This window comes from Pseudomonas sp. MCal1 (assembly GCF_026341415.1).
Taxonomy (GTDB): Bacteria; Pseudomonadota; Gammaproteobacteria; order Pseudomonadales; family Pseudomonadaceae; genus Aquipseudomonas.
The window spans coordinates 55,705-109,216 of the sequence record NZ_JAKUMP010000005.1 but is presented as its reverse complement, the minus strand read 5'-3'; the positions used below and the strand labels follow the sequence as shown (position 1 = coordinate 109,216).

The 53,512-nt window shown below is 60.0% G+C and carries 69 protein-coding genes (2 of these 69 running past the window's edge); 49 read left to right on the top strand and 20 right to left on the bottom strand.

Annotation, left to right across the window (positions count from 1 at the left end):
- From MKZ87_RS10470 to recX, 39 genes are all read left to right on the top strand, one after another.
- On the top strand, positions 1-382 hold the final stretch of the coding sequence (locus MKZ87_RS10470) for a baseplate J/gp47 family protein (protein ID WP_085702601.1). The gene continues 614 nt to the left of window position 1, outside the view; only the last 382 of its 996 coding nucleotides appear in the window; its start codon lies beyond the left edge, outside the window; its stop codon occupies positions 380-382.
- Positions 379-1,014 (top strand): phage tail protein I, encoded by a 636-nt coding sequence (locus MKZ87_RS10465; protein WP_085697354.1) that lies wholly within the window; start codon positions 379-381, stop codon positions 1,012-1,014. Before MKZ87_RS10470 ends, MKZ87_RS10465 begins: the two co-directional genes overlap by 4 nt.
- Positions 1,015-3,675: a phage tail protein gene (locus tag MKZ87_RS10460; protein ID WP_234204581.1), complete on the top strand. Its 2,661-nt coding sequence runs from the start codon at positions 1,015-1,017 to the stop codon at positions 3,673-3,675.
- Positions 3,675-4,211, top strand: a complete 537-nt coding sequence (locus tag MKZ87_RS10455; RefSeq protein ID WP_085702602.1) for a DUF4376 domain-containing protein — start codon at positions 3,675-3,677, stop codon at positions 4,209-4,211. The genes MKZ87_RS10460 and MKZ87_RS10455 overlap by 1 nt, the downstream gene beginning before the upstream one ends.
- Before the next feature lie 101 nt (positions 4,212-4,312).
- Positions 4,313-4,498 (top strand): hypothetical protein, encoded by a 186-nt coding sequence (locus MKZ87_RS10450; protein ID WP_085612311.1) that lies wholly within the window; start codon positions 4,313-4,315, stop codon positions 4,496-4,498.
- A 2-nt stretch (positions 4,499-4,500) separates the two neighbouring features.
- On the top strand, positions 4,501-5,667 hold the full coding sequence (locus MKZ87_RS10445) for a phage tail protein (RefSeq protein WP_085702603.1): 1,167 nt from the start codon (positions 4,501-4,503) through the stop codon (positions 5,665-5,667).
- Entirely contained in the window at positions 5,667-6,173 is a 507-nt protein-coding gene (locus MKZ87_RS10440) for a phage major tail tube protein (RefSeq protein WP_085702604.1), read from the top strand. The genes MKZ87_RS10445 and MKZ87_RS10440 overlap by 1 nt, the downstream gene beginning before the upstream one ends.
- Before the next feature lie 80 nt (positions 6,174-6,253).
- Positions 6,254-6,835: a phage tail assembly protein gene (locus tag MKZ87_RS10435; RefSeq protein ID WP_085702605.1), complete on the top strand. Its 582-nt coding sequence runs from the start codon at positions 6,254-6,256 to the stop codon at positions 6,833-6,835.
- A 128-nt stretch (positions 6,836-6,963) separates the two neighbouring features.
- The gene (locus MKZ87_RS10430) at positions 6,964-9,240 is read left to right on the top strand and encodes a phage tail tape measure protein (RefSeq protein ID WP_085702606.1); all 2,277 of its coding nucleotides are present in this window, start codon (positions 6,964-6,966) and stop codon (positions 9,238-9,240) included.
- Positions 9,237-9,620 (top strand): phage tail protein, encoded by a 384-nt coding sequence (locus tag MKZ87_RS10425; RefSeq protein ID WP_085697360.1) that lies wholly within the window; start codon positions 9,237-9,239, stop codon positions 9,618-9,620. The genes MKZ87_RS10430 and MKZ87_RS10425 overlap by 4 nt, the downstream gene beginning before the upstream one ends.
- Positions 9,613-9,825 (top strand): tail protein X, encoded by a 213-nt coding sequence (locus MKZ87_RS10420; protein WP_085697361.1) that lies wholly within the window; start codon positions 9,613-9,615, stop codon positions 9,823-9,825. Before MKZ87_RS10425 ends, MKZ87_RS10420 begins: the two co-directional genes overlap by 8 nt.
- A gap of 9 nt (positions 9,826-9,834) precedes the next feature.
- Positions 9,835-10,851: a phage tail protein gene (locus MKZ87_RS10415; protein ID WP_085702607.1), complete on the top strand. Its 1,017-nt coding sequence runs from the start codon at positions 9,835-9,837 to the stop codon at positions 10,849-10,851.
- Positions 10,852-10,896: 45 nt separating this feature from the next.
- Positions 10,897-11,481 carry a hypothetical protein gene (locus MKZ87_RS10410; RefSeq protein ID WP_085702608.1) on the top strand — a complete coding sequence of 195 codons (585 nt, stop codon included), beginning with the start codon at positions 10,897-10,899 and terminating at the stop codon, positions 11,479-11,481.
- Complete coding sequence (locus tag MKZ87_RS10405) at positions 11,478-11,657, top strand: DUF2635 domain-containing protein (protein WP_007954893.1); 180 nt, start codon at positions 11,478-11,480, stop codon at positions 11,655-11,657. The genes MKZ87_RS10410 and MKZ87_RS10405 overlap by 4 nt, the downstream gene beginning before the upstream one ends.
- A complete protein-coding gene (locus MKZ87_RS10400; RefSeq protein WP_234204584.1) occupies positions 11,657-13,153 on the top strand; it encodes a phage tail sheath subtilisin-like domain-containing protein in 1,497 nt (498 codons plus the stop codon). The genes MKZ87_RS10405 and MKZ87_RS10400 overlap by 1 nt, the downstream gene beginning before the upstream one ends.
- A 67-nt stretch (positions 13,154-13,220) precedes the next feature.
- Entirely contained in the window at positions 13,221-13,568 is a 348-nt protein-coding gene (locus MKZ87_RS10395; protein WP_085697365.1) for a phage tail tube protein, read from the top strand.
- On the top strand, positions 13,565-13,861 hold the full coding sequence (locus MKZ87_RS10390) for a phage tail assembly protein (protein ID WP_003222226.1): 297 nt from the start codon (positions 13,565-13,567) through the stop codon (positions 13,859-13,861). The genes MKZ87_RS10395 and MKZ87_RS10390 overlap by 4 nt, the downstream gene beginning before the upstream one ends.
- 130 nt (positions 13,862-13,991) lie before the next feature.
- Positions 13,992-15,887, top strand: a complete 1,896-nt coding sequence (locus MKZ87_RS10385; protein ID WP_139834827.1) for a phage tail protein — start codon at positions 13,992-13,994, stop codon at positions 15,885-15,887.
- Positions 15,874-17,109, top strand: coding sequence for a DNA circularization protein (locus MKZ87_RS10380; RefSeq protein WP_085702610.1), 1,236 nt, complete (start codon positions 15,874-15,876; stop codon positions 17,107-17,109). Before MKZ87_RS10385 ends, MKZ87_RS10380 begins: the two co-directional genes overlap by 14 nt.
- A 3-nt stretch (positions 17,110-17,112) precedes the next feature.
- Positions 17,113-18,156 (top strand): phage baseplate assembly protein, encoded by a 1,044-nt coding sequence (locus MKZ87_RS10375; protein ID WP_085702611.1) that lies wholly within the window; start codon positions 17,113-17,115, stop codon positions 18,154-18,156.
- A 179-nt stretch (positions 18,157-18,335) separates the two neighbouring features.
- Positions 18,336-18,845: a phage baseplate assembly protein V gene (locus MKZ87_RS10370; RefSeq protein WP_085697368.1), complete on the top strand. Its 510-nt coding sequence runs from the start codon at positions 18,336-18,338 to the stop codon at positions 18,843-18,845.
- Complete coding sequence (locus MKZ87_RS10365; protein WP_007954906.1) at positions 18,845-19,243, top strand: phage GP46 family protein; 399 nt, start codon at positions 18,845-18,847, stop codon at positions 19,241-19,243. Before MKZ87_RS10370 ends, MKZ87_RS10365 begins: the two co-directional genes overlap by 1 nt.
- Entirely contained in the window at positions 19,233-20,276 is a 1,044-nt protein-coding gene (locus tag MKZ87_RS10360; protein WP_085697369.1) for a baseplate J/gp47 family protein, read from the top strand. Before MKZ87_RS10365 ends, MKZ87_RS10360 begins: the two co-directional genes overlap by 11 nt.
- The gene (locus MKZ87_RS10355) at positions 20,264-20,863 is read left to right on the top strand and encodes a YmfQ family protein (protein WP_085697370.1); all 600 of its coding nucleotides are present in this window, start codon (positions 20,264-20,266) and stop codon (positions 20,861-20,863) included. The genes MKZ87_RS10360 and MKZ87_RS10355 overlap by 13 nt, the downstream gene beginning before the upstream one ends.
- An 11-nt stretch (positions 20,864-20,874) precedes the next feature.
- Positions 20,875-22,026: a phage tail protein gene (locus tag MKZ87_RS10350; RefSeq protein WP_234204586.1), complete on the top strand. Its 1,152-nt coding sequence runs from the start codon at positions 20,875-20,877 to the stop codon at positions 22,024-22,026.
- Entirely contained in the window at positions 22,023-22,538 is a 516-nt protein-coding gene (locus MKZ87_RS10345; RefSeq protein WP_085702613.1) for a phage tail protein, read from the top strand. The genes MKZ87_RS10350 and MKZ87_RS10345 overlap by 4 nt, the downstream gene beginning before the upstream one ends.
- A 129-nt stretch (positions 22,539-22,667) precedes the next feature.
- Positions 22,668-23,765, top strand: coding sequence for a phage tail protein (locus tag MKZ87_RS10340; protein ID WP_266200818.1), 1,098 nt, complete (start codon positions 22,668-22,670; stop codon positions 23,763-23,765).
- Between the two features lie 7 nt (positions 23,766-23,772).
- Positions 23,773-24,339, top strand: coding sequence for a tail fiber assembly protein (locus MKZ87_RS10335; RefSeq protein ID WP_085702615.1), 567 nt, complete (start codon positions 23,773-23,775; stop codon positions 24,337-24,339).
- A 22-nt stretch (positions 24,340-24,361) separates the two neighbouring features.
- On the top strand, positions 24,362-25,285 hold the full coding sequence (locus MKZ87_RS10330) for a hypothetical protein (protein ID WP_085702616.1): 924 nt from the start codon (positions 24,362-24,364) through the stop codon (positions 25,283-25,285).
- Positions 25,285-25,752, top strand: a complete 468-nt coding sequence (locus tag MKZ87_RS10325) for a phage tail assembly chaperone (RefSeq protein ID WP_085702617.1) — start codon at positions 25,285-25,287, stop codon at positions 25,750-25,752. Before MKZ87_RS10330 ends, MKZ87_RS10325 begins: the two co-directional genes overlap by 1 nt.
- Positions 25,753-25,793: 41 nt before the next feature.
- Positions 25,794-26,534 carry a gp53-like domain-containing protein gene (locus tag MKZ87_RS10320; RefSeq protein WP_085697377.1) on the top strand — a complete coding sequence of 247 codons (741 nt, stop codon included), beginning with the start codon at positions 25,794-25,796 and terminating at the stop codon, positions 26,532-26,534.
- A 2-nt stretch (positions 26,535-26,536) separates the two neighbouring features.
- Positions 26,537-26,968, top strand: coding sequence for a phage tail assembly chaperone (locus tag MKZ87_RS10315; RefSeq protein ID WP_085697378.1), 432 nt, complete (start codon positions 26,537-26,539; stop codon positions 26,966-26,968).
- Between the two features lie 29 nt (positions 26,969-26,997).
- On the top strand, positions 26,998-28,200 hold the full coding sequence (locus tag MKZ87_RS10310) for a carbohydrate binding domain-containing protein (RefSeq protein WP_085702618.1): 1,203 nt from the start codon (positions 26,998-27,000) through the stop codon (positions 28,198-28,200).
- Positions 28,201-28,210: 10 nt separating this feature from the next.
- Positions 28,211-28,453 (top strand): hypothetical protein, encoded by a 243-nt coding sequence (locus tag MKZ87_RS10305; protein ID WP_011332738.1) that lies wholly within the window; start codon positions 28,211-28,213, stop codon positions 28,451-28,453.
- Between the two features lie 56 nt (positions 28,454-28,509).
- The gene (locus tag MKZ87_RS10300) at positions 28,510-29,073 is read left to right on the top strand and encodes a glycoside hydrolase family 19 protein (protein ID WP_085697380.1); all 564 of its coding nucleotides are present in this window, start codon (positions 28,510-28,512) and stop codon (positions 29,071-29,073) included.
- Positions 29,055-29,585 carry a lysis system i-spanin subunit Rz gene (locus tag MKZ87_RS10295; RefSeq protein WP_085697381.1) on the top strand — a complete coding sequence of 177 codons (531 nt, stop codon included), beginning with the start codon at positions 29,055-29,057 and terminating at the stop codon, positions 29,583-29,585. The genes MKZ87_RS10300 and MKZ87_RS10295 overlap by 19 nt, the downstream gene beginning before the upstream one ends.
- 68 nt (positions 29,586-29,653) lie before the next feature.
- A complete protein-coding gene (locus MKZ87_RS10290) occupies positions 29,654-30,154 on the top strand; it encodes a CinA family protein (protein ID WP_085702619.1) in 501 nt (166 codons plus the stop codon).
- 83 nt (positions 30,155-30,237) lie between these two features.
- A complete protein-coding gene (recA, locus tag MKZ87_RS10285; protein WP_085702620.1) occupies positions 30,238-31,296 on the top strand; it encodes a recombinase RecA in 1,059 nt (352 codons plus the stop codon).
- 8 nt (positions 31,297-31,304) lie between these two features.
- Entirely contained in the window at positions 31,305-31,775 is a 471-nt protein-coding gene (gene recX / locus MKZ87_RS10280) for a recombination regulator RecX (protein ID WP_085702621.1), read from the top strand.
- A 61-nt stretch (positions 31,776-31,836) separates the two neighbouring features.
- On the opposite strand, the gene MKZ87_RS10275 is transcribed toward recX, so the two are convergent.
- Positions 31,837-32,955, bottom strand: coding sequence for a TIGR00730 family Rossman fold protein (locus MKZ87_RS10275; protein WP_085702622.1), 1,119 nt, complete (start codon positions 32,953-32,955; stop codon positions 31,837-31,839).
- A 353-nt stretch (positions 32,956-33,308) separates the two neighbouring features.
- Between MKZ87_RS10275 and MKZ87_RS10270 the strand changes: the two genes are divergently transcribed.
- Complete coding sequence (locus MKZ87_RS10270; RefSeq protein ID WP_085697385.1) at positions 33,309-33,503, top strand: hypothetical protein; 195 nt, start codon at positions 33,309-33,311, stop codon at positions 33,501-33,503.
- On the opposite strand, the gene MKZ87_RS10265 is transcribed toward MKZ87_RS10270, so the two are convergent.
- Entirely contained in the window at positions 33,504-33,929 is a 426-nt protein-coding gene (locus MKZ87_RS10265; RefSeq protein ID WP_085697386.1) for a PA3611 family quorum-sensing-regulated virulence factor, read from the bottom strand. It lies immediately after the preceding gene.
- A 189-nt stretch (positions 33,930-34,118) separates the two neighbouring features.
- Here MKZ87_RS10265 and MKZ87_RS10260 point away from each other — a divergent pair, with 189 nt between their 5' ends.
- The gene (locus MKZ87_RS10260; RefSeq protein ID WP_085697387.1) at positions 34,119-34,862 is read left to right on the top strand and encodes a tRNA-uridine aminocarboxypropyltransferase; all 744 of its coding nucleotides are present in this window, start codon (positions 34,119-34,121) and stop codon (positions 34,860-34,862) included.
- A 58-nt stretch (positions 34,863-34,920) separates the two neighbouring features.
- Here MKZ87_RS10260 and MKZ87_RS10255 read toward each other — a convergent pair whose 3' ends face one another.
- Entirely contained in the window at positions 34,921-35,094 is a 174-nt protein-coding gene (locus MKZ87_RS10255) for a hypothetical protein (protein WP_170929707.1), read from the bottom strand.
- Here MKZ87_RS10255 and erdR point away from each other — a divergent pair.
- Complete coding sequence (gene erdR, locus MKZ87_RS10250; RefSeq protein WP_085647827.1) at positions 35,087-35,737, top strand: response regulator transcription factor ErdR; 651 nt, start codon at positions 35,087-35,089, stop codon at positions 35,735-35,737. The two genes, MKZ87_RS10255 and erdR, sit on opposite strands and share 8 nt — an antisense overlap.
- Before the next feature lie 75 nt (positions 35,738-35,812).
- On the top strand, positions 35,813-36,175 hold the full coding sequence (locus MKZ87_RS10245; protein WP_003222276.1) for a diacylglycerol kinase: 363 nt from the start codon (positions 35,813-35,815) through the stop codon (positions 36,173-36,175).
- On the opposite strand, the gene MKZ87_RS10240 is transcribed toward MKZ87_RS10245, so the two are convergent.
- Complete coding sequence (locus MKZ87_RS10240) at positions 36,172-37,098, bottom strand: LysR family transcriptional regulator (protein ID WP_011332748.1); 927 nt, start codon at positions 37,096-37,098, stop codon at positions 36,172-36,174. The genes MKZ87_RS10245 and MKZ87_RS10240 overlap by 4 nt on opposite strands.
- A gap of 144 nt (positions 37,099-37,242) precedes the next feature.
- On the opposite strand from MKZ87_RS10240, the gene fpr reads away from it, so the two are divergent.
- Positions 37,243-38,022, top strand: a complete 780-nt coding sequence (fpr, locus tag MKZ87_RS10235) for a ferredoxin-NADP reductase (RefSeq protein WP_085702623.1) — start codon at positions 37,243-37,245, stop codon at positions 38,020-38,022.
- Between the two features lie 110 nt (positions 38,023-38,132).
- Here the strand turns inward: fpr and tsaA are convergent, their stop codons facing one another.
- The 6 genes from tsaA to rimO all read right to left on the bottom strand — a co-directional run bounded on the left by tsaA (position 38,133) and on the right by rimO (position 43,139).
- Entirely contained in the window at positions 38,133-38,831 is a 699-nt protein-coding gene (tsaA, locus tag MKZ87_RS10230) for a tRNA (N6-threonylcarbamoyladenosine(37)-N6)-methyltransferase TrmO (protein WP_176247720.1), read from the bottom strand.
- A 157-nt stretch (positions 38,832-38,988) separates the two neighbouring features.
- Positions 38,989-39,759, bottom strand: a complete 771-nt coding sequence (locus tag MKZ87_RS10225; protein ID WP_085697390.1) for an SDR family oxidoreductase — start codon at positions 39,757-39,759, stop codon at positions 38,989-38,991.
- A gap of 134 nt (positions 39,760-39,893) precedes the next feature.
- The gene (locus MKZ87_RS10220; RefSeq protein ID WP_085697391.1) at positions 39,894-40,361 is read right to left on the bottom strand and encodes a DUF1456 family protein; all 468 of its coding nucleotides are present in this window, start codon (positions 40,359-40,361) and stop codon (positions 39,894-39,896) included.
- 73 nt (positions 40,362-40,434) lie between these two features.
- Entirely contained in the window at positions 40,435-41,145 is a 711-nt protein-coding gene (locus MKZ87_RS10215; RefSeq protein WP_227234623.1) for an rRNA pseudouridine synthase, read from the bottom strand.
- 83 nt (positions 41,146-41,228) lie between these two features.
- On the bottom strand, positions 41,229-41,702 hold the full coding sequence (locus MKZ87_RS10210) for a GNAT family N-acetyltransferase (RefSeq protein ID WP_041475157.1): 474 nt from the start codon (positions 41,700-41,702) through the stop codon (positions 41,229-41,231).
- A gap of 111 nt (positions 41,703-41,813) precedes the next feature.
- Positions 41,814-43,139 carry a 30S ribosomal protein S12 methylthiotransferase RimO gene (gene rimO / locus MKZ87_RS10205; RefSeq protein WP_266200910.1) on the bottom strand — a complete coding sequence of 442 codons (1,326 nt, stop codon included), beginning with the start codon at positions 43,137-43,139 and terminating at the stop codon, positions 41,814-41,816.
- 26 nt (positions 43,140-43,165) lie between these two features.
- Here rimO and MKZ87_RS10200 point away from each other — a divergent pair, with 26 nt between their 5' ends.
- Positions 43,166-44,794, top strand: coding sequence for a recombinase family protein (locus MKZ87_RS10200; RefSeq protein ID WP_323873470.1), 1,629 nt, complete (start codon positions 43,166-43,168; stop codon positions 44,792-44,794).
- A 61-nt stretch (positions 44,795-44,855) separates the two neighbouring features.
- Here the strand turns inward: MKZ87_RS10200 and MKZ87_RS10195 are convergent, their stop codons facing one another.
- The 10 genes from MKZ87_RS10195 to MKZ87_RS10150 form a co-directional block, all read right to left on the bottom strand.
- Entirely contained in the window at positions 44,856-45,497 is a 642-nt protein-coding gene (locus MKZ87_RS10195; protein WP_266200811.1) for a hypothetical protein, read from the bottom strand.
- A gap of 24 nt (positions 45,498-45,521) precedes the next feature.
- Entirely contained in the window at positions 45,522-45,788 is a 267-nt protein-coding gene (locus MKZ87_RS10190; protein WP_266200810.1) for a hypothetical protein, read from the bottom strand.
- A gap of 58 nt (positions 45,789-45,846) precedes the next feature.
- On the bottom strand, positions 45,847-47,649 hold the full coding sequence (locus MKZ87_RS10185; RefSeq protein WP_266200808.1) for a DNA cytosine methyltransferase: 1,803 nt from the start codon (positions 47,647-47,649) through the stop codon (positions 45,847-45,849).
- The gene (locus MKZ87_RS10180; protein WP_266200806.1) at positions 47,642-47,980 is read right to left on the bottom strand and encodes a hypothetical protein; all 339 of its coding nucleotides are present in this window, start codon (positions 47,978-47,980) and stop codon (positions 47,642-47,644) included. Before MKZ87_RS10180 ends, MKZ87_RS10185 begins: the two co-directional genes overlap by 8 nt.
- Positions 47,977-48,519, bottom strand: a complete 543-nt coding sequence (locus MKZ87_RS10175; protein ID WP_266200804.1) for a phosphohydrolase — start codon at positions 48,517-48,519, stop codon at positions 47,977-47,979. The genes MKZ87_RS10180 and MKZ87_RS10175 overlap by 4 nt, the downstream gene beginning before the upstream one ends.
- The gene (locus MKZ87_RS10170; protein WP_323873469.1) at positions 48,516-49,055 is read right to left on the bottom strand and encodes a hypothetical protein; all 540 of its coding nucleotides are present in this window, start codon (positions 49,053-49,055) and stop codon (positions 48,516-48,518) included. Before MKZ87_RS10170 ends, MKZ87_RS10175 begins: the two co-directional genes overlap by 4 nt.
- Before the next feature lie 55 nt (positions 49,056-49,110).
- Entirely contained in the window at positions 49,111-49,428 is a 318-nt protein-coding gene (locus tag MKZ87_RS10165) for a pyocin activator PrtN family protein (protein ID WP_266200803.1), read from the bottom strand.
- Between the two features lie 158 nt (positions 49,429-49,586).
- Positions 49,587-49,868 (bottom strand): phage antirepressor KilAC domain-containing protein, encoded by a 282-nt coding sequence (locus tag MKZ87_RS10160; protein WP_100847388.1) that lies wholly within the window; start codon positions 49,866-49,868, stop codon positions 49,587-49,589.
- Positions 49,869-49,878: 10 nt separating this feature from the next.
- On the bottom strand, positions 49,879-50,469 hold the full coding sequence (locus MKZ87_RS10155; RefSeq protein WP_266200801.1) for a hypothetical protein: 591 nt from the start codon (positions 50,467-50,469) through the stop codon (positions 49,879-49,881).
- A 258-nt stretch (positions 50,470-50,727) separates the two neighbouring features.
- Complete coding sequence (locus tag MKZ87_RS10150; protein WP_266200800.1) at positions 50,728-51,501, bottom strand: LexA family transcriptional regulator; 774 nt, start codon at positions 51,499-51,501, stop codon at positions 50,728-50,730.
- Between the two features lie 77 nt (positions 51,502-51,578).
- On the opposite strand from MKZ87_RS10150, the gene MKZ87_RS28990 reads away from it, so the two are divergent.
- The 4 genes from MKZ87_RS28990 to MKZ87_RS10135 form a co-directional block, all read left to right on the top strand.
- Positions 51,579-51,818, top strand: a complete 240-nt coding sequence (locus tag MKZ87_RS28990) for a transcriptional regulator (RefSeq protein ID WP_416383548.1) — start codon at positions 51,579-51,581, stop codon at positions 51,816-51,818.
- Between the two features lie 339 nt (positions 51,819-52,157).
- Positions 52,158-52,676 (top strand): phage regulatory CII family protein, encoded by a 519-nt coding sequence (locus MKZ87_RS10145; protein WP_266200799.1) that lies wholly within the window; start codon positions 52,158-52,160, stop codon positions 52,674-52,676.
- Positions 52,669-52,899, top strand: a complete 231-nt coding sequence (locus MKZ87_RS10140) for a TraR/DksA family transcriptional regulator (RefSeq protein WP_266200798.1) — start codon at positions 52,669-52,671, stop codon at positions 52,897-52,899. Before MKZ87_RS10145 ends, MKZ87_RS10140 begins: the two co-directional genes overlap by 8 nt.
- Positions 52,889-53,512, top strand: the 5' end (the start) of a protein-coding gene (locus tag MKZ87_RS10135) for a VapE domain-containing protein (protein WP_266200797.1). It continues 1,596 nt past the right edge of the window; only the first 624 of its 2,220 coding nucleotides appear in the window; the start codon lies at positions 52,889-52,891; its stop codon lies off the right edge, out of view. Before MKZ87_RS10140 ends, MKZ87_RS10135 begins: the two co-directional genes overlap by 11 nt.

Sequence of the window (53,512 nt, the reverse complement as noted above, 5' to 3'; positions counted from 1 at the left end):
CCGCGAAGGCGACGGTACGCCATCCGCGACGTTGCTCGAAGGTGTACGCCAACACTTTGCCCGGCCCGATGTTTGTCCGGAAACCGACAAAGTCACGGTCAAAGGTGCCGAGATTCAGCGCTACACAATCCGCGTCGTGGCAAAGATCAATTCCGGCCCGGATTCGGGCCTGACCAAGGTCGCCGCCGAGCAACATCTGCAAGCCTACGCCGACAGCTGCCATCGCCTGGAAGGCCGGGTCGACCCGAGCTGGATCGACTACACGCTGCACAGCGCCGGCGCCGTGCAATTGCAGATCCTTGAACCGCTGGCGCCCATTGTGTGCTCGGCGTTTCAAGCGCCGTACTGCACGGCAGTCGAAGTCGAGGTGCAGACGCTATGACGGACCAGACACCGCGTCCGACTCTGCTGCCGGCCAACAGCTCGGCGCTGGAACGGGCGCTCGATATCGGCTTCGGCGCGTTGCTGGACCGCATCGCGCCGCCGTTTCCCGAACTGATGAATCCTGCCTCTACGCCCGTCGCGTTTCTGCCGTATCTCGCCGCGGATCGTGGAGTGGCCGAATGGAGCACCGACGCACCGGAAGCGGAAAAGCGCCTGACCGTCGAACTGGCCTGGCCCACCGCGCGCCAGGCCGGCACTCGCAAGGCGCTGGAAAACGCCGCCAAGGGTTTGCAGCTCAGGCCCGAGATTCGCGCCTGGTACGAACAGACCCCGCCCGGCGAGCCTTACAGCTTTTCCGTGCGGGCCTTCAGCGAACAACCCTACAGCGAAGAAATCGACGCACGTCTCGACCGACGCCTGGCTGATGCCAAGAGCGAGCGGGACGTGCTGTCGGTGTCGGTCGGCCTCAGCGCCTTCGGCAATCACGTCATCGGCGCCGCGACCTTTTGCGGCGAACTGACCACGGTCTATCCGGTGTTCCTCGAAGGGCTCGAGACATCCGGCGAGGCCTTCATGGCGGCCGCTCTGTACACCGTCGAAACATCCACTATTTATCCTCAGGGGGCCTGAATGGCTGACTATTACACCCTGCTCACCAACGCAGGGATTGCCTACGAAACGGCGTGCAAGGCTGCGGGCCTGCCGATCAAGCTGACGCAGATTTCCGTCGGCGATGGCGGCGGCGCGGTCTACAACCCGGCCGCGACGGCTACCGCGCTGAAACGCGAAGTCTGGCGCGGTCCGCTCAACGCGCTGTTCCAGGACGAGAAGAATCCGAGCTGGCTGCTCGCCGAAGTCACCATCCCGCCGGACGTCGGTGGCTGGTACGTGCGTGAAGCCGGTCTGTGGACCGACACCGGGATTCTCTACGCCATCGTCAAATACCCGGAGTCGTTCAAGCCGGTTCTGGCTAACTCCGGCTCGGGCAAAGAGTTCTACATCCGCTCGATTTTCGAGACCAGCAATGCCTCGCTGGTGACGCTGCAGATTGATGACACCGTGGTCAAGGCCACCCGCGCCTGGGTCATGAGCTACCTCGCCGAAGAACTCGGCAAACTCGACGGCAAACAGTCGGTGCGCGTCGCCGCCCCCGCCAACGTGGTGTTGAACGGTGCGCAGCAGATTGACGGCGTTGCCGTGATTGCCGGCGACCGCGTGCTGTTGCCGAACCAAACCCTGGCCAAGGACAACGGGCTGTGGGTTGTGGCTAACGGCGACTGGACTCGAGCGAATGATGCCAACGTCAGCGCCAAGGTCACACCGGGCCTGACGGTGATGGTGGAAGAGGGCACGTTCAACGGCGATTCGCTGTGGCACCTGACCACCAATGCGCCGATTACCCTCGGCACCACTGCGCTGACATTCAAGATGCTCGCGGGGCGTACCGGGATTGCTGCCGGGACTTACAAGAGTCTGAGCGTCGACGAATACGGCCGCGCGACGGCCGGCTCGAATCCCGACACGCTGGCCGGTTTTGGCATCAAGGATTCCTACACCAAGGCTGAAGTCGAGGCGCTGATTGCCAAGGCTTCTGCGTTGCCGGTGGGATCGATTGTTGCCTTCCCTGTCGATACGCCGCCACCGGGTTTTCTGGAGCTGGACAACAGCGTCAAGAGCAGCGCGACCTACCCGGACTTGAGCGCCTATCTGGGCGGCAAGTTCAACAAGGGGGATGAGGGTGTCGGGAATTTCCGGTTGCCGGAGGCGCGTGGGGAGTTCTTGCGCGGTTGGGATCATGGGCGTGGGGTGGATGCGGGTCGGGCGATTGGGTCATCTCAGATGGGGACAGTGACAGCCTTTGACAGCAACCCGAATCCGAACCTTACGGTCGAAGTTGTTCAGGCAACGGTGGCGGCAGCTCAGGCAGATGTATTCATACCCGCTGATTATCCCGGCGTCGCCAGATCGTACACCACTGCAGGTGCTGTATCTTCGCCTGTATTGGTCGATGGCGGTGTTGTGAGACCACGCAACATCGCCGTCATGTGGTGCATTAAAGCCTGGAACGCCCCGGTCAATCAGGGAAACATCGACGTAGCTGCACTGGTCAAGGAAGTTTCCCGGCTTGGATCTGCCGTTCCGGTGGGCGCCGTCATGGCGTTCCCGACGGGGATCGTGCCTCCGGGTTTTCTTGAGCTGGATGGCAGTGTGCAGAGCATTGCGACCTATCCGGATCTGGCTGCGTATCTCGGCACTACTTACAACAAGGGTGATGAGGGCGCTGGCAATTTCCGGTTGCCGGAATCACGCGGTGAGTTCCTGCGGGGTTGGGATCATGGCCGGGGCGTAGATCCTGGCCGGGTGATTGGTAGCTGGGCGCCTGATGAGCTGAAGTCTCACTTCCACCAGATTGACGCGCCTGCCTATCCGGCCGGACTCGGTCAGGACAAAGTGGCTCGGGGCAACCGCTCGGACAGCAACGGAACACCGGCAACAACAGCCACTGGCGGATCGGAAACCCGCCCGCGCAGCATTGCGGTCATGTGGTGTATCAAGGCCTGGAGCGCGCCGATCAATCAAGGCGTTATCGATATCGCGGCGCTGGAACAACGGGTCAATTACAACGAATTCGGGCGTCTGCTGAATATTCAGAAGTTCGCGGTTAACGGCACCTACATTCCGACGCCGGGGATGAAGAAGGTTCGGATTCGTATTGTGGGGGGAGGGGGGGGATCTGGCGGCGCGTCGGCTACAACCGCTTCCCAGACTTCTGCGTCTGGCGGTGGTGCGGCGGGAAGCTATGCGGAAACGCTAATAACGGCGGCAGATATTGGCGCTAGCCAAGCGGTCATTGTAGGTGCTGGCGGAATCGCGGGCACGGCTTCGGGAACCAACGGAACTGGCGGCGGCGCAGGGGGGGCAAGTTCGGTAGGAGCGTTGCTGTCTGCGCCGGGTGGTTTGGGGTCAATCTACGCTATCGGGATAACTACTACAGCGTTTGGACTGATGGTGGGCGGTTATCCGGGTGCGTCAGCCTATGGAGGCAATATTGTCAACATGGCAGGCGCTCCGGGGACCCCCGGCATTACCGTGAGTGCGTCGACGCTGGCCGGCCATGGTGGTAGCGGCCCACTGGGTTCGGGTGGGAATGGAGCTGGCACCAACGGAGCGCTTCCGCCCGGTTTAGGGTATGGGGGTGGGGGTGGTGGCGTCGCCGTCGGCCCATCTTTGCCTGCTCGCAATGGTGCGCCGGGCGCTGGCGGTGTTGTAATTTTCGAGGAATACGCCTGATGAAGAAGTACGCACTCCTGTACATGGGCAAGGCTGCCCAATTGTTCGAAACCGACGGCGACATCAAGACAATGTTTCACCCGGACATGATCTGGATCGAATGCCCCGGCGAGGTCGAGGAAGGCTGGCTGTACGACGGCAAGCAGTTTGCACCGCCGGGAGTTCCGGTCGTGTCGCTGGATGAACTCAAAGCGTCCGTGGCGGCTGAGCGATTCGTGCGTGAGGGGGTTGGCATTGTCGTCGACGGTCTGCAAATCGAGACAACACGCGACAGCCAGGCGCTGATCGCCAGTACCGGCCTATCGGCTGTCCTCGATCCGGAATACCGCTGCAATTTTAAAACATTGAAGGGATTCGTCGAGATCGGCGCTGCGCAGATCATCGATATTGCGAAGGCAGTACGGGCGCACGTACAGGCCTGTTTTGACCGCGAACTGACGTTGTTACGCGCAATCGAGGCAGGCGAGTACCACGACGAAATGCTGGCCGAAGGTTGGCCGGACTCATCGTCGACCGATACCGCAGATCTCGACTGAACGCCCCGTACATCGGGGCGTTTTCTTGTCCCCAAACAAACATTCAACACCCGCCAAGCCCCTCCCTTTGAGGGGCTTTCCCGTTTATGGAGAAACGAAAAATGGCAACCCGCCAAACCTACACCGTGCTCGTTCCATTCCCCACCGGCGGTGGGCACTGGTCGAGTGTCGGCCAGGAACTTGATCTGCTCGACGTCGAGGCCAGTGCCCTGCACAGCGCCGGTCGACTGGAGCTGAAAACATCTACCACCAAGGCCGTGAAGGCCGCTGCCAAGAAGGCTGACTGAATATGGCTGAGGTTCTGAACTTCGAGCACAACGGCATTACCGTCAATGCCACCGAATCCCCCGAGGCCATGGGCGGCCTGGGTGACAACGTCATCGGTCTGGTCGGCACCGCGCCGAAAGCCGATCCGCTGATTCCGCGCAACGCACCGTTTCGCATCAACAGCTTCACCACTCACGCGCTGCTCGATCCGACCGGTGCGGAAGAGGGCACCCTGTACCACGCCGTTTACCAGATCCTCAAAGTGGTCAAGGTGCCGGTGTACGTGGTGATCGTCGAGGCGGGCGCGACCCCGGCCGATACCGTCAACGCCGTGATCGGCGGTGTTGAACCGGCCACCGGCCGCAAGCTCGGTCTGGCGGCACTGGGCAGCGTCCCGGAAGACCTGACCATCATCGGCGCGCCGGGCTTCACCGGCACCAAGGCTGTGGCCAGCGAGTTCGCCTCGTTCGGCAAGCGCATCAAGGCCCGTGTGGTGCTGGACGGCAAGGATGTCTCGGTTGCCGACCAGGTGCTGTACAGCCAGGAACTGGGCGGCGCGGATCTGGGTTTCGACCGTTGCCTGGTGGTGCACAACATGCCGGCCGTGTACTCGAAAGCCGCGAAGAAAAACGTCTTCCTCGCGCCATCCAGCCTGGCAATCGCCGCGCTGGCCAAGGTCAAGCAATGGGAAAGCCCGGGCAACCAGGTGACCTACGCCGAGGACGTGTCGCGGGTCGTTGAGTACAACATCCTCGACACCTCCACCGAAGGCGATCTGCTCAACCGCTACGGCGTCAGCTACTACGCCCGCACCATCCTTGGCGGCTTCTCGCTGCTGGGCAACCGCTCGATCACCGGCAAGTTCATCAGCTACGTCGGTCTGGAAGACGCCATCAGCCGCAAGCTGGTGAAGGCCGGCCAGAAAGCCATGGCGAAGAACCTGACCAAGTCGTTCATGGACCAGGAAGTCAAACGCATCAACGACTGGCTGCAGACCCTGGTCGCCGACGAAACCATTCCCGGCGGCAGCGTGTATCTGCACCCGGAACTCAACAGCGTCGAGAAGTACAAGAACGGCACCTGGTACGTGGTCATCGATTACGGCCGCTACGCGCCGAACGAACACATGGTTTATCAACTCAACGCCCGCGATGAAATCATCGAGCAGTTCCTGGAGGACGTTCTCTAATGTTTACCAACCGCGTAAGACAGGCCGTCGCGGCCACCCTGCAAGGCCTGCCGCTGTCGGCGACCGTGGAAGAATTCACTCCGCCGAAGATCGACTTCGACATGGAAAGCATGACGGGCGGGCGCTTCATCGTTGAGGAAATGGCCAAGAGCGCCAAGCCGTTGAACGCCACGCTCAAGTTGCAAGGCACCGGCGCTGAAGTGCTGCTGGCGATGGGCGTGAAACTGGGCGACGACATTCTGCTGAACGTGCGTGAAGCCGGTCAGGATCAGGACGGCAACACCTGGTTCACCTATCACACCATCGGCGGCAAGCTCAAAACCATGGGTGAGGAAGCAATCAAAATGGGTGGCAAAGCCCTGACAACTCTTGAGTTCTCTTGCCGCACCTACAACCGCCTGGAAAACGGCATTCCGGTGATCGACATCGACGTGCGCACCCAGAAGTTCGTGCTCAACGGCGTCGACATCCTCGGTGATGCCCGTCGTGCGGTGCTGATGCCGTAAGCCTTTCGGCAGATCAGGCACAAAACCTGTGGGCGTTCATGCCCACAGGAATCTTCAAGAACACCCAAGGAATTCCTTTCATGTCGTGGATGCCACCCAAGCATGACCTGTTGTCGCCGATCACCGGTGACGACGGCTCGCAGATCGAATCGATCCAGCTCAAGCCGCTGTTCTACGCCGCCCAGAAAGAAGCGCTGGAACGCGCCGGCGACGATGAGGACGACCAGTTCTTCGAACTGGCGCTGCTGGCCACCGGCTTGTCGGTCAAGGAACTCGACCAGCTCAAGCGTCCGGACTACGTGACGATCGCGCAGTACGTACACGAGATGTCGACCCGTCCGGCGTCGTACTTTCTCGACCTGGTCGAAGATGCGGAGAAATCCGACGATCCCGACCAGGTGCAACTGCTGCAACCGCTCGCCGTCACCGGCCGCACCGTGACTTCGCTGAGTCTGGAAATGCCGGCGCTGCGGGCCACCAAAGTGATGAAGAAACTGAAAACGGCCAAGGAACGCGCCGAGTTCATCACCGCCCATTGCACCGGCCTGATGATCCCCGATCTGGCCCTGATGAGCGTCCCGGACTGGACGCAATTGCAGGTGCGCATCGACGATTTTTTAAACCAGCCGGCGGCCTTCTTTCAGAACGCGACATCGAAGTAATCCTCGATATCGTGCCGCTCATTTACCCGGTAAGTGAGGCGGAAATTCTGGAGTGGGACGCCGAAAAGGCGTTGCGCCGCTACGACATAGCGATCACTCGCCTTGGCGTGAAAAAGGAGTAGAGCGGCATGGCAGAGAGCAAATTTGCGCTCACATACGCCAATGAGAGTGGCAACGCAGCATCCGGGTTAAAGCTGTCCGATAGCCTTGGCAAACCGCTGCAGGACTTGAACCTGACAATGGCGCTGGCGAGCGCGGATATCCGCTTGCTGACCCAGGAGCAGATCAAGCTTCGAGAGCTGTTGGCCAATCAGCAATCGCTGTTCAAGGTGAGTGCTGCATCCCCGGCTGCAAGCGCCGAACCAAAGTCAAAACTCAAGGCCGAGATCGAGCAGCGTCCACCTCCAAAGCTCATGCAACCAGCCATGGCCAATGAGACGGCGCTTGTCGAACTCAATCAGTTGCTCAAGCTGAGCCATGATCAGCTTCAAGCGCACTCGCAGAGCACTCTGGAACTCGCCAGCGAGAAACAGATATCCGCCAGTGGTGCGACCAATGCGGATCTGTTGCAAGTGCAGCTTGCCGGAGCCAGATCCGGCATTGCCGATGGTGCCAAAGGTGACCAGCGGGCGAACGAACTGAAGTGGTTCTCCCATGATGCCGCAATCAACGCATCGGCATTCAGGATGGACGTCAAGGCGGCTGGCGAAATGCTCGCCGCGTGGCGCTCCTCGCTGAAGCTGGATCAGTATCAAAGCCAGGATCTTGCGGATGCAACGACCTACCTCGGCAATAGCGGTCTGGATGCCAAGGCCGCAGACATCGGTTCGGTGGTGCAACGTTCCGGCGAGAGTGCGATTGCCGCTGGATTGACTCCCGAACAGGTCGCTGCATTGGCGGCGGCGCTTCTCAATAGTGGTGCGGACAAGGAGAGCGCCAGCACTGCCCTGAAAGGCATCACCTCGATGCTGGCCAAAGGCGGGGCGGTATCGACTGAGCAGCGAACAGCCTTGGCTCAGTTAGGGCTTGATCCTCAATCGCTGTCTGAGGGTATGAGGAAGGATGCGCCTGCTGTCATCAACTCGGTACTTGCTGCACTTGACAAGCAGCCTATACAAGAACGGGCGGCACTGACGAAGACGCTGTTCGGCGAAAACGACACCCGAGTTCTCGAGCTGCTGAAGAAACCGGACGATGTAAAAAACGCCTTCTCGCTGGTAGCCGACAAGCACAAGTACGCAACAACGGAGCTTGGCGCGGGCGAAGGCGCTGCGGCGAAGTCAGCAGAGGCGTTCGGCAATACTTCGCAGGGTCGCTGGAATGCTCTGGACGCAAGTCTGACCCGGTTGACCACTGCATTCGGCATGGCGCTTGCGCCTTTGGCTGACGGTGCCGCCGTCGTGCTCACCTCACTGGTCAACGGTGTGAGCGCAGCGGCGGAAACGTTCCCGGCCCTCACGGCAGGGCTGGTTCTGCTCAGCGCGGCAGCCATGCCGTTCGTGGGTGGGGCCTTGAAGTCCGGCGTGGCCTCGGTGCTTGACGTGGTTTCCACGAAACTATTGCGCCTGGCATCGGCGCGACTGCCGTCGGATATTGCTGATGCGATAGGTGGTGATGACAACGATGGCGACAGTCGCGAAAGCAGGAAGAAGGGGCGTGGATCGCGCCGACGCACCCCTTCTGCTGCACGGTCGTCCGGCACCGCTTCCGTAACCCGCAAGAGCAGTCGCTTGAGTGGTATGACGGCCAGAGTCGCACCCATGCTCGACGATGCGCTCACCCGATTCAGAATGGTTGGCGATGTTGTCAAAAGCGCCATGCCGAGCCGGTTGAGCGGGGCTGGCGCGAAAGTCATGTCGTTGGCAGAGGGTTTGGGGGCCAGGCTCATGCCGTCGGTTGTCAAGGCATTGCCTGTCATCAAGGTTGGCGCGCCTCTGGCCATTGCTCATGCTGCTTATACAGGGTTGAAAGGCTGGCGCGAAGGTGACGACAAAGCGGTAAAGGGCGCGGCCGGCGAACTGGCCGGAACGGCGATTGGCGCTACGATCGGTACGTTCATTGCGCCCGGCATCGGAACCTTTATTGGTGGCACGCTGGGTGGAATAGCCGGGTCCCTTCTGGGTCAAAAACTGGCGACGCCGCCTGAAGACAAATTGGCACCGCCGGCACAGGTCGCCAAAGACGTATCCATTGCGCAAACGCAAATGCAAGCGTCAAACCCGCAATACACTTACGCACCTTCAGTTCATGTCAGCGGCAGCGAACTGCTCAGTTCCGAGAAAGTCGGCACGATGCTTTCGCAGGTGCTTGAGTCGCACTTCACGTCCCAATTTGTCCCAGGTGTGGCCGGCAATGCCCTCTCCATACGCCGTGACGCAGCCCTGACCGATGGAGTCGCCCAATGAAACAACAAATGGCACTGGGCAGTTTCATCTTCGGCCTGTCCCGGGATTTTGCGTACAGCACGCTGGCGCGAAAGTCCGATGGCGGCTGGACGGAACTGCCGATCCTGACCAGCAAACCCAAGTCCCACCAGACCGGGCAGAAGCCCGAAACCCTGACCATCTCCGGTACCTCGATGTACGCCGTGGCGATGAACCGGCTCGATGAGTTGCGTGCGCTGCAGGCACTGAGATCGCCGCTGCCGTTGATTGACGGCATCGGTCGCAATTGGGGCCTGTGGCGGATCAACAGCATCCAGGAGAACCAGAGCGAGGTCATCGACGATGGCACTGCGATGGTCATCAAGTGGGTCATCGAACTGGCGGAGTTCAACAATGCGTAAGGTACGAAGCGTGGCCGGTGATTCGGTGAATCTGTTGCTCTACCGCGAAACCGGGCGCAGCGATGACGTCGCCGAAGAAGCCCTGTGGACACTCAACCCCACCCTGGCCGAACACGGCCCGGTTTTGCCTGCGGGCGTCTGGGTGGTGCTGCCGGAACTCGACTCGAAACCCGCCGCAATCAAACCGGTTTCGGCCTGGGATTAAGGAGGCTGCATGGCACAGGGATTCACCCCGGTCGTGGAAATCTATGGGGCCAACGCGGCGCTGCTCAACCAGCGCCTGATGAGTTGGGAGCACGTCGATGCCGCCGGTATAGAGTCTGATCAACTGACGTTGACGATCGATCTGGAAGGGCTTGATGGCCTGCCAAAACTGGGTGGAAAAATCGGTCTTCGGGTTGGCTATCTTGAGTCGGGAATGGTCGATAAAGGCCTGTTCAAAGTGACGCGCCTGACACCGACCCTGTTCCCGTTTCGCCTGACACTGGTCGCCACGGCCGCACCGTTCAGCGCCGCCGACGAGACCGGCTTCAAACAGCGGCGGACGGCCAGTCATGGCCCGACCACTCTGGGTGCACTGTTTCGCCAACTGGTTTCGCGCCACGGGTTTTCACCCAGGGTCGCGCCCGATCTGGCGTTGATCAGGATCGATCACATCGACCAGTCCAACGAAACCGACATGGGTTTCCTGACGCGTCTGGCGAAGAAGTACAAGGTGATCGCCAAACCGGTGGGCGAGTTGTATGTGCTGGCGCGGCCCGGTCAGGTGAAATCACTGTCGGGCAAGGTACTGGCGGACGTGCGTCTGTCGGTAACCGAGAACAACCGCCCCGGCGATCACGCGTTCATCGGCGCGACCCTTGAAGAGACCGCCCGCGCGCAGGCCAAAGGCTGCAAAACCAGCTTCTGGGATAACGCCAAAGGTGTGATGCGTGAGGTACTGACTGGCGAGGCGCCGTACAAGACCGTGCGTCAGACTTGCCAGAGCGAGGAGGAGGCCAAGGCTATCGGTGAGGGCGAAGTGCGCAAGATGCTGCGGGAAAAATACAAGGTGAAGATCACCTGCCCGGGCAATCCGCTGTTGTCTGCCGAAGGCCTGCTGTTGCTCGACGAGACCTGGCCGGACTTCCTGCGCGGTCGTTGGTCGATCGAAAAAGTGACTGCCAGCGGCAAGCGCGATGAAAGCTATCGCTGCGTCATCGAAGCCACGAGCCTCGATCCAAAAGCCTGATCGTTCAGGCATTCCCAGCAAAAAAATCCCTCTGGAACGCTCCCCATGAAGATCTCCCCGATCCTCACGCAGCTGCGTGCGCAATGCCCAAGCCTTGCCGGCCATATCGCGACAGGTGTCGACCTGGCGCTGCTGCAAGGTGACCCGAATCTGCCGACCCCGTCGGCTCATGTTTTACCCCTGGCCGACCTGGCCAGCGCCAGCACCGCCCAGAACTCCGCCAGCCAACCGATCCGCGACCGCTTCGAAATCATCCTGGTGCTCGACGCCACGGACGGCGCAAAAGCGCTGGATCTGTTGCACGACCTGCGCGCCGAACTGTGGCGTGCGCTGGTGGGTTTCAAACCCGATTCCAACTACAGCGCCATCGTTTATGACGGCGGCGAAACGGTCTCGATCAACACCAGCCGCGCTGTTTACCGGCTGCGCTTTTTTGCCGAGTTCCAGCTGGGCCGCAATCTGCCAAGTCAGCCTGCGGAGAGTTGGCACGAACGTGAACTGGACGGTTTGTCGTCCTTTACCGGGGCCACCGTTCGGGTCGATGCGATCGATCCGGCCGACCCCAACCTGAAACGCCCGGGCCCTGACGGGCGCGTGGAAATGACTTTCTCTGGAGACGTAACCCCATGAGCAACCGCATCACCGTAGTGCCGGCCGCCGGCCGTGCCGTGCCGGACCCGGAAGCAGGCGACCTGCTGCCACTGGAAGGCCGTGAAGTGCTGGACAGCGCCTGGTGGCGCCGGCGTCTGGCCGACGGCGATATCACCCTCAAAACCGCAACAGCCAAACAAAAGGGAGCCAAATAATGGCGATCGGATTCAGCAACATTCCTGCGGACATTCGTGTACCGCTGTTCTATGCCGAAATGGACAACTCGGCCGCCAATAGCGCGTCCTCGTCCATGCGCCGCCTGATCGTGGCGCAGGTCAACGACAACATCGCCCCGAGCGAAGTCGGCAAACTGGTGCTGATCTCCAGCGTGGCGCTGGCCAAGAGCATTGGCGGCCAGGGCTCGATGCTCGCGTCCATGTACGAAACCTTCCGCAAGGCCGACCCGATCGGTGAGATCTGGTGCCTGCCGCTGCACAACGCCACCGGCGCCATCGCCAAAGGCGTAGTGACCCTGACCGGCACCGCGACTCAGGCTGGCGTGCTCAACCTGTATGTCGGCGGCGTCCGCGTGCAGGCCACCGTCGTCAACGGTGCCACCGCTGCCCAGGCGGCCACCGCCCTGGCACAGAAAATCAACGCCACCGCCGATCTGCCGGTGAGCGCTGCAGCTGCCGAAGGCGTCGTCACCCTGAACGCCAAATGGACTGGCGAGAGCGGTAACGACATCAGCCTGCAATTCAATCGCCTGGGCAAGAGCAACGGTGAAGAAACCCCGGCCGGCCTGACCACCGCGATCACCGCCATGACCGGCGGCGTCGGTGTGCCTGACCAGGTTGAAGCGGTGGCCGCACTGGGCGACGAGCCGTTCGAGTTCATCGCGCTGCCATGGTCCGACCTGGCTACCCTCAACACCTGGCAAGCGGTGATGGACGACAGCACCGGTCGCTGGTCGTGGGCCAAGCAACTGTTCGGTCACGTCTACAGTGCCAAGCGCGGCACCGTCGGCACGCTGGTGGCTGCCGGTCAGGCCCGCAACGACCAGCACATGACCATTCAGGCGCTGGAGCCGGGCGTGCCGCAACCGGTGTGGGTACAAGCTGCGGCACTGGCTGCACGCACTGCGGTGTTCATCTCCGCTGACGCCAGCCGTCCGACCCAGAGCGGCAGCCTGCCAGGCGTCGATCCGGCTCCGGCCAGCGAGCGCTTCACCCTGACCGAGCGTCAGTCGCTGCTCAACTACGGCATCGCCACCGCGTACTACGAAGGCGGTTACGTGCGCATCCAGCGCTCGATCACCACCTACCAGAAGAACGCCTACGGCCAGGCCGACAACTCGTACCTGGACAGCGAAACCATGCACCAGTCGGCGTTCATCGTGCGTCGTCTGCAAAGCGTGATCACCAGCAAATACGGTCGCCACAAGCTGGCTTCCGACGGCACCCGTTTCGGCGCCGGCCAGCCGATCGTCACGCCGGCAACCATTCGCGGTGAGCTGATCGCCCAGTACGCCAAGCTCGAACTCGAAGGCCACGTGGAAAACGCCGAGCTGTTCGCCGAGCACCTGATCGTCGAGCGCGACGTGCAGGACCCGAGCCGCGTGAACGTGCTGTTCCCACCGGATTACATCAACGGTCTGCGCGTGTTCGCATTGCTCAACCAGTTCCGTCTGCAGTACGACGACGTCGCCTGATCGGCTCGTTTGACACTGTGATTTCAGCCCACCTTGCGTGGGCTTTTTATTTGAAGGGAGTAACACCATGGGTCAACTGATTGCAGGCACCTGCTACGTCAAGGTCGACGGTGCACAACTGACTATCAACGGCGGCTGCGAAGCCCCGCTGATGGCCGTCAAACGCGAAACCGTCGTGCCGGGTTTCTACAAGGAAACCGACGTTGCGCCGTCGTTCAAGGTGACCGCGCTGCACACCGCCGACTTCCCGCTGAAGAAGCTGATCGAAGGCACCGACATCACCGTCACCTGCGAATTCAGCAACGGCAAAGTCTACGTGCTGGCCGGTGCCTATCTGGTCGAAGAGCCAGTCTCCAAGGGCGATGACGCCACCATCGAACTGAAATTCGAAGGCATCAAGGGGACCTGGCAATGAGCGGCGCCGTGAAGCTTCAAGTTGCGATCGAAGCTCACGGCGAGCCCCTGACCGAACTCGTCCTGCGCCGTCCGACGGTGCAGGAAGTGCGAGCGATCAAGGCGCTGCCGTACAAGATCGACAAGAGCGAAGAGGTCAGCCTCGACATGGACGTGGCGGCCAAATACATCGCGGTGTGCGCCGGCATACCGCCGTCGTCGGTCAACCAGCTGGATCTGGCTGACCTCAACGCGCTGAGCTGGGCCGTTGCGAGTTTTTTCATGAGTGCGGCGTCGGAGCCATCACCGACCTGATTTCGGTCGCCTATGACCTGGCCTGGTTCTGGAAGGTTGACCCCGAACAGATGATGGCCAGGCCACTGGATGTGCTTCGCGAATCGCTGGAGCACGCGCAACGGATCAATGCGATGCAGCAGGTGCAGTGATGGCAGAAGAAACCAAAGCTAAAGCGTCGGTGCTGCTAACCGGCATCGACGAACTGTCACCCAAACTCGGCGCCCTGCGAGTGAAGGTCGATGACTTCAAGAAAAACCTCGAACAGACCGGCCTCGGCAAACTCGACATCAGCGGTCTGTTCAAGGGCGGCAGCGTGATTACGCCGTTCGTGGACGGCATCAAATCGGCTGCGGCGTTTCAGGGCAAGCTTGCCGAGGTCAGCGAGGCGGCGAAAACCGTCGACCTGCCGGAAACACCGAAAGCCGCCGCGCAGAACATGAACGTGTTCAGTGCGTCCATGGAGAAAGTGTCCGCTGCGGTGGACGCCGCACTGATACCGGCAGTGGGCGCATTGGTGGTCGGGCTGGAACCGATGCTGACCCAGGTCGGCAGCCTGCTGGCCGACAACCCGAAACTGGTCGAAGGCCTGGCAGCGGGGGCGATTGCGTTTTCCGCGATGCAGACCGCCGTCACCGGTATGACCCAGGTGATGGACGTGATGAGCATGGTGCTCAAGACCAATCCGATCATGCTGATCGCCATGGGTATTGCCGTGGCGGCCGGTTTGATCGTGGCCAACTGGACACCCATTTCCGCGTTCTTCACCGGATTGTGGGAGGGCGTGAAAAACGCCGGAGCCAGTGCAATGGCGATGTTGCGCTCGGTGCTCGACTGGCGGCCGCTGGAGACACTGGCGGCGTTGTGGGAACCGGTCACCGGTTTCTTCTCGGGAGTCTGGGACAAGGTCAAGGCCGTGACCGCGCCGGTGATCGACTTCTTCAAGTCGGTTTTCTCGTGGTCGCCCGCAGGCCTGATCCTGGAAAACTGGGGGCCGTTGACCGGTCTGTTTTCGGCGATCTGGGAATTGCTCAAGGCCTTGAGTGTGCCGGTGATGGCGTTTCTCAGAAACCTGTTCGATTTCTCGCCGATGCAGATGATCAACAGTGCATGGGGCGGTGTTGTCAGGTTCTTCGAACCGATGTTCAGCGGCCTGCGAAAAGCCGCGCAACCGGCTAAAGATTTCCTGTTGTCGTTGTTCGACTTCTCGCCCATGCAGATGATCACCAGCGCCTGGGGCGGTGTCATTGCGTACTTCCAGCCGGTATGGACGACGCTGCAATCGGCCGTACAAATCACCCGGGATACGTTGCGGACACTGTTCGATTTTTTCCCGATGGAGATGATCACCAGCGCCTGGGGTGGTGTCGTCGGATTCTTCGAACCGATCTGGACGGCACTGCAAGCGTCAGTGCAACAGGTCAAAGGCTTTTTCACCGGTCTGTTCGAGTGGTCGCCGCTGGAGCAGATTGCACAGTACTGGCAGCCGATCGGTGAGGTTTTCTCGGCGCTGTGGGGGGTTGTACTCGCGCTGTCCGCGCCGGTCGTGGATTTTTTGCACGGCCTGTTCGAATGGAAACCTCTGGATCAGATCATCGAGAGCTGGGGACCGATCACCGAGTGGTTCGGCGAGCTGTGGCAAAAGCTGCAAACCGTCATCGCACCGATCAAGGAACTGTTCGACGGTGGCTTCGCCGGGCTGATCGCCAAGGTCACCGGCAAGGTCGAAACCCTGACCGAAGCGCAACGCCAGACCAATGCCGAAGGCAAGGGCGAACTGGCGCCGGCATTCTTCGGTGCCAGCCCGAAACCCGAGGGTGGCGGTGCGTTGCAGGGCGGCTCGTTGCCGCAATCCTCCAGCGCCCTGATCCAGCAAAGCGCCGCCAACAACCGCACGCAACTCGAGGGCGGCCTGACGGTGCGCTTCGAAAACGCGCCGGCGGGGCTGCGTACCGATCAACCGCAAACCAATCAACCGGGGCTGGCGCTCAGTTCGCGCATCGGCTATCGCTCGCTGTCCATGGGAGGTTCCAATGAACTGGCGTGACCGTTTGTTGCCGGCATCCTTTCGCGGTGTCGGTTTCTGGATCGACCAGGCGAAAACCCCGGTCGGACGCAAGGGGCAGTTGCACGAATATCCGCAACGCGACTTGCCGTTTTTCGAGGACCTCGGTCAACAGGCCAAGACTCACGACCTGACGGCGTTCATCATCGGTGCCGATTGCCTGGAGCAGCGCGACAAACTGCTCCAGGCCCTGGAGCAGGGCAGCGGCGAACTGGTGCATCCGTGGCTGGGCCGCTTACAGGTCAAGGTCGGCGAATGCGACATGACCCACACCCGCCAGGACGGCGGGATGGTGACGTTCAGCCTGAAGTTCTACCCCGACCGACCGCTGCCGTTTCCGACGGCGACGGTCAGTACGCAAAAAGTCCTGCTGATCAAGGCCGACGGTTTGCTCGGTTCGGCGGTGGCGCGCTTCGAACAGGCGATGATCCTGATCAAGGCGGCGCGGATCGGCATCACCAATCTGCGCAACAGCCTCACCGGCGTTTATGACGTGATCAAGGAGCAACTCAAACCGCTGATCGCGCAATACAAGCAGATCACCGAATTGGTCAGGGCCGTGAAGGAACTGCCCAAGGAAGTAGCGGCGGAGTTCAAGGGCTTGCTCGGCGATATCAAGGAGCTCAAGGAATTCGCGAAGGAAGGCTACCGTGGCGTGATTGCCGACGTGTCCCAACAGATCGAAGCCATCCGCAAGGCCGACGCGCCGAAAATCACCACCGGCAAGGACACCAACGCCGCCGCGCAAGCGATGGCCAATCTGGTGCAGGACACCCTGATCGTCAAAGTGGCGCAATGGGTGGCCTCGATGCCGGTGGCGTCTACCCCGGTGAAACTGAATTCGACACCTTCGCTGGACCAGCAGTCGAAGCAGCCGGTCAGCCGTCAGGAAGTGCCGGTCACCGATGATCTGCAAACATTGCAAAAAGAGCTGATCGAAGCGCTGCAAAAGGCCCAGGACAAGGCCGATCCCGCGCACTATCAGGCCATCGCCGATGTGAAGGAAGCGCTGATCGCGCACCTCAAGGCTGTGGCGTCGTCCGGTGTGCGGCTGGTCAGTAAAACCTTCCAGGAAACCTTTCCGGCTGTGGTCGTGGCCTACAAGCAGTTTGGCGACGCCACCCGAGTGACCGAGGTCATTCAGCGCAACGGCCTGTCCCACCCCGGCTTCTCACCCAACGACGTCAAGGTTTCAGGGGAGTGAGCCATGAGCGACCTAGACAATCGCGTCACGCTGAGCGTTGGCGACATGGAATACGGTGGCTGGAAAAGCGTGGAAATCACGGCGGATCTGGAGCGCCAGTTCCGCACCTTCAAACTCGACATCACCTGGCAATGGCCTGGGCAGACCGTGGATCAGCGGATCAAGGCCGGTGACCCGTGCGAAGTGCGGATCGGCAAGGATCTGGTGCTCACCGGTTACGTGTTCAAGGCCCCGATCAGCTATGACGGGCGGCAAATCAGCCTGAGCATCGAAGGCAGTTCCAAAACCCAGGATCTGGTCGATTGTGCGGCGCGAAACAACCCCGGCCAATGGCAGGATCAATCGCTGTTGAACATCGTCCAGGCCCTGGCCATGGAGTACGCGTTGATGGTGGTCAACGAAATTCCCGAGACCGCACGCCTGAGCAAACACACGATCGTGCCGGGTGAAACGGTGTTTCAGTCGATCGACCGTCTGCTCTCGCTGTACCGGGTGTTTTCCACCGATGACGCCGAAGGCCGGCTGGTACTCGCCAGACCCGGCAGTGGCGGCCGCGCCAGCGATGCACTGGAGCTGGGCAAGAACATTCTCTCGGCCAATGCGCCGATGGATTTCAGCCAGGTGTTTTCCGAGTATCGGGTGATCGGCCAGCAGAAGGGCAACGACAAGAAGAGCGGGTCGGCGGTCAGCGAGGTTGAATCCAGCGCGACTGACCTGAGCTTCAAGCGTCGGCGCACCACGATCATCAACGAAGGCTCGCAACTGACGTTCGAACTGGCCCAGCAACGGGCCCAGTGGGAAAGCGCCACGCGCATGGGCCGGGCGCTCACCACTACCTATCAGGTGCAGGGCTGGCGTCAGTCCAACGGCGACCTGTGGCGCCACAACACGCTGGTGAAGGTCAAGGATCCGGTGCTCGGTTTCGATGGCGACATGCTGATCTCCAAGGTGACGTACTCGCTGTCGGCGCAAGGCTCGGTCACCACCCTGCAGGTGGCTCCGCCGCACACATTCGACGCGAACCCGATTCCCCCGAAAAAAACCTGAGTCTGACGCCGAGCCAGACTGGCATCACCTGACCCTGTGGGAGCGGGCTTGCCCGCGATAGCTGTGGTTACCGCAAACACTTCTTTGCCTGACACACCGCCATCGCGGGCAAGTCGACCCGTCGCACCGCCGCCCCCACAGGGTTTGTCTGTGGCTGGCCGACTTCTAGAGGAAAACCTATGAGCCTACTGACACGCCTGCTGGCGCGCGGCACTGTCGTGCTCGCCAATTCGGCATCCAAACTGCAATCGCTGCAAATGCGCCTCACTGCCGGTGAAGTGAACGACGACATGGAGCACTTCGAACCCTACGGCTTCACCAGCCACCCGCTGGCCGGTGCCGAAGGCGTCGTCACGTTCCTCGGCGGCGACCGTTCCCACGCCATCGCCCTGGTGGTCGCCGACCGTCGCTATCGCCTGCAGTCGCTGGCGGCCGGTGAAGTGGCGATCTACACCGACGAAGGCGACAGGATCCACTTCAAGCGCGGGCGGATCATCGACATCGAAACCGCCACGCTCAACATCCGCGCCAGCACCGCCGTGAACTTCGAGACGCCGGTGATCAACCAGACCGGCAAGATCGTTTCCAAAGACGATCAAGTGGCCGGCGGCATCAGTCAAATCAGGCACGTACACGTTGGCGTGCAGGCGGGCAGCGGCCAGACCGGCGCGCCGGCGGGAGGTCAGTGATGCTTTTCAGTCAGAACCTCCACGCCGCGCTGACCCGAGCCGTACTGATCAGCCTGTTCACCTGGCGCCGCGCCGCCGACGACGATGCCCTCGACGATGAGGAGCGTTTCGGCTGGTGGGGCGACACCTTTCCCACCGTTGCCGACGATCGCATCGGCTCGCGGCTGTGGCTGCTGCGCCGGGTCAAGCTGACCCGGCAGACCCAGATGGATGCCGAGTTCTATGCCCGCGAAGCCTTGCAATGGCTGATCGACGACGGCCATTGCAGCGCCATCGACATCATCAGCGAACGCCTCGACGCCCAGCGCCTGAACCTGCGCACGGTCCTGACCCTGGCCGACGGCGAACGCCTGGACATCAATCCCGATAACAGTTGGCAGGTGATCTATGCCGTTTGAAACCCCTTCGCTGCCGGTGCTGATCAAGCGCACCCAAAGCGACCTGGCCGGCGATTCGCTGCGCCAGTCCGATGCGCAAGTCCTGGCCCGCACACTCGGCGGCGCCGCTTATGGTCTGTACGGCTACCTCGACTGGATTGCCGAGCAGATCCTGCCCGACACCGCCGATGAATCGACCCTGGAACGGATCGCCGCATTGCGCCTGAACCAGCCGCGCAAACCGGCGCAGGTCGCCACCGGCACGGTCAGCTTCAACGCCACGGCGGGCGCGGTGCTGGACGCCGATACATTGCTGCAATCGAGCGACGGTCGCACCTTCAAAGTCACTGCCGCGCGCACCACCGTCAATGGCGTCAACAGCACTTCCATCGCGGCGCTGGATGCCGGCAGCCTGGGCAATGCCGAGGCCGGGCTGGCGCTGACGCCGGTGCAGCCAGTCACCGGTGTGGTCAGTAACAGCTTTGTCGTACTGGCGCCGGGACTCAACGGCGGTGTGGCGCGGGAAAGCCTGGAGTCGCTGCGCTCGCGGGTGATCCGTTCCTATCGCGTCATCCCCCACGGCGGTTCGGCCAGCGATTATGAAACCTGGGCGCTGGAAGTGCCGGGTGTGACCCGCGCGTGGTGCCGTGGTGGCTTCCTCGGGCCGGGCACCGTCGGCGTGTACATCATGCGCGACGATGATCCGCAGCCAGTACCGAATGCCGATCAACTGGCCGAAGTGCAGGCCTACATCGAACCGCTGCGCCCGGTGACCGCCGAAGTCCACGTGCGTCCTCCGGTGCAGAAACCGGTGACCTATCAGTTGAAGCTGACCCCCGACACCACCGCCGTGCGCGCCGCTGTTGAAACCCAGTTGCGCGACCTGCACAACCGTGAAGCCGATCTGGGCGAAGATCTGTTGATCAGCCATATCCGCGAAGCGATCAGCAGCGCGGCGGGTGAGACCGATCACGTGCTGTCGGCCCCGGTGGCGAACGTGGCCGCAGCTGACAGTGAACTGCTCACCTTCGGGGGTTGCGTATGGCTGCCATAAGAACCGCCGCGCAATACCAGGCGCAACTGCGCGCCTTGCTGCCGAGCGGTCCGGCGTGGGATCCGGAGCGCGTGCCGGAACTCGAAGAAGTGCTGCAAGGCGTCGCCGTCGAACTGGCGCGCCTCGACGCTCGCGCCGCTGATCTGCTCAACGAAATGGACCCGGCCGGCGTCAGCGAACTGGTGCCGGACTGGGAGCAGGTAATGAACCTGCCCGACCCGTGCCTTGGCGCCACGCCGCTGTTCGACGACCGTCGCCTCGCCGTGCGCCGCCGCTTGCTGGCGGTCGGCAGCCAGGCCGTCGGTTACTACCTGGAAATCGCCAAAAGCCAGGGTTACCCCAACGCGACCATCACCGAACTCGAAGCGCCGCGCATGGGCCGTTCGCGTTTCGGCGCCGCGCATTGGGGCACCTGGGAAGCGCAGTTCATGTGGACGCTCAACACCGGCGGCCGGCTGCTGCTCGGCCGGCGTTTCGGCGCGAGCTACTGGGGCGAACGCTTCGGCGTGAATCCGGGATCGGCGCTTGAGTGCCTGATCCATCGGGCGGCGCCGGCGCATACCAAGGTGCACATCAACTATGACTAGGGAGTAGCGCAATGGATTATCCGAAGAGTGTGCCGAGCGCCGGTCTGGTGAACGGGAAATTTATCGATGAAAACCCGTTGACCGGGACGCCGGGGTCGCTGATCCCCGCTGACTGGGGCAACGGCGTGACGCAAGAAATCATCAATGTGATCAAGGCCGGGGATCTGACCCCGGACGAGAAGAAATACGATCAGTTGCTCCAGGCGATTCAGAGTGTTTCGGCCAAGGGCTGGAATCAGGATCTCGCGTTGCCATTGGCCGCGTTGCCGTTGCCGACCGTGGCCACGGCTGACGCCCGGATGCCGATCACGCCGGCCGCCGCATCGACCAGCGGCGGACGAGTGTCGGTGCCGGCGGGTGTTTACGTCAGCATCGGTCAGGAAGTGGTGGCGGGACAGTTGGGACGTTCGCGAACGTTCACCACTCAGGCCTGGAGCAGCGCTGATCTGCTGCCGAGTTCGGGTTACTTTCTGCGGGCGCAGGTGGTGGGTGGGGCGCTGACGTTTTACATGCAGCGCGGGACGATTTACGACGCTGCTCCGGAGGGCTTGAAAGGAACCTTAAACGGAGCGGCAGGTGGCGGCTTTCAGTCCACTTCGCTGGACATCTGTCTGGCGTGGGTGGTGACAGCAGGACCTGGATCGGTGCCGATTGTCAGGCCGATCTATAACCGCAACCGGTTGAGCTGGACGCAGGTCGTCAATGGCAATGGTGTTGTCTATCTGCCGCTCGATCCTCACGCGCGGGCGGCGCGTCTGGTGGTTGGTAACCCCACTCCGCACCCGACAGGCATCACCAGCGTATCGTTTGCACCGGGAGGCTGGTTGGGGGGCAACTACTGCTTCCTCAACCCGACTGTCGCAACCTCCAGCAACTGGGACGGTTGGTCTACGGCAGGTGCGGCTGCGCTGATCTTTTCCAGTAACGTGGTTAGCGACACCACTGTTTCGACATTGACCGCAAGTTTTGACCACGCCGAATTGCGTTCGCTGTGGCAGGTCTATCAGGCCGAACACACGCTGGGCGCGGGCACCGCGGCCAGTGACGAATTGCTGTTCAGCATGGGGCTCAAGAGTTTCGGTCAGACCGACTACTCCAACGGTATTGCGATCAATTTTACCGCTGCTGTTAATGTCAATTTCGCTTGGGAGCTGATCCGATGATCATCATTCAAGAACTGCATCAGTTCGAGGACGGTTTGCGTGTTGCACAGCCTTCCGCGGCTCATGATTGGGACGGTGAGCAGTGGGTCGTCAATACCGAAAAAGTCGCTCTGCTGGAACTGCAGGAAACCGAACGTCTTTGCGCCAATGTCGATGCCGCCGCCGACAGCTCTCGCGCTGCACTGGCCGGCGATCCGCTCAAAGCCCTGGAATACGCCCAGGCCGCCATCGACGCTCAGGCCTTTCAGGACGCCGGTTACCCGAAAAAGGAAGTGCCGCTGTCCGTCGCCGCGTGGGTTGCTAAGGGCCGTTCGGCGAAACAGTCCGCCGAGCAGATTCTCGACAAGGCCGCCCAGCTCAGCGACAGCCTGCTGACTCTGCGCACCTTGCGCCTGAAAGCCAAGACCCAGATTCGTGCTTATGCAAGTAAAGGCCATATGGATCAGGCCCGGACTGCCGCCGATGAGGCGTTGCTGGCCATTCGTGAACTGACGGCCAACTCGACCTCCTAATCGCACTCGCGTCACCCAAGCCCACCTCACGGTGGGCTTTTTATTTTCAGAAACAGAAGCGTTTTGAGCCTTTGCGAGTACCCGCGCGCGGCCACGTTTCATTTGTCATTTCAGAGGAATGAACATCCGATGGATTACCCAAAAAGCGTCCCCAGCGTCGGCCTGGTCAATGGCCGGTTCGTCGATGAAAACCCGGTGGCGGGAACGCCGGGATCGTTGATTCCGGCGGTGTGGGGCAACAGCGTGACGCAAGAGATTCTCAACGTGATTACCGGCGCCGGGCTGACAGCCGCCGAGGCCGATACCGGTCAGTTGCTCAAAGCCATTCAATTGATCATCGGTGCTACCAGCCCAATGCGCTCGGTGGTGACGCGGCTTGCCTCTTCGAAGGCACTGAGCGATCAGGAACTCGGTCTGGTATTGATCGATGGCAGCCCCGGTGCCACGACGATCACCTTGCCCGACGCCAATGTCGGACTGGGTGTGTGCGACGTGATTGTTCGTCGTGTCGACAACAGCGGCAATCGAATGGTGGTGCAGGCTTCCGGGCCCGACCGGATCCGATTTCACACGCACCTTTCCGCCAGTGGATATTCCTTCCTGGTGCTGATGGGCGGTGGTGACTGGTGGCATCTGCGCAGTGATGGAGCAGGTAGCTGGTGGCAGGTCGGTCGCTGTGACAACAGCGCTTTGGGCCGTCCGTTTTTTGAGACCTCCACGACCCTCAATCCGGGAGGCTACGGCGTTCCGAACGGTGATCTTTTAAAGCGCTCCGAATGGCCATGGCTATGGGATTTCGCCCGCACATCCGGGGCGTTGACGACCGAAGCGGCCCGAGCGGGCATGGAGGGCGGCTGGACCAGTGGTGATGGCGCCACTAACTTTCGGATTCCCGAGATTCGCGGCGAGTTTCTGCGGGTGCTCAGCGAAGGCAGAAACATCGATACCGGGCGCGTGGCCGGCAGCCTGCAAGCGCATGCCTTGCAGAGCCATAACCACTATCTTCCGACAGGCACGGGAGCCAACTACAAACCGGCGCCGGGGATTCCGGATGGCGTCTGGGACGTTGGCACCAACGTTAACTTTTCACCGACCACTACAACCGTGGCGACAACCTATCCCAACCCCGCATTCGACTCCGATACGTACATCGGCAACATCGGCAATTTTTCGGGCGAAACCCGACCGCGAAACATCGCCTTTCCTGCGCGTATCAAACTGATCTGAGGTGCACATGTTCAATTACCTGATAGACGACAGCGGTGCGCTGATCGGGCCTGTGGAGTTTCCGCTCGTGCCGGGGATCGGCCTGCAACTGCCGAGCAATGCCGTCACGCTGAACCTCGAACTGTCCCCGGCCCCCGAGGGCTTCGCCTGGGCTTATGACAACGGATCCCTGCAACAGCGGGTCGATTGTCGTGGCGATGTGTTTCGCACGGATACAGGACAGCGGGAAACCTGGACTGCGCTAGGCGAGTTGCCGCAAGGGTTCACCCGCCTGCCTTGGCCGGGAGGCTTTCACACGTGGAACGATAACGCTTGGCAGCTCGATGAGGCCGCACAACTGGCAGATATCAAACGCCTCGTACTTGTTCGGCGTGATGCCTTGCTACGCGATGCAGTCCTGCGCATCGCCCCCCTGCAATACGCCGAAGACATCGGCGACGCCAGCCACGAAGAGCAACTGCAATTACTCGAATGGAAGCTCTACAGCGTGGAGCTGAACCGCATCGAAAAACAGGCCGGTTTTCCCCGCGAGGTCACCTGGCCGGCAGTGCCCGGCGCAACCTTAACCAACTGATCGCAGCATAGGGAACCGTGCAATGGATTATCCAAACAGCATCCCTGGCGTCGGCCTGGTCAATGGCGTATTCACCGATGAAAACCCCGTTGCCGGCACGCCCGGATCACTGATCCCCGCCTCTTGGGGCAACAGTGTCACGCAAGAAATTCTCAACGCCATCAAGTCCGCCGGACTGACACCTGACGAGAGCAAAACCAACCAGCTGGCAACGGCCATTGGCGCTCTGGTCGACTTCACCAAACTGAAGAACACCCCGACCACGCTGGCGGGCTACGGCATCACCGATGCAGTGGGGCGGTTGCTGGCGGTCAGGCAGATCGAGACGGTCGGGATCACGGTTTACAAGCCGAACCCGAGGGCGAAACGGATTCGCGTGCGGTTGGTCGGGGCGGGAGGTTCTGGGGGCGGATGCGAATCTGTTCCGACAGGCACTCAAATTCTCGGCGGTGGTGGCGGGTCCGGCGCGTATGCGGAAAGCCTGTATGACGTCACCGCGCAAATGCTCGCCGGCGTACCGGTTTCGCTTGGCGCCGGGGGCGCTGTCAGCAACACCACGGGCCTTGCGGGCGGCGGCGCTTCCTTTGGTAGCTACATGAGTGTTTCGGGAGGTGGTGGCGGGCAGAAACTGGGGATCGTGGTCACGGGCACTTCGTCAGGATTCATTCAGGGCGGGGTAGGTGGATTACTGGCTGGAGGCAATCTCTGCAGTGCTCGCGGTATCACCGGAGGTTTCGGAATGAGCAACGCCAATTGGGGGTTGCTGTCGGGTTGCGGAGCTCCGAGTCCGTTCGATGGTGGTGGCCCTTTCAGTGGGTCAAACACCGTTGGCAATGCAGGTGTTCGAGGTTCGGGCGGCAGTGGTTCCTGCTCGGTTCACGCTTCTGCGTCAATCGTGAGCGGCGCCGGCGGCAATGCCTTCTGTGAAATCTGGGAGTACGAGTAATGGCCCGTTATGCACGCATTGAAAACGGTGTCGCGGTCGAAGTGATCGACACCGGTGACTACGCGATCGAGCAACTGTTCGCGCCTGCTTTCGTCGCGGCGATGGTGCAGGTGGCCGATGGTGTGAACGTCGAAATCGGCGCGCCGATGGCCGAGGCGGCTCGCGCTATCGAGCCTTTGCGGGAACCGCAAAGTCCTGTCATCGCTCAACCCCCAATGGTCGAGGACAAGGAGCCTCTGGCGGCAGAGCGAGTCTGGCGCCAGTCCGCGCTCGCAGCCACCGAATGGCTGATCACCCGCCACCGCGATGAGCAGGAACTGGGACGCGGAACAACGCTCAAGGCTCAGCAGTATCTGGAGCTGCTCGAGTACCGCCAGGCCTTGCGCGACTGGCCTGCCGTGAGCTCGTTTCAGATCTTCGCTGAGCGGCCTGAGCAGCCTGCCTGGTTCACGGCAGTTTCTGCCTGACGCAGCCGAATGGACGTGTATTCATATTCAGGAGACAGGTAATGGATTATCCAAAAAACATTCCCAGTGCAGGTTTGGTGAATGGCAGGTTTGTTGACGAAAACCCTCTCACCGGAACACCCGGTTCGTTGATTCCGGCAAGCTGGGGAAATGGTGTTACGCAAGAAATTCTTGAAGTCATCAAAAGCGCAGGGACGGCTGCCGATGAGAGTGATAACACCCAACTCAGGGCGGCAATCGATACGCTGATCTCGAAGAAGCAGAGCGACAGCCTGGCCAGTCAGGACGAAGCAGAGTCGGGAACCAGTGCTACCCAGGTGATGACGCCGTTACGAGTGTTTCAATCGATAGCGAAGAAGGTGCAACAGGCGACCGAGTCGCTGATGGGGATTGCAAAGGTTGCATCTCAGGCGGAGGTCAACGCCGGTGTCAGTGATACTTCTGTCGTGACCCCTAAAAAACTCAGGCTAGGGTTCATGGTGAGGCTGGGGGCATCCGGCTATGTCGTTTTCCCCTCGTGGATGGGTGGACTAATCATTCAGTGGATCACCGGGGCGGCCAGCCAGGCGGGGAACAATGGTTATGGCGATCTGAATCTATGGCCGCTGGTCTTTCCCAACGCGCTGTTTCTTGCAGTCGCTTCCCATGAAGGCACGGCATCCGGAACGCAACTGATCTGGAACAATAATGCGACCGTGAGTCGGCAGGCAGGCATAAATGTACGTTGTCCTGAATGGCCGTCAGGCTCCATTGCCGCTCGTGTCATCGGAATAGGATATTGAGCATGTACTATTTTTCTCCGACAACTTCCGGCTTTTATCACTCCGATCTACACGGCACCAATATTCCTGTGGACGCCTTTGAATTAAGCGAGGGCGAGTATTGCGCGCTGGTCTCGAACGCTCCAAAAGGAACCGTTCTTTCTCTGACCGCCAACGGACGCCCGGAACGGGTGCTACTGGCTGAGCAAATCCCCGATGACACAGAGAGGGCCTGGCGAGACAAGGTACTGGATCGCACCCAATGGCTGGTTCTTCGCGATGCCGAAGAGCTGGAAGTCGGCGAAGGCACCACTCTGCGCACCGACGAATTCAAACAACTTCTCGCCTATCGACAGGCACTGCGCGACTGGCCCAATGATCCGGAATTTCCGGATGCCCAGGCTCGTCCGGTAGAGCCCGACTGGCTTGAAGGCTTGCTGCGCTCAAAGGGCTGAGCCGATGATCTGATCAAGGAGGAATTAACATGGATTATCCGAAAAGCGTTCCCGGCTCAGGCCTGGAGAATGGCAAGTTCGTCGATGAAGACCCCATCGCCGGAAAACCGGGATCGTTGATCCCGGCCAGTTGGGGAAACAGTGTGACCCAGGAAATTCTCAACGCGATCACGGCCGCCGGTCTGACGCCGGATGAGGAGCAGACCGATCAACTGGCACAGGCCATTCGGCAACTGGCCAAGCCTGATCCGCTGCAGCAGTTTCCTGTGCAGGTGTATCGCAAGAATCTGTTGATCAATGGTGGATTCAATATCTGGCAACGCGGCACGACCAATCAGGGGCCGAACATCGGTGGCTATGTGGCGGATCGCTTTCGGTGCGACTGGAACGGCAACGCAGGTGTCAGCATTTCGCGCCAGGATTTTCCCCTCGGTCAAACGGAAGTCGTGGGTGAACCCGCTTATTTCCTGCGCTGGCAGCAGGCCACCGCAGGCACGGGAGCAACGGTGCATAAAGTCGCCCAGAGCATTGAATCGGTCAGGACCCTGGCCGGACGAATGGCGACAGTCAGCTTCTGGGCGCGATCCGATGCGACGCGTCCTTTGCGTGTCACGATTGCCCAGCAATTCGGGGCGGGCGGTTCGGAGGGTGTCGTGAAGGTTGTCGACGTCTTTCAACTGAGTACGTCGTGGAAGAAATACAGCGCAACGTTTCAGGTGCCAACCGTCGCCGGGAAAATGCTGGGCGTGAATGACTGCCTGACCTTGTCGTTCGATCTGCCGCTCAACGTGTTGCAGACCGTCGATCTGGCACAGATGCAATTGGAGGAGGGGCCGGTTGCAACACCGTTTGAATACCGTCCAGCGGCGGAAGAGTTGACTCTCTGTCAGCGCTATTTCGAAAAATCCTTTGTAAACCGTTTGCCGATCCGTTCGAACAACGGCCCAGGAACCTGTATCGCCACTTTTTCCCAAGTAGCGGCAGCCAATTCCGGCCAATATGGAATGTGCATCGATATGCAGGTGCCCAAGCGAGTTCAGCCAACGGTCGTGACGTATTGCCCTGGTGAGGCGAGCAATCAAGTCTGGCATTCATCGCTTGCGAAGGCCTGCACAGGAACCATCCTGCAAAGTGTGAGCGAGCGAGGGTTTGCGCTTGCCACCGTGACGCCCGTAGGCAGCTTTCCCGGGCAGGCATTGCAGGTCGATTGGACCGCGGACGCGGAAATCTAGGGACAAGTCCATGAGTTATCAGCTCACATCGTATGGCGTTCTGCGCCTGAGTGATTCAGCGTTTATTCCACAGGATCCCGTTAATCGGGACTGGCTCGAGTACCAGGAGTGGCTGGTTTCCGGAGGACAGGTACTGCCACTGGACCCGCCGCTAGAGAGGCTGACGGCCAATCAAGGCATGCTGGGGTTGTTCAAGCGAATGATCCAGGTGTCCCCGGACAGCACTCTGAAAACTGAGGTAAACAATGGCTGATCAGCTCCGGCCGCCAACCGTGATTCAATCGGAGCATCCAGGGAGGATCGAGCATTATGCAAATTACTGAAGACAACCTACTCAACATCATGCCCAACGCCCGCCGCCAAGCGGGCGTTTTTGTTTCTGCACTCAACGATGCCATGGCGCGCCATCGCATCGACACGCCCAAGCGCATCGCTGCGTTTCTCGCCCAGATCGGACACGAATCGGGGCAGTTGCAGTACGTGCGTGAACTGGGCAACAACCAATACCTGAGCAAATACGACACCGGTACGCTGGCCTTGCGCCTGGGTAACACGCCCGAGGCGGATGGCGACGGGCAGAAGTATCGCGGTCGCGGGTTGATCCAGATCACCGGGCGCGCCAACTATCGCCAGTGCAGTCTCGGGCTGTTCGGCGATGAGCGTTTGCTGGCGCTGCCGGAACTGCTGGAACAACCGCAATGGGCGGCCGAGTCCGCTGCGTGGTTCTGGGAGAAGAATGGCCTGAACGCGCTGGCGGATCAGGATCAGTTCAACAGCATTACCCGGCGGATCAACGGCGGGTTGAACGGCTTGCAGGATCGCCTGGAGCTGTGGGGGCGGGCGAGGGCGGTGCTATGCCTGCCTTCGGTCTGAGCATCTGGCGGCTGATTGGCCTGGTGCTGCTGGTCGCAGGGTCGGCGGCGCTGGCGTGGCAATTCCAGGACTGGCGCTACGGTCGGCAACTGGCCGAGCAGGCCCGGCAGCACGCCGAAATCCTCAATCAACTGACCCTGACGGCCGCGACTGCGCAACAGGCCGAGCAGGACAAGCGACTGGCCGTTGAGCAACGGCTCGCGGCCAGTGAACAAACTCATTACCGAGCACTGAACGATGCCCAACGTGATCAGGATCGCCTGCGCGATCGTCTTGCCACTGCTGATCTGCGCCTGTCAGTCCTCATCGACGCAGGCGATGCTGCCCAAGGCTGCGGTGTGTCAGCCACCACCGGCGCCGGCGGCGTGGATCATGCAACCGTACGCGCCCGACTTGACCCGGCGCATGCTCGACGAATTGTCGCCATTACCGGCGAAGGCGACCGTGGACTGATTGCCTTGCAGGCTTGTCAGGCCTATATCAGAGCGCTGGCGCCTGCACATTTTGAATAAGCTTGTGTATTGAAAGCGCAACCGGCTCGTGTACGGTGGTACCCATTCCATCCGATCCGGAGCGCGCCGTGAAAGAAATCACCCAACTGGCGGCCGAACTTGGCCGACGTCTGCAATTGCTCAACGCCCACGTCACTACGGCCGAGTCCTGTACCGGTGGCGGGATTGCCGAAGCCATCACCCGCATTCCGGGGAGTTCGGCGTGGTTCGAGGCGGGTTACGTGACCTACTCCAACCGCCAGAAAACCCAGCAGTTGAATGTACCGGCTGATCTGTTCGGCACCGTGGGCGCGGTCAGTCGCGAGGTGGTCGAGGCCATGGTACGTGGCGCTCAGGAGAAAAGCCTGGCGCGGTTTGCCGTGGCGGTCAGCGGTGTGGCCGGGCCGGACGGTGGTTCGCCGAACAAACCGGTGGGCACCGTCTGGCTGGCTTGGGGCGTGGGCGACGCGGTTTCCAGTGAGCTCCAGCACTTCCCCGGAAACCGCGACGAAGTCCGCCGACAAACGGTGAAGGCCGCGCTAGACGGCTTGCTGCGACTAGCGGCACGAGAAATCGAAAATCAGGGGTAGGCGATCCGTGAACGCTGTGGAATAATACTGGCTACTTATACAGGTGTTGGCCGTCAGGCCTTATTGATTACGTGAGGACTTTAATGGACGACAACAAGAAGAAAGCCTTGGCTGCGGCCCTGGGTCAGATCGAACGTCAATTCGGCAAGGGTGCCGTAATGCGTATGGGCGATCAGGACCGTCAGGCGATCCCATCCATCTCCACCGGCTCTCTGGGTCTGGACATCGCACTTGGCATCGGCGGCCTGCCAAAAGGCCGTATCGTTGAAATCTACGGTCCTGAATCTTCCGGTAAAACCACATTGACGCTGTCCGTGATCGCCCAGGCTCAAAAAGCCGGTGCGACCTGCGCCTTCGTCGACGCCGAACATGCCCTCGACCCCGAGTACGCCGGCAAGCTGGGCGTCAACGTCGACGACCTGCTGGTTTCCCAGCCGGACACCGGCGAGCAGGCCCTCGAAATCACCGACATGCTGGTGCGCTCCAACGCCGTTGACGTGATCATCGTCGACTCTGTGGCCGCCCTGGTGCCGAAGGCTGAAATCGAAGGCGAAATGGGTGACATGCACGTGGGCCTGCAAGCCCGTCTGATGTCCCAGGCGCTGCGTAAAATCACCGGTAACATCAAGAACGCCAACTGCCTGGTGATCTTCATCAACCAGATCCGGATGAAGATCGGCGTGATGTTCGGCAGCCCGGAAACCACTACCGGTGGTAACGCGCTGAAGTTCTACGCTTCGGTTCGTCTCGACATCCGCCGTACCGGCGCGGTGAAGGAAGGCGACGAAGTGGTCGGCAGCGAAACCCGCGTCAAAGTTGTGAAAAACAAGGTGGCTTCGCCGTTCCGTCAGGCCGAGTTCCAGATTCTCTACGGCAAGGGTATCTACCTGAACGGCGAGATGATCGACTTGGGCGTGCTGCACGGTTTTGTCGAGAAGTCCGGCGCCTGGTATGCCTACGAAGGCACCAAGATCGGTCAGGGCAAGGCCAACTCGGCCAAGTTCCTGGCAGACAACCCGGAAGTTGCGGCCAAGCTCGAGAAGCAACTGCGTGACAAACTGCTGTCGCCAACAGTGATCGCCGACTCGAAGGCTTCTGCGGTCAAAGAGACCGAAGACGACCTGGCTGACGCTGATATCTGATTGCACCGATGACAACCGCCGTACTCGATACCCTCGTCGCGGTGCGGCGAACCGCCATGGACCTGCTCGCACGCCGCGAGCACGGTCGAGTCGAGCTGACGCGCAAACTGCGTCAGCGTGGCGCTCCCCCCGAGATGATCGAAACAGCCCTTGACCGTTTGACGGAAGAAGGGCTGCTTTCCGAAGCCCGTTATCTTGAAAGCTTTGTTTCCTATCGCGCCCGCTCCGGTTACGGCCCACTGCGGATTCGCGAAGAACTTGGCCAGCGCGGTTTGCAACGCGCCGATATTGAACTCGCGTTGCGTGAGAGCGGCATCAACTGGCAGGAGCAGCTAACGGACACGTGGCAACGGAAGTTCTCCGGACAGCTTCCCGGCGATGCCAAGGAGCGCGCCAGACAAGGTCGGTTCCTGGCGTACCGGGGATTCTCGATGGAGATGATCAACTGCTTGTTCAGCGGCAGAGGGATGGACGATTAAATCGCTCCAGCTTCAATCAAAAAACGGCCCGCTATTTCAATAGCGGGCCGTTTTTTTGCCTTCACGTTACCTTCGACGGTTCGCGGGTGCGTTGCGCGGTCTGGGGGTTTGACTCGGCCCAGTTTTCAGGCTGGTTGATGTAGTCCACCAGTTCTCGCAGACGGCCGTGGTCCCGGGCATTGAAGGCGAAGGCCAGTCGCGTCAGGTGGCTGAATTGAGCCTCGTCGTGTTCTTCACCGGCGTAGGCGTGTTGATGGAACTGGTCGCTCAGGCACAGATCGGCAAAGGCTTCCTGCATATGGTCGAGGGCCTGATCGCTCAGCTTGTGGTTCATGCGAATGACAAACTGGCGCTTGAGCCAGCGGCTGGAGTGGAAGTTGCCGTAGAACTGGTTGATCTGTTCCACCGCCTCTTCAACGTTGTAGACCAGGCGCATCAGCTTCAGGTCGGTCGGCAGGATGTAGCGGTTTTCCTCCAATTGCTGGCGGATGAAGTCCAGTGCGCCTTGCCAGAACGTCCCGCCCGGTGCGTCCAGCAGCACCACCGGCACCAGGGGACTTTTACCGGTCTGGATCAGCGTGAGTACTTCCAGCGCTTCGTCCAGGGTGCCGAATCCGCCAGGGCACAACACCAGCGCATCGGCCTCCTTGACGAAGAACAGCTTGCGGGTGAAGAAGAAGTGGAACGGCAGCAGATTATTGGTGCCGTCCACAGTGGGATTGGCATGTTGTTCGAAGGGCAGGGTGATGTTGAACCCGAGGCTTTGATCGCGACCGGCACCTTCATGCGCGGCTGCCATGATTCCGCCGCCGGCACCCGTGATGACCATCATGTTCGAGCGGGCCAGCGCCGCCCCGAGTTCACGAGCCATGGCGTAAAGGGGATGTTCGACCGGGGTGCGAGCCGAGCCGAACACCGTGACCTTGCGTCGTCCCTTGAACTGTTCAAGGGTGCGAAAGGCCTGCTCCAGTTCGCGCAGGGCTTGCAGGGTGATCTTCGCATTCCAGCGGTTGTGGTCTTCCTGGGCCATGCGCAGCACGGTCAGGATCATGTCGCGGTAAATGGGGGAATTCGGGCTGTTGGGTGACACGAGGTTGAGTTGTTCTTCGACCTTGCTGATGAGGTCGTGGCCGCTTTCCTGAAAATGACGGCTGAGCAGGTCATTCGGTTGGTAAGGCATGCAACTTCTCCTTCTGCACAGGGCTTTCGGCCCTGACGTGCGGCGTCAGTGCCGCGCTGCAAGAAAACAAACATCCGGCAGATCCTTTCCTGCCGTTGGAAAAATGAACGGGAATACTTTGAATCTAGACCCTCGAAGCACTTCTCGCTCATCGAGCATTGCGCCGCAAAGTCTTTCCTGGCAACTGCTTATTGGCGTTTTGCGAAGTGTTTTCACCGCTCGTCCGATGCCGCGTCGAGGGCTGAATGCTCTGATTTACTAAGTTAAAGGCGCCGTACGACAACTTTGCGTCAACGACCGTACGCAAGGTGCACGCTATTCAAGGATTTGCGGGTGGCAAGGAGGCAGGACACATGACCAGAGTCATTCTGGAGATCGATACGCAGCTGTATCGGTTGTTGAAAGCATCGGCCGAGACCAACCAAGTGAGTCTCGAGGAGGAGTGCTGCCGACGGCTGGCGGGAGGGGATCGCCGCTCGCGTTACTTGCAGGCCTTGCTGGCCGAACTGCGCGCCGAGGATGAACAGCGGCGCGCCACGTCGCGATGATTACTTCTTCTTCGCTGGAGCCGCTTTCGGGCAATCCGATTCCTGGTAGCTGGCGGAGCCGATCGCCTTGTTGCTTTTCACTTCGGTGAAGTCGTAACGCATGATCGCGCCCTTGGCCATCAGCTTACGGTACGACGGATTGTTGCAAACCGAGGCGCCCAACTGGAAATACACGGCTTTGGGATCGGCGCGCATTTTGTCGGCGTGGCTCTTTTGCACGCTCAGGTGGTTGATCAGCGTAGTGCCTTCGACGGTGTAGCCCTGATCAAGAATGTCTTCGTTGATCGCCCGTGGCGTGCCGACGCTGCTTTGTGCGGCGACATTGCGCAGCTCTCGGTTCAGATTCTGCTCACTCAGGGATGCCGCCTGAGCGCTGAAGGACGAAGCCAGCAGAATGGCAGCGGTGGGAACGATAAGGCGCAGCATGAAACTCTCCTGGTTCAGTGACTGGTGGTTCGACCAGCCACGTGACTGTGCGTTCAGTGGCGGCGAATTATAGGGGAGCCGGTCGGGAGGGTACAGGCTTGTGCCTGCCGCTCTGGTAAACTGCCGCCCTTTATTGCCCTGCCGAGTATCGTTTGTGTCGAGTTTTCCTGTCTGCCGGTGCCGCCTGCAATGAATCATGCCCCCAACGCCGTGGCCCGCCTGCGCGACCAGCGCGAGGATGAAGGTATCAAGCCGATTCAGGCCCGTGGCTTTCGCTCCCCGCGTTGCCGCGATTGTCGGGTGATCATCAGCCATTGCCTGTGCGCCTGGCGGCCGACCGTCGATACGCGCTCGGGCGTTTGCCTGATCATGACAGGCAAGGAAGTGTTCAAACCCAGCAACACCGGTTGGCTGATCGCCGACATCGTGCGCGACAACCATGCCTTCATCTGGTCCCGGACCGAACCTGACGAGCAACTGCTGGCGCTGCTGAGCGACCCGCAATGGCAGCCGTATCTGGTGTTCCCCGGTGAGTACGTCGATCCCTCGCGGGTGACCAACACCGTGGATCTCGATAGCAGCAAGCGTCCGCTGTTCATCTTGCTGGACGCGACCTGGACCGAAGCCCGGAAGATTTTCCGCAAGAGCCCGTATTTCGACCGCTTGCCGATTCTGAGCCTGTTACCCGACAAGCTGTCGCGTTATCGCCTGCGCCGCTCGACCCGCAGTGAACACCTGTGCACCGCCGAAGTGGCGGCGCTGTGCCTGGAACTGGCCGGCGATTCGGACGCCGCGTCGGCGCTGGACGCCTATTTCGATGTGTTCAGCCAGCATTACCTGGGGGCCAAGCAGCAACTGGAGGTCAATGTATCGACGCCGGCCCACGCCGAATTGCAGCCCTATATCCGAAACGCGCCCCCCGTACCGGCCTGATCCTGGCCCATACTGCTAAAGCAGTGGCCGTGCGGCTTGACCACCCCGGCTTCGCTGGTCATGCTTGGCGCCGATTGGGGTGCGGCCAAGGTTTGAAACGCCGTTTTTGTTCGTGATTGGCGTTGAACGTGCCCCTGTGGATGCCGCTGCCGGGCGGTGTCTGGATTTGCTTTGGCAAGGCCCGAATGCGCGGGCCCGCCATCAAAAACAGGATCATTTGAAAAATGGCCACATACGACATCCTGATTGCCGATGATCACCCTCTTTTTCGTAGCGCACTGCATCAAGCGGTAACGATGGGCCTTGGCCCGGACGTGCGCATGGTGGAAGTGGCGAGCATCGCCGAGCTGGAAGCCCGCCTGACCGAAAAGGCTGACTGGGATCTGGTGCTGCTGGACCTGAACATGCCGGGCGCTTTCGGGTTTTCCGGGCTGGTGATGCTGCGCGGTCAATACCCGCAGATTCCGGTGGTGATGGTTTCGGCCCAGGAAGAAGCCTCGGTGATGGTCAAGTCCCGGGAATTCGGCGCCAGTGGTTTCATTCCCAAGTCCAGCGACCTGAGCGTGATTCAGGAAGCGGTGCGCAAGGTGCTGGACGGCGATGTGTTCTGGCCGCCTCAGGCGTTTGAAGCGGTCAGTGTTTCGGATGAAGCCAAGGCTGCCAGTGATGGCCTCGCGAGCCTGACACCGCAGCAGTTCCGGGTGTTGACCATGGTCTGCGAAGGGTTGCTGAACAAGCAGATCGCCTACGAGCTGAGCGTGTCCGAAGCGACCATCAAGGCGCACGTCACGGCGATCTTTCGCAAGTTGAACGTGCGAACCCGGACCCAGGCAGCTTTACTGCTGCAGCAACTTGAGTCAATTCCGAGCCAGTAAGTGCTGGCGTCTTCACGCTTTTTTGACTTTCGTTGATCTAGCTTCCCCACTTTCTTTCGGTCGGTTATCTACTTTATGTCACCTTTCAAGGGCCAGACGGGCCTGAAACGCATCCTCAACGCTTCCGGTTACTCGCTGGACGGCTTGCGCGCCGCCTTCACTGGCGAAGCTGCTTTCCGCCAACTGGTGCTGCTCAACGTGGTGCTGATTCCGCTGACGTTTTTTCTCAATGTCAGCCGGGTCGAGCAGGCGTTGCTGATCGCTGTGTGCCTGCTGGCGCTGATCGTCGAGCTGTTGAATTCGGCAGTGGAGGCGGCCATTGACCGCATCTCGCTTGAGTTGCACCCGCTGTCCAAGAACGCCAAGGACATGGGCAGTGCCGCGCAATTCGTGGCGCTGAGCATGATTGCCCTGGTGTGGGCGGTGATTCTGCTTTAGGCGATGCTCGGCAGAACGATCTCGTCGCTGCGCTGGACCCCGGCGGTGAAGGCGCGGCACAGGTCGAGGAATTCGCGCATGGCGGAGGTCTGGTACTTCTGTTTGTGCCAGATGAAATAGAACTGCCGCGCCAGATCCAGATCCGGCGTCTCCACCGGCACCAGGCTGCCGCGACGGAAGGCATCACGCAGCGCCAGGCGCGAGATGCAGCCAATCCCCAGACCTGATTCCACGGCGCGCTTGATCGCTTCGGTGTGTTCCAGCTCCAGCCGGATGTTCAGCGCGCTGCGGTGATGCCGCATCGCCTGATCGAAGGTCAGGCGCGTGCCCGAACCCTGCTCCCGCAAAATCCACGCTTCGTGCGTCAACTCTTCCATGGTCGCGCTGCCGCGCTTGGCCAACGGATGCTGCGGGGCGCAGAACACCACCAGTTCATCCTCGACCCAACTCTGCACCTCGATGTCCGGGTGGCTGCAATCGCCTTCGATTAGACCCAGATCAATTTCGTAATGAGCCACTTGTTGCACGATATTGGCAGTGTTCTGCACATGCAGCTTCACCTGACTTTCGGGATGGCGCTGCATGAAGCCGCCGATCAGCAGCGTCGCCAGGTAATTGCCGATGGTCAGGGTCGCGCCCACCGACAGTGAGCCGAAACCGGATTTTCCGTTGAGCAGGTCTTCGATTTCCTTGGCCTGATCGAGCAGGGCCACGGCTTGCGGCAGCAACTGTTTGCCCAGAGCGTTGAGGCTCAGACGTTTGCCGGCGCGATCGAACAGCTGGCAGCTGGACTGGCGCTCCAGTTCGGTGATGGAAGTGCTGGCGGCCGATTGCGACAGGTTGAGCAGACCCGCAGCACGGGACACGCTTTCCTGTTGGGCGACAGCAACGAAGACTTGCAGTTGACGAAGAGTAAATCGCATATCGATATAACCGATAACCCTTATCTTAATAATCCAGTTAACAGATATTGTCGGCGCTATTAGAATGCGATGCAATTGCGCACCGTCGGCATCCTTCAACGCGAGCCGGGCAGGCGCAGATCAATCTCCAGGAGTCCCACGTACATGAGCAACATGAACCACGAGCGTGTCCTCAGTGTTCATCACTGGAACGACACTCTGTTCAGCTTCAAGTGCACCCGCGATCCGGGCCTGCGCTTCGAGAACGGTCAGTTCGTGATGATCGGCCTGCAACAGCCAAACGGCCGCCCGCTTATGCGCGCTTACTCGATCGCCAGCCCGAACTGGGAAGAGCATCTCGAGTTCTTCAGCATCAAGGTGCAGGACGGTCCGCTGACCTCCCAGCTGCAGCACCTGAAGGAAGGCGACGAGATCATCATCTCGAAGAAACCGACCGGCACTCTGGTGCTGGACGACCTGAACCCGGGCAAGCACCTGTACCTGCTGAGCACCGGCACCGGTCTGGCGCCGTTCATGAGCGTGATCCAGGACCCGGAAACCTACGAGCGCTTCGAGAAAGTGATCCTGGTTCACGGTGTCCGTTACGTCAACGAAGTCGCCTACCGCGAGTTCATCACCGAGCACCTGCCGCAGAACGAGTTCTTCGGCGAAGCGCTGCGTGACAAGCTGATCTACTACCCGACCGTCACCCGCGAGCCGTTCGAGAATCAGGGCCGTCTGACCGACCTGATGCGCAGCGGCAAGCTGTTCCGCGACATCGGCCTGCCTCCGATCAACCCGCAGGACGACCGCGCGATGATCTGCGGCAGCCCGAGCATGCTCGACGAGACCAGCGAAGTGCTCGACAGCTTTGGCCTGAAGATTTCGGCGCGTATGCGTGAGCCGGGTGATTACCTGATCGAGCGTGCATTCGTCGAGAAGTAAGCTGTTTATAGGTGACGCAGAGCGTCACTGGATGCATTCCCACGCAGAGCGTGGGAACGATCAGCCCGCGTTGCCTGAGAAGGCAGCGCGGGCTTTTTCGTTTTCGGGGTTCAGTCAGCGGCGGGAACCACTTCCAGGACGCGAATCTGCTCCGGCGTCGGGTAATGCCAGCGCACATCCAGATCCCAGAACTGCGCGCCGTATTCGCGTTCGGGCGCGGGCGTCTGATACGCCGGACGCGGATCCTGGGCCAGGCATTGCTCGATCAGCGCCACTAACGGTTCATCGAGGCGTTGAGCGTGTGTGTGCGCCTGTTTCAGCGCCGAGTCCGTCCACTGCACGTCAATCAACTGCGGCGCAGCACTGGCGATGCTGTTGGACGCGTCAGCAATAATGTCGGCGTAGGGCACGTAGGGTTTGATGTCGAGAATCGGCGTGCCATCCAGCAGGTCGATACCGGAGATGAACAGGCGATTGGCCTCGACTTTGTCCAGCTTCACCACTGACTGGCCGATGCCGTTCGGCCGATGCGTGGCGCGAGTGGCGAACACGCCCATGGACTTGTTGCCACCCAGGCGCGGAGGGCGGACTTTGAGGCGCGGCTTGTCTTCCAGTGCCTGATGGAACAGGAACAGCAGCCAGACATGACTGACCTGCTCCAGTCCCTGTACTGCGTCGCCCTGATCGAACGGTGCCACCAGTTCCAGCACGCCACGGGCGGCGGGGGCCAGTTGCGGCTGGCGCGGGATGGCAAACTTCTCCTTGAAGCAGGAGCGGACAAAGCCGATGGGGGAGACGCTGTAAGTCATGGTTTGCATTCGAAGCGGAGCAGGGCGGGCATGATAACCCGGCAGGCTTCAAGTCTGGTGGTGTCAGACCTGGCCTCTTCGCGAGCAAGCTCGCTCCCACAGGGAAACGCATTCCAAATGTGGGAGCGAGCTTGCTCGCGAAGGCCGGATCGCCGACCTAAAGACTGAATCCGCCATCCAGCGGAATGATATTCCCGGTCATGTAGGCCCCGGCAGTACTCGCCAGGCTGATCGCCAACGCCGCCATTTCCTCTTCACGGCCCCAACGTTTCATCGGGATCAGCGCGGTGTCTTCGGCCAGTGCCTGCTGATCGTTGCCGATATGCTGGGTCATCTTGCTCGGGAAACGCCCCGGCGCGATGACGTTGACGTTGATGTGCTGGCTCACCAGTTCCCGGGCGAGAATTCGCGACAGTTGATGCAGAGCAGCCTTGCTCGGCCCGTAGGCGTAGGCCTGTTCACCGAAAGACGAGATCCCCGCCACCGAACCGATGTTGATGATCCGCGCCGGATTGGCCGCCGAGCCGGATTTGCGCAGCAACGGCAGAAACTGCTGGATGCAACTGAACACCGAGGTCACGTTGAGTTGCATGACCTTTTCCCAGCCCTTGACCGGGTAGCTCTCCAGCGGCGCGCCCCAGGTGGTGCCGGCGTTGTTCACCAGAATGTCCAGATGAGTGATCTGCTCGCCCAGTCGCGCGGCCAGTTCTTTAACGCCTTCTTCCGTCGCCAGATTCGCCGCCACGCCCAGGCAAGTGCCCACGGCACTGAGTTCTTCAGCGGTTTGATGACAGGCTTCAGCGTCACGGGAGCAGACGTACACGCGGGCGCCGGCTTCGACAAAGGCCTTGGCGATCATTTTGCCGATACCACGGGTGCCGCCGGTCACCAGGGCGGTGCGGCCTTGCAGGGAGAAATACGGGTGCATGGCGAATCCTGAGGGCTAGGGTTCAGTACACCCTAGTCGCCGGCCGCGAAAAGCGGAGCCACTATTTTTGGAAGGAATGGAGGGGCATGCATGAAAACGGCGACCGAAGTCGCCGTTTTGTTTTTGCAAAAAAATCAGCCGCGAACGCGCAGGGTCAGGCCCTTGAGGAAATTGCGCAGCAACTGATCGCCGCACGGGCGGTAGTTGGTGTGGCCGACCTTGCGGAACAGCGCGCTCAGCTCAGGCTTGGACACCGGAAAATCGGCCGACTTGAGGATCGCGTGCATGTCGTCTTCTTTCAGTTCGAAGGCCACGCGCAGCTTTTTCAGGATGATGTTGTTGGTCACCGGCACTTCGATCGGCAGCGGCGGACGGCTCTCGTCCTTGCCGCGCTTGAAAATCACCAGACCGTCGAGGAAGTGCGCGATGACTTCGTCCGGGCAGCGCACGAAGCCTTCTTCGTCTTCTTCTTTCTTGTCGAGGTACGTCACGACATCGGCAAGCGTGACGTCCAGGCCGCCGAGTTTGATGATCTCGACCACTTTCTTGTCGCTGATGTCGAGCATGTAGCGCACGCTGCGCAGAACGTCGTTGTGAACCATGTGTGCAATCCTGTTTGTTCGCTGTGGGCATCGCGCGGGCGCGGTGCCGGAAATATAGGGTGGCTTGCGAGCCTTAGAATTTCTCTTTGCCGGACAGGTAGCGCCATTGGCCGACCGGCACCTTGCCGATGGACACGCCGCCGATGCGGATGCGGCGGCTGCCGATCACCTTCAGGCCGACCGCTTCGCAGAGCTGGGCGATGATTCCCGGCTGCGGGTTCTTCATGGCGAAGCGCAGGCGGTTTTCGTTCTGCCAGCTGGCCTTGACCGGCGGCAGCTCCTTGCCCTTGTGGGTGAGGCCGTGCTGCAGGCGATTGAGGCCGTGGGCAACCATGTCGCCTTCGACTTCGACCACGTATTCCTGCTCGATTTTGGCCGCGTCGGCGGTGAGCTTGCGCAGCACCTTCCAGTCCTGGGTGAACACCAGCAGGCCGCTGGCCTTGGGTTGCAGGTCAGCGCTGGCGGTCAGGCGCAGGAAATGCCCGCGCAGCGGACGCTTGCCGTAGCGGTGCTCTTCGCTGAGGGTGTCGGCATTCAGCGACTGCATGGCGGTGTCGACATCCATGCCGGCCGGCACGTTGAGCAGAATGGTCACCGGCTCCGGCGCGGTGGCCTTGGCGTCCTTGTCGAGCTCGACTTTCTGGTCGCCGACCTTGAATTGCGGCTCGTCGATGATTTCGCCGTCCACGGTGACCCAGCCGCCCTCGATGAACAGCTCGGCCTCGCGGCGGGAACAACCGACCAGTTCGATGAGGCGTTTGGAGAGGCGAATCGGGTCAGTCATGACAGGGGCCGTAACAAAAAAGGGGTGGGCATTGTACCTGCCTGGGGCCGGTTAAGCCCGATTGCATTTGCGCCGTGTGGCTTTTAGCCGCGTACCGCGCGCTGCTCCGGTTGTTTCAGACGCATGTGCAGCAGCGGATAGGGCTGGCCCATGCCATCGACTTCCGAGCGGCCGATCACCTCGAACCCTTGCTTGAAATAAAACCCCAGGGCCTGCGGGTTCTGTTCGTTGACGTCCAGTTCGTCGGCGTTCAGGTGCTCCATGGCGTACTTCAGCAGTTTCTTGCCAAGGCCCTGGCCGCGATGCGCCGGGTCGATGAACAGCATTTCGATCTTGCCCGCGGCGACCCCGGCAAATCCGGTGATGCGCTGGTGGCTGTCGCGGGTGCAGATCAGCATCACTGCGTCGAGGTAGCGGGTCAGCACCAGATTCTTCAGCAGCTCGATGTAGGATTCCGGCAGAAAATCATGAGTCGCGCGCACCGAGGCCTCCCAGACCCGGGTCAGTTCCTGATAATCGCTGAGTTTCGGCGTGTGGATGACCGAGTGGTGACGCATGCCCGATAGCCTCTTTGTCATGGATGAGGGAGTCCTTCCCACCCCAAACGATAGCCGTAAAAAAGCCCCGCATCTCGTAAAAGAGAGCGGGGCTTTCTGTATTTTTCGCGCTTAGATCTGTTCGGCCCAGAGGTCGTACTCGTCGGCGTCGGTCACCTTGCACCAGACCTTGTCGCCCGGCTTGAGGTTGCTGCCATTGTCGATGAACACGTTGCCGTCGATTTCCGGGGCATCGAAGAAGCAGCGGCCGACTGCGCCTTGCTCGTCGACTTCGTCCACCAGCACTTCGATCTCGCGGCCGATGCGCATTTGCAGACGGGCCGAGCTGATTTCCTGCTGGTGTGCCATGAAGCGCTCCCAACGATCCTGCTTGACGTCGTCCGGAACGATATCCAGGTTCAGGTCATTGGCCGGTGCGCCTTCGACCGGCGAGTACTGGAAGCAGCCGACGCGGTCGAGCTGGGCTTCGGTCAGCCAGTCCAGCAGGTACTGGAAGTCCTCTTCGGTTTCACCGGGGAAGCCGACGATGAAGGTCGAACGGATGATCAGGTCCGGGCAGATCTCGCGCCAGTTCTTGATCCGAGCCAGGGTCTTGTCTTCGAACGCCGGGCGTTTCATCGCCTTCAGGACTTTCGGGCTGGCGTGCTGGAACGGGATGTCCAGGTACGGCAGGATCTTGCCGGCGGCCATCAGCGGGATCAGCTCGTCGACGTGCGGGTACGGGTAAACGTAGTGCAGACGGACCCAGACGCCGAGGGTGCTCAGCGCTTCGCACAGTTCGGTCATGCGGGTTTTCACCGGCGCGCCGTTCCAGAAACCGGTGCGGTATTTGACGTCAACGCCGTAGGCGCTGGTGTCCTGGGAAATCACCAGCAATTCCTTCACGCCGGATTTCACCAGGCGCTGGGCTTCGTCGAGCACGTCGCCGACCGGACGGCTGACCAGTTTGCCGCGCATCGACGGGATGATGCAGAAGCTGCAGCTGTGGTTGCAGCCTTCGGAAATCTTCAGATACGCGTAGTGACGCGGAGTCAGCTTGATGCCTTGCGGCGGCACCAGGTCGATCAGCGGGTTGTGATCCTGCTTCGGCGGCACGACTTCGTGCACCGCGTTGACCACTTGCTCGTACTGCTGCGGACCGGTGACGGCCAGCACGCTCGGGTGCACGTCACGGATGTTGCCTTCTTCCACGCCCATGCAGCCGGTCACGATGACCTTGCCGTTTTCCTTGATCGCTTCACCGATGACTTCCAGCGATTCGGCCTTGGCCGAGTCGATGAAGCCGCAGGTGTTGACCACGACCACGTCGGCGTCCTGATAGGTGGACACCACGTCATAGCCTTCCATGCGCAGCTGGGTCAGGATGCGCTCGGAGTCGACCAGTGCTTTCGGGCACCCTAACGATATCATACCTACACGTGGGGCTTTCTCTGTCATCATTATAGGTAGATCCTCATCAGGGCTTGTTTTTTCTAATGGCTAAAAGTGGCGCGCGAGTATACAGCTATTTACGATTCTCTGATCCTAGACAGGCGACCGGCAGCAGTGCCGACCGTCAGCTCCAGTACGCACAGCGCTGGGCAAGTGAGAAGGGGCTCGATCTGGATGAGTCACTATCCCTGAGAGACGAAGGGTTATCCGCCTATCACCAGCGTCACGTCAAGCAGGGGGCGTTGGGCGTCTTCCTGCAGGCTGTCGAGGACGGTCTCATTGCGGACGGTTCTGTCCTGGTCGTAGAAGGGCTGGATCGGCTGAGCCGTGCCGAGCCGATACAGGCTCAGGCCCAATTGGCTCAAATCATCAATGCTGGCATCACTGTGGTTACTGCTAGTGACGGCCGGGAATACAACCGGGCTGGCTTGAAGGCTCAGCCGATGGACCTGGTGTATTCGCTCCTGGTGATGATCCGTGCGCACGAAGAATCAGACACCAAATCAAAGCGTGTGAAGGCCGCAATCCGCCGGCAGTGCGAAGGGTGGATTGCTGGTAATTACCGGGGCATTATCCGAAACGGCAAAGATCCGCAGTGGTTGCAGTGGGATGGCCAGGTATTCCAGCTGCTACCAGAGCGTGTCGAAGGTGTGCGGCTGGTGATCGATCTGTTCCGACAGGGCTATGGTTCTGTTCGTATTATTCGAGAGTTGACTGAACGCGGCCTGTCCGTCACCACGAAAGGCATCACAGCACTGCAGGTGCACCGGCTTGTCCGGCTGCCGGCATTGATGGGCGTTAAGGTGCTAGAGCTGGATGGTGAAACCTATCGGCTGGAAGGATATTACCCGTCGATATTGACCGCCGATGAATTCGCAGATCTTTCACTGCTCGTTGAGAGCCGGGTCAGGCGCAAAGGTAAGGGGGAAATCCCCGGCCTCGTTACCGGTCTAGGTATCACTTATTGCGGATACTGCGGTACGGCCGTAGTTGGTCAGAACGTTATGCACAGGGCCAAAGCTGACGGCAGCTTATCTGATGGCCATCGGCGTTTGATCTGCGTGGGGTATTCACATAACAAGGGTTGTTCTGTCGGTGGTAGTTGCAGTGTCGTGCCTATAGAGAAAGCGTTAATGAGCTATTGCACTGACCGGATGAACCTCAGCAGCCTGTTAGAAGGCAATGACCAGTCCCAATTGATACAAGCACGGCTGGTGGCTGCAAAGAGCGAGGCGGCAATTATCGAGCAGCACCTGGAGCGGGTGAGTGAGGCTCTGCTGGCGGCCGAAGGTGGTGCGGCGCCGCTGGTATTCGTCCGTAAGGCTCGCGAGCTTGAGGAGCTGCTGTCAGCAAAGCAAAAAGATATAGCTCAGGCCGAGCGCGAACTGGTGGCGGTATCAAACCGTGACCAACCTGGGCTTTCTGAGGCATGGGCAGAGTTGTCTTCAGGTGTTGAGATGATGGAATTCGATGCACGGATGAAAGTGCGGCACTTGGTAAGAGATACTTTCGAGCGAATAGTTGTCTACCACCACGGGATGCAAGCAACTGCACGAGATGGAAATGTGATCGACTTATTGTTGGTCGGGAAAGGTGGCCAGCCCCGATTGCTTCGTATTGATCGAAAAACTGGGGAGTGGCGAGCAGGGATGGGAGCTTAGTCTAAATCCCCATCCTGCTTGGTGGAGTATTGATATTGCTTTATGGGACGGGTGGGGAAGTTTAGGTTTTTCTAACTGCTCGCCACCCTTTCCATTGTTCGACAGGTTTGGTTTCCTTGAATAAGGAATAGAGGCCTCTTTGAGCTCTGCACCATGGATGGCTTTGAGGGGGGCGCCATATCACGTCATCATCAGCAAATAAGTGACTATTCTGGCGGACAAAGTTGCTCAGGTTTTTGAAGGTTAGAGTGACCCTGCTGGGTGTCAGAACCGTATACGTTTTGGACCGAGCGTTATGCTCTGCTGCGGCACTAAGTCCATCCATACGCTGAGGTCTCCCTGTCATTTTCTTGCTGGCAAGTGCTGCCCGTTTGGCGACGGCCTCGGGGCGCTTTGCTCCCTCCCGCATGGCGTGAATAGTTGTCTCAGGTGGGAGTTTTAATCTCCCCTCTTCGTGTGCTTTTAACAGCCCCCGCTTAATGCTTTCTCGGTGAGTTGGAGAAAGCGTCCGTCCAGTAAGCATCGATATCCCGGATTTTTTTAGGCCCAGCGATACTGCCTTTCGGGTTAATTGTGGAACAGTGCATCCAATTTCTTGGGCTAAATTTTTATTTACAGTGAATGCAAATTTTTCTGTCATCAGCATGATTTGTGCTTGGGTCCATACCCAAGTCGGGCGTTTAATCCCTCTACTTTTCGTCATGTTCTAGCTCTGGATTGTGTGAAGTTAGGCGGCTTTTTCTTGGGCTAGCGGTAAGGGTTTGCTTAGTACCCGAAGATGGCCTTGCCCAATCCAGAAGTTGTGTTGCACTTGGATGCACACGTTCCAGGCTTCCTGAGCGACGTGGTTTCCGGCGTCGACAATGTTGCCCTGCTCGTCGACCAAGGCCATGCGGAGTTTTTTTCCGTCGTGGGTGATGCAGGTGAACCCTTCGTGAGTAACGCCGCTGATGGTTGCGGTAGGCAGCGTGTCGGTTTTGGCGTCGAATATCATTATGCTGACTCCAGTTTGATCATCGGCTCCAGGCTCCACTCGCACACATTGTGAGTGTTCATGCCTGTGCCTCCTGCTGTGCCACGCTCAGCCCCACTGCGACCGGGCGCACCCAGATCGGCATGCTGTTGAGCATGAAGGTTTCGCCGGCGGCTGCCAGTAGTAGGGTGGTGCCCATCACATGCGCGATTGCTTCGGCTGCGGCCGGCGGCACCGCGTTACCGATCCGCTCGCGCCATGCCTGATCGCTTAAGCCGTCCAGCTCGAACAATTCTTCTGGTTCGACCAGGCTCTGGAGCGCGGCTAACTCCAGTGTGGTGAATGGTCGGTGCCAGGTGCCGTCGAGGCTTTCGATAACGCAGGTCAGACGGTCATTGGCTTCCGGCATGCGGGGATCCGCCACAGACCAACGACCGTTGTCCTGCTTTGCGCTGGCCGATACGGCGCCGCATTGCTCGTTCCAACCGACGACGCCGTAGTGGCCGCCAGTCAGGTACGCGTCTCCCTTCGTGCGCTTCATGCCTGGGCGCGGGTCTGCAATCGACAATGCCCCACTGGCTACCTGCTGCGATCCTGTGACAGTCCCAGCAGTTTTATCCCAAGGGCAAACGCCAAGCTTCCGGCTGCTCGCTCCTGAGTGCCAGTTGTGATACCGGGGATCCTGAACCGCAAAAGCGCCTTGCCCCGTAGTGCTGCCGGCGATGACCGTTCCTGCGGCATTGTCGAACGGCGTTACCAGGTACTTGCCGAAGCCATCACCAGGTCGGCGAGGATCCGCAACGCTGAACGTTCCTTGCCCTGGCGATTTGACGCCGATTACCGCGCCGCTCGTTTCGTCCCAGCGACGAACGCCGTACTGCTGATATTGCAGGGCGCCTGCCTTGGCGCGAGGATCTGCTACCGAGAACGCGCCGTTCGTTGGGCTGCTTCGCCCAGCAACGGTACCGGCGGTGTCCTGCCATTCATGCACACCGAGATAGCCGGCGCGGTATTCCGGCACGATCACCAGGTCACGAAGGTAACCGTCCTCGATCGCCAAGTCATTCAGGCTGCGCCAGTCCTTGCCGGCGGTGACTAGGGCGAGGCGAACCCAAGTTTTCCATTGCAGCGCTGGAACCCGGTGCATCGGGCCGGCTGCTTCGATATCGCCGGGCAGCGGCATGCGGCCTAAGATCGAGCCGACCGACTTCAGCGTCTTCTTTTCCGGTTCGTACAGGAACGGCGGCACTTTTTCGATGTGGCGGGCGACCAGCAGGAAACGCTTGCGGCTCTGGGCCAGTCCGCCAATGACGCCGCAGTCGTGCGTGGTTTCGGCGACTGCGTATCCGTAGTGGTTCAGCAGCTTGTTGATCTGGTCGAGCAGGTGGCGGCCACGGGTGGCAAGGCGCGGCACGTTCTCGAAGACGATCAACGACACCGGGTCGTCCTTCCACGCCTCACACATCAGCCAGATGCAGCGCAACGTCAGCTCGTTCAGAGCCTGATACTTCGGCGTCAGGCTCATTGTTTCGGACAGCAATCCCGAGGCGCCTTTGCAAGGGCTGGAAATGAACACAGCGTCCGGACGTTCGTTGCTGGCTGCGCGGCGCAGGTCGTCGGCGCTCGCCTCAGTCCAGCCGGAAGGCGGCTCTTTACCGTGGAAGCGGGCGTACTGGTCGCGGGTGAACAGATCCATCAGCGTTCCGGGAACGCCGGAAAGACGCTGAAAGTCGCGCAGGCCGGCAGGGTCCACGTCGACGCCGCCGATGCATTGCCATTCGGCTTGGATATGCCCAACGATGGGCTTAGCCCGGTTGAAACCCTTGGCGCCGCCGCCGAGACCGCAGCACATGTGGAAGTGTCTGAGAACGCGCTTATGCATTGGCGTTCTCCTCGACAATGACCGCTTGCGCTAGGCTCTCACGGGCTTCTGTATAGCTGCGCAGAATGTCTAGACCGCTCGACTGTGCCGCAGGAGTCTTATACCCCACAACAGGCTGCGCGAGCGGGCGTTTCTGAGCGTTTAGCGTTGCATCAGCGAGCGCTGCCCCGCGCAGCTTTTCGTGGGGTATAAGTGCCTCGGCAGTGGCGCTGGAAGAAGCAATAATGCCTGCTGCTGCGCAGCAGAGACTGTTTTTTACAGGCGTGTCGATCCCGCTGTCGTCGCGAAGCAAAGCGGCCTGCACTTGTGTGTTGTCCTGTGAGTGCGTCATGCCGCTTTCCTCCGATGTTCGATAGCAAGTTGATCCATCAGGCGCTGATGGTAGGTGTTGCGGGCTTCTGCGGCAGACCATGGGCGGATGGTTTCTGGCATAGGATTTATGCCGACCAAGCAATCCCAGATAGCCGGATCAGTTGGCATGAGGTCGCGGCGTTCTGTAGCCAGCGCTATCAGATCAGCCTGGTGGATGCAGGTGGGGAGTTCTGGGGCGATGTCGAACCGGTCGCAAACGCGCCACCAAATGCAGTCCTCGAAGTGTTGGTAGGCACTAATCCACTGCTTGAGTGGGCGTGTCATATCGCCTAAGTACGCCTCGGGGGCGTCATGGAGTAAGGCCACAAGTTTGTGTTCTTCTGGCACCAGGTCGGCGACGATGCAGCTGTGCTGAGCCACGCTGTAGAACTCGCGGGTATGGCCATTGAAGCGGCACAAATGAGCCAGCGAGTGCGCAATATCTCGCGGATCGATCATTTCGGCGTTCGGCTCAAGCAAATCAAAGCGCTTGCCGGTATGGGTGAGGATCCAGCTCATGCCGCACCTCTCGATTGCGCGGTGGTGGCGATGGCCTGGTGGTCTTGTTGGAAAAATGCGGCAGCTTTCTCTGCATCCTCCGTGCTGAGAGGAATACGGAGAGGCACTATCTCAACCTTTGCATGGCCTGTTATTTCGGCGGGCTTCAGTAATTCGGCCATGGTGAGCGCTTCGTCGCGCAGGGCGCGGGTTTCGCGTTCGAGTTTTTTCCCCGTGCGGAATGCGGCGAACGTATCAGCGGCAATGCGGAGCTTTTCGGCGATATCTAGCAGCGTCTGGCGTTCGCAATTTCCGAACGTCAACGCTTGCTGAAGGCGTTTGCTGAATTGCGCTAAGCGGGCGTGGTCGGCCTTGATGAAGTCGAGTGAGGCCCTTAGCTCGCGAATGGTCTTGGCGCTTTCGGCGCGCAGGACGTCGTCGCTTTTTTTCATGCCAGCGGACATGCCGTCGGTACGGCCCATGATGTAGCCGGCCCAGACTAATAACCCGGCCAGAGTGATTAGGGCGATGAGTGCGTAGATTTGAATTGCAGTCATTTGGTTTGCTCCTGGTTAAGTGTCGGACTGGTGGTGGCAGTCCTTGGGGGAGGTCTTACTCGGTTGGCTCGTCCTGCTGAGACTGCATGTCTTCATCGGCCTGGTAGGCGCGAATATCGATGAGCGATGCAACGTGTCGAATGTGTGCGTACTTGGGCGCTTTTCGACTTGAGTCCAGTGTGGTGATCGGTAGCTGGATCCGACCGCTGTTGATTTCGATCACGAACTTTTGCTCGTTGAGGTTGCGGAAATACTTCTCGCGCACGGTCTCAAGCGGAATCAGCACATCACCGAAGGTGCGGTAAAGCAGCTCGATGGTTGTGGATTCAGGAGCGGGACGTAGCCGCAGTGGAGCTTGGGTTGCGTTACTCATGGCTTTGTGTGGCCTCCTTGCGTTTGTTTCTTGCTGGGTGGTTCCAGGCGTTCAGGCAATGGCGTTTGGTCAATTCCCGCAGATGCTCGGGCACCTCAAGGAGTGCGGCATTGCGCTCCTCTCGTGTCCGCATTGCGATGATCTGTCGGGCGTATTCCCTAGGCCACGTCACGGCGGTCTGCCGGAATTTCTGGTAGGTCGATGCCGAGTTTTTCAGCCAGCCAGCGGATGCCGGCTTGCTTGACCCGCGTCGACTGGCTGTATTGCAAGCCGTACTTTTCGTCATACCAGGTGCCGTCCTTGACCCGCAGATACTCTTTGTCCCGTTTTGGGTAGGCTGGCAGATTGCCCTTCAGCAGATCTTTCTCCCGCATGAGTGCAATCAGTTTTGGACGTGTGAGGCCGAGTTGCGAGGCTGCTTGGGCGAGAGTGCGTTCCATATCCTCCACCTCATGCCGCGTGTGCGGCAGGTGTTGCAGCGGCCGCGAGATGGTTGATGGACTCGATAACCATGAGGTAAATCTCGGCATCGGTGTCGCTTACGGTGAAGCCCCGGGTGTTGGGTTTTTTGTTGCCGATGCTCAGGATGATGGTTGCCCCTCGGCGCGTGTGGGTGCGGTGAATGGCAACGTGCAGCGGGAGATCAAACCCCATGTCGAGGCTCAGCACGCCGCCGGTGCGCACCAGCTCAAGTACACGCTGCTTGTCTTGGGCTTCAAAGTGGCCGTATACGCGACTGGCATGCGGGAGATGAGCCTGGTCGCTGCAACCGCTCGGATCGAACGGCCCGTTGGCGATCTCCTCAATGAAGTCGGCCAACTTGAGGTGAATCTTTTTGTCATTTGGAAGCGTCAGCGTGTGACGCTCAGTCCCCAGCTCAACGCTGAATACAGTCTCGGTTGCGCCGCGTTCTACTTTGAGGCGAAACGCGAGACATTCACGCGTGGGAGCGGTTCGTAGGACATGGTTGAAAGTTTCGGTCAGGTTGGCCTGAGCTTTGAGCAACTGCAGGGTGCGGTTGTCGATCCGATATTTGCTCATGCCGCGTGCCCTCCGCCATTTGGATCAAATGGAGAGGGTTGGGACTTGGAAATAAGCTTTGGTTTGTTGTTGTGAATAATGACCAAGCAGCCGCTGAAGGACTGCAACTGCTCGATCATCTTTTTGTTACTGACGCACGCCGGATGGACGTGGAGGGTTGCACTGGTTTGCATGGGTGATGCCTCGCTCTGTGGTGTGAGAGTGAGGCAATTAAACTTAATGTTTATTTGTGAGTCAACACAAAATGTTTATTTCGTGTCAGAGCAAAGGAGCCGCTCGCAGTGGTCGGATAGTTGACCACCAAAATACACGACCGAGAATAACGATCCTCTGCTCCATTATCTCGTCGAATCCGTAATCCTCATCCTTGAATTCAGGTTGGTTGTAGCTACGCATCCTCAAGCCGCCACCGGGCAGTCGCTCGAGGAATTTCACCCTCAGTAATCCGTCATGATCAATTGCGTAGATTTCGCCATCTACGATTCGAGTCATGCCCTTATCGACTCCAACCGTCGCGCCGTGAAGGATTAGAGGATGGTTGCTATTCCCGGCGTTTGTTGCAAAAACGGCTTGGGAGGGGTCTACGCCACATAGACGCATGGTGTGCCTGGAAAATCTAAGCTTGGGGCCTGCAATTTCCTGAACGGCTGTGCGACCGTGCCCAGAGGAAAGCTCTACTTCCTTATACAACTTAAGTTCGACCTCGTCGTCTTCGAGCGGAGTGTCGTCATCCCAGGGGGCTAACGGTTCTAGATAGACAGGCAGAAGCTCCTCAAGCTTGTGGGGAGCGTCTTCAACCGTTTGATTGCTGAAAATCTTTGGTTCGAGCGGCTCGCCATCGCCGCCGTCAGCAAGCCAGCGAGGGTTTACGCCTAGCGAGTCCGCGACCGTGAATATCCTGCCCTTGGGTATCCCGCGTTTGAACCAATGATTGACGTGTTGGGGCTCCACCCCGATTGAGGCGGCGAAGTCTTTATACGAGATGCCGGCCTCATCGAGATGAGCGCGCAGGCGTTGTCCTGAGTTATTCATAAACTGAAAGTTTACCGGGGTAGACATAACGTTGAAATAAACGTAATGTGTACTCGTGACTACAACTGATAGCCGGAATGTCTATGGAAGCGTCCCCTTTACAAAGAGTGATCAATGCCGCTGGCGGCGGTAGAGCCCTCGCTGCTGAACTAGGTGTCAGCCCCATGGCTGTCTCCCAATGGAAAAAGCGGGGCGTTCCTGCCGAGCGTGTACCCGGAATTGTCCGTGCTTCAAAAGGTCAGGTTCAGGCTTTTGAGCTCCGTCCTGATCTGCCGGATTTGTTCCCTGTACCTGCTGATCCGAAACGAGCTGCCTGATCAAGTATTAGAAAAAAGGCGACCCAAAGGTCGCCCAGTTCCTCCCGACACGCACCACCACAGCGCTGTCGGGCCGCGATTGGGGTAGGAGGGCAAACCAAATGCAAAACCGCCTACTCCTCTCGCGTTTTCCAAGGCTCGGAAGCTTTGGTGTTGCTGCCTTTTCCACCACAGAGCTGGCAGCTGTTGCGCCAGGGGTGAACAACGGATTGTTCGCCCCGGCACGGTGCCGGTGTTGGTCTTAGGGACCTCGCCGGCGTTTGGGCACTTACACGCCACACGACAAATGTATCACCACTCTCTGTCGTGCGGCACTGGCAACATTCAAGGATTAATGCCATGAGCCGAATCGCTCTCAGTTCTGTAGATCGGGCGCAGCGGGAAGTCCTGCCGCTTGATCTCGCGCTTTACCACGCAGCACGCGACTACCCAGGTGGCGCTGCAGCCATCGCCGCCACCACAGGTCGCAACGCCACCACGCTGCAGCACAAGCTTTCCCCCACCCATCCGAGCCACACGGTGAACATTCAAGAGTTCGGAGAAATCCTGGAACTGACCAAGGATCGCCGGATTTTGGATGCGGTGCATGCACTGGTCGGCGACACGACCTGGCAGGAGTTGGCTGAGGCCTATACCAACGACATGCCCGAGACATTGACGACAGGCATCGCGGAGTATTTCCGGCAAGTGGCGGATCTGGCCGACACCTGGGCCAAGAGCATTGGTGATGGCGTCGTCACCGACCAGGAACTGGCAGCGATTCGCCTGCAGGTGTTCCGTGGGATTCAAGGGCTGCTCGGGTTGTTCAACCGTGCCACCTACGTCAATCAGACGACGCGAGGTGTTGACCGTGGCTGACATCGCAGACTTCGCGAATGACTTGGTGCAGGAGCGCGTCGACCAAGCGCTCGCAGCACGTCGTAACGCCGCTAAACCTGCCTTGGCGGCGCACTCATTTCTGTTCTGTGAAGAGTGCGATGAGTCTATTCCAGAGGCGCGCCGCGTGGCGCAGCCTGGCTGCACGCATTGTGTGGATTGTCTTTCTCTCGCGGAATTGAAGGGAGCTCGTCATGCTCGATGACGTTTTGGCACAGTTCGCGGACTACGGCCTTGTACCAGCGCAGCCGCTGGTGTTCGGTAAGCTCACTCGTTGCAAGACTACGCAGGATAAGGGCACCGAAAAGAACGGCTGGTACGTCGCCCATGAACATCGCACCGAGAAGGGCGAGACGCTTATTTTCGGCTCATTCGGGGATTGGCGTTCGGGTGAAACGCAGAAGATCAAGGTCAAGGCCGGTCGGATGTCACCCGAAGAGCGCGAGGTCATGCGTGCCCGTCAGGAGGAGGGCAAGCGTCGCGCTGCTGAAGTGTCGGCCAATGCGTCGCGTCGGGCAGCGAAGCGTGCGGACGGCTTGTTTAAGCGCATGCCGGAGAAAGGTCGCAGCGAGTACCTGGACCGCAAGCAGATCGTCGGTTTCCGGGTTCGCTACGCGCCGCGCTCAGGTGCAGTCTTGGTTCCCATGAGCAATGCGCGGGACGAAATCGTCGGGCTTCAGGTGATTTACCCGAGCAAACAGGAAGACACCGGTCGGGACAAGTCCTACTGGCCTTACGGGATGTCGAAAGAGGGTGCTTTCCACCTTATCGGGCCTGATGCTGATCCAGGTGATCCAGTGCTGGTATGTGAGGGCTAC

Bases quoted from the DNA above. Each gene is read 5' to 3' on its own strand.
- MKZ87_RS10430 (WP_085702606.1), top strand. From the start codon at position 6,964: ATGGCAGAGAGCAAATTTGCGCTCACATACGCCAATGAGAGTGGCAAC.
- MKZ87_RS10215 (WP_227234623.1), bottom strand. From the start codon at position 41,145: ATGACTGACCCGATTCGCCTCTCCAAACGCCTCATCGAACTGGTCGGT.
- MKZ87_RS10390 (WP_003222226.1), top strand. From the start codon at position 13,565: ATGAGCGGCGCCGTGAAGCTTCAAGTTGCGATCGAAGCTCACGGCGAG.
- MKZ87_RS10385 (WP_139834827.1), top strand. From the start codon at position 13,992: ATGGCAGAAGAAACCAAAGCTAAAGCGTCGGTGCTGCTAACCGGCATC.
- MKZ87_RS10425 (WP_085697360.1), top strand. From the start codon at position 9,237: ATGAAACAACAAATGGCACTGGGCAGTTTCATCTTCGGCCTGTCCCGG.
- MKZ87_RS10360 (WP_085697369.1), top strand. From the start codon at position 19,233: ATGCCGTTTGAAACCCCTTCGCTGCCGGTGCTGATCAAGCGCACCCAA.
- MKZ87_RS10340 (WP_266200818.1), top strand. From the start codon at position 22,668: ATGGATTACCCAAAAAGCGTCCCCAGCGTCGGCCTGGTCAATGGCCGG.
- MKZ87_RS10375 (WP_085702611.1), top strand. From the start codon at position 17,113: ATGAGCGACCTAGACAATCGCGTCACGCTGAGCGTTGGCGACATGGAA.
- MKZ87_RS10155 (WP_266200801.1), bottom strand. From the start codon at position 50,469: ATGAGCAAATATCGGATCGACAACCGCACCCTGCAGTTGCTCAAAGCT.
- MKZ87_RS10145 (WP_266200799.1), top strand. From the start codon at position 52,158: ATGAGCCGAATCGCTCTCAGTTCTGTAGATCGGGCGCAGCGGGAAGTC.
- MKZ87_RS10445 (WP_085702603.1), top strand. From the start codon at position 4,501: ATGGCTGAGGTTCTGAACTTCGAGCACAACGGCATTACCGTCAATGCC.
- MKZ87_RS10315 (WP_085697378.1), top strand. From the start codon at position 26,537: ATGTACTATTTTTCTCCGACAACTTCCGGCTTTTATCACTCCGATCTA.
- MKZ87_RS10415 (WP_085702607.1), top strand. From the start codon at position 9,835: ATGGCACAGGGATTCACCCCGGTCGTGGAAATCTATGGGGCCAACGCG.
- MKZ87_RS10330 (WP_085702616.1), top strand. From the start codon at position 24,362: ATGGATTATCCAAACAGCATCCCTGGCGTCGGCCTGGTCAATGGCGTA.
- recA (WP_085702620.1), top strand. From the start codon at position 30,238: ATGGACGACAACAAGAAGAAAGCCTTGGCTGCGGCCCTGGGTCAGATC.
- MKZ87_RS10195 (WP_266200811.1), bottom strand. From the start codon at position 45,497: ATGACGAAAAGTAGAGGGATTAAACGCCCGACTTGGGTATGGACCCAA.
- MKZ87_RS28990 (WP_416383548.1), top strand. From the start codon at position 51,579: ATGTCTATGGAAGCGTCCCCTTTACAAAGAGTGATCAATGCCGCTGGC.
- MKZ87_RS10345 (WP_085702613.1), top strand. From the start codon at position 22,023: ATGATCATCATTCAAGAACTGCATCAGTTCGAGGACGGTTTGCGTGTT.
- MKZ87_RS10240 (WP_011332748.1), bottom strand. From the start codon at position 37,098: ATGCGATTTACTCTTCGTCAACTGCAAGTCTTCGTTGCTGTCGCCCAA.
- MKZ87_RS10405 (WP_007954893.1), top strand. From the start codon at position 11,478: ATGAGCAACCGCATCACCGTAGTGCCGGCCGCCGGCCGTGCCGTGCCG.
- erdR (WP_085647827.1), top strand. From the start codon at position 35,087: ATGGCCACATACGACATCCTGATTGCCGATGATCACCCTCTTTTTCGT.
- MKZ87_RS10395 (WP_085697365.1), top strand. From the start codon at position 13,221: ATGGGTCAACTGATTGCAGGCACCTGCTACGTCAAGGTCGACGGTGCA.
- MKZ87_RS10300 (WP_085697380.1), top strand. From the start codon at position 28,510: ATGCAAATTACTGAAGACAACCTACTCAACATCATGCCCAACGCCCGC.
- MKZ87_RS10325 (WP_085702617.1), top strand. From the start codon at position 25,285: ATGGCCCGTTATGCACGCATTGAAAACGGTGTCGCGGTCGAAGTGATC.
- MKZ87_RS10175 (WP_266200804.1), bottom strand. From the start codon at position 48,519: ATGAGCTGGATCCTCACCCATACCGGCAAGCGCTTTGATTTGCTTGAG.
- MKZ87_RS10275 (WP_085702622.1), bottom strand. From the start codon at position 32,955: ATGCCTTACCAACCGAATGACCTGCTCAGCCGTCATTTTCAGGAAAGC.
- MKZ87_RS10225 (WP_085697390.1), bottom strand. From the start codon at position 39,759: ATGCACCCGTATTTCTCCCTGCAAGGCCGCACCGCCCTGGTGACCGGC.
- MKZ87_RS10270 (WP_085697385.1), top strand. From the start codon at position 33,309: ATGACCAGAGTCATTCTGGAGATCGATACGCAGCTGTATCGGTTGTTG.
- rimO (WP_266200910.1), bottom strand. From the start codon at position 43,139: ATGACAGAGAAAGCCCCACGTGTAGGTATGATATCGTTAGGGTGCCCG.
- MKZ87_RS10210 (WP_041475157.1), bottom strand. From the start codon at position 41,702: ATGCGTCACCACTCGGTCATCCACACGCCGAAACTCAGCGATTATCAG.
- MKZ87_RS10190 (WP_266200810.1), bottom strand. From the start codon at position 45,788: ATGATATTCGACGCCAAAACCGACACGCTGCCTACCGCAACCATCAGC.
- MKZ87_RS10350 (WP_234204586.1), top strand. From the start codon at position 20,875: ATGGATTATCCGAAGAGTGTGCCGAGCGCCGGTCTGGTGAACGGGAAA.
- MKZ87_RS10465 (WP_085697354.1), top strand. From the start codon at position 379: ATGACGGACCAGACACCGCGTCCGACTCTGCTGCCGGCCAACAGCTCG.
- MKZ87_RS10460 (WP_234204581.1), top strand. From the start codon at position 1,015: ATGGCTGACTATTACACCCTGCTCACCAACGCAGGGATTGCCTACGAA.
- MKZ87_RS10170 (WP_323873469.1), bottom strand. From the start codon at position 49,055: ATGACTGCAATTCAAATCTACGCACTCATCGCCCTAATCACTCTGGCC.
- MKZ87_RS10365 (WP_007954906.1), top strand. From the start codon at position 18,845: ATGCTTTTCAGTCAGAACCTCCACGCCGCGCTGACCCGAGCCGTACTG.
- MKZ87_RS10305 (WP_011332738.1), top strand. From the start codon at position 28,211: ATGAGTTATCAGCTCACATCGTATGGCGTTCTGCGCCTGAGTGATTCA.
- MKZ87_RS10435 (WP_085702605.1), top strand. From the start codon at position 6,254: ATGTCGTGGATGCCACCCAAGCATGACCTGTTGTCGCCGATCACCGGT.
- MKZ87_RS10310 (WP_085702618.1), top strand. From the start codon at position 26,998: ATGGATTATCCGAAAAGCGTTCCCGGCTCAGGCCTGGAGAATGGCAAG.
- MKZ87_RS10180 (WP_266200806.1), bottom strand. From the start codon at position 47,980: ATGACGCACTCACAGGACAACACACAAGTGCAGGCCGCTTTGCTTCGC.
- MKZ87_RS10320 (WP_085697377.1), top strand. From the start codon at position 25,794: ATGGATTATCCAAAAAACATTCCCAGTGCAGGTTTGGTGAATGGCAGG.
- MKZ87_RS10420 (WP_085697361.1), top strand. From the start codon at position 9,613: ATGCGTAAGGTACGAAGCGTGGCCGGTGATTCGGTGAATCTGTTGCTC.
- MKZ87_RS10410 (WP_085702608.1), top strand. From the start codon at position 10,897: ATGAAGATCTCCCCGATCCTCACGCAGCTGCGTGCGCAATGCCCAAGC.
- fpr (WP_085702623.1), top strand. From the start codon at position 37,243: ATGAGCAACATGAACCACGAGCGTGTCCTCAGTGTTCATCACTGGAAC.
- MKZ87_RS10455 (WP_085702602.1), top strand. From the start codon at position 3,675: ATGAAGAAGTACGCACTCCTGTACATGGGCAAGGCTGCCCAATTGTTC.
- MKZ87_RS10380 (WP_085702610.1), top strand. From the start codon at position 15,874: ATGAACTGGCGTGACCGTTTGTTGCCGGCATCCTTTCGCGGTGTCGGT.
- MKZ87_RS10150 (WP_266200800.1), bottom strand. From the start codon at position 51,501: ATGAATAACTCAGGACAACGCCTGCGCGCTCATCTCGATGAGGCCGGC.
- MKZ87_RS10165 (WP_266200803.1), bottom strand. From the start codon at position 49,428: ATGAGTAACGCAACCCAAGCTCCACTGCGGCTACGTCCCGCTCCTGAA.
- MKZ87_RS10450 (WP_085612311.1), top strand. From the start codon at position 4,313: ATGGCAACCCGCCAAACCTACACCGTGCTCGTTCCATTCCCCACCGGC.
- MKZ87_RS10265 (WP_085697386.1), bottom strand. From the start codon at position 33,929: ATGCTGCGCCTTATCGTTCCCACCGCTGCCATTCTGCTGGCTTCGTCC.
- MKZ87_RS10160 (WP_100847388.1), bottom strand. From the start codon at position 49,868: ATGGAACGCACTCTCGCCCAAGCAGCCTCGCAACTCGGCCTCACACGT.
- MKZ87_RS10440 (WP_085702604.1), top strand. From the start codon at position 5,667: ATGTTTACCAACCGCGTAAGACAGGCCGTCGCGGCCACCCTGCAAGGC.
- MKZ87_RS10220 (WP_085697391.1), bottom strand. From the start codon at position 40,361: ATGGTTCACAACGACGTTCTGCGCAGCGTGCGCTACATGCTCGACATC.
- MKZ87_RS10400 (WP_234204584.1), top strand. From the start codon at position 11,657: ATGGCGATCGGATTCAGCAACATTCCTGCGGACATTCGTGTACCGCTG.
- MKZ87_RS10185 (WP_266200808.1), bottom strand. From the start codon at position 47,649: ATGCATAAGCGCGTTCTCAGACACTTCCACATGTGCTGCGGTCTCGGC.
- MKZ87_RS10355 (WP_085697370.1), top strand. From the start codon at position 20,264: ATGGCTGCCATAAGAACCGCCGCGCAATACCAGGCGCAACTGCGCGCC.
- MKZ87_RS10260 (WP_085697387.1), top strand. From the start codon at position 34,119: ATGAATCATGCCCCCAACGCCGTGGCCCGCCTGCGCGACCAGCGCGAG.
- recX (WP_085702621.1), top strand. From the start codon at position 31,305: ATGACAACCGCCGTACTCGATACCCTCGTCGCGGTGCGGCGAACCGCC.
- MKZ87_RS10245 (WP_003222276.1), top strand. From the start codon at position 35,813: ATGTCACCTTTCAAGGGCCAGACGGGCCTGAAACGCATCCTCAACGCT.
- MKZ87_RS10295 (WP_085697381.1), top strand. From the start codon at position 29,055: ATGCCTGCCTTCGGTCTGAGCATCTGGCGGCTGATTGGCCTGGTGCTG.
- tsaA (WP_176247720.1), bottom strand. From the start codon at position 38,831: ATGACTTACAGCGTCTCCCCCATCGGCTTTGTCCGCTCCTGCTTCAAG.
- MKZ87_RS10370 (WP_085697368.1), top strand. From the start codon at position 18,336: ATGAGCCTACTGACACGCCTGCTGGCGCGCGGCACTGTCGTGCTCGCC.
- MKZ87_RS10335 (WP_085702615.1), top strand. From the start codon at position 23,773: ATGTTCAATTACCTGATAGACGACAGCGGTGCGCTGATCGGGCCTGTG.